Genomic DNA, 56437 nt, shown 5'->3' on the forward strand with positions numbered 1-56437 from the left:
ATTATTTTTATTTTTCTTAATAAATAAACGATGATTCCTGATACAAAGAAAACCAGGAAAGATAGAACCGGAATTTCCCAAAAAGGAGAATATCGGCCAATCATTTTCTGAGAAACAAGAAAATGAATGAAAATATTGTGTACCAGATAAATTCCAAAAGAAAGCTGTCCACCCAAAAGGATAGGTTTTCTGAATTTTTCCCAAAAAGGAGAGGAGCCTATCTGGGTAAGAAAAATAAAAACGGCAATTCCGGTAATAACAATTCCAGGTGCGAAATCATTGGTCCAGGTTTCTTCCCATCCGCCAAGAGTCAGGCTGGCCTTTCGGGCAAGAAAAACAGTAACTCCCATAGAAAAAACAGCAATCCCATAAAAAATATAACGCTGGATTTTTGACAATGGATAACGATAAATATACCAGCCTGCCAGAAGAAAGCCGCTATACTTAAGGAAACCGGTAAGTTTCAGTTTACGAAGAAACAGATTGGCATAGGAAAATGCACCAATACCCAAAGGTTCCACATAAGGAATAATGCAGTTGGTAACAAAAAGTATAGCAAGAAGATACAAGTATGTTTTCTGGTCCATTTCCTTTACCAGTATTCGTAAAAATGGGAGAACCAGATAGAGACCAATCATCATATAAAGGAACCAGTAAACAACGTTACCATCGTTTTTTAATAAAGTAATCAGCGCATGCTTAAGATCCTGTAAAGAAATAGAAAAAGTATCTCGATAAAAAACAGAGTAACAAATATCAAATAATGGCACCATGATGCAGATTGCCATCAGCATTCTTAGAATGTAAGATTTTAAAATCTTGCTGGCAGTGATTGTTTTTTCTGGATTTAGTAAAAAGATACCACTGATCATCAGAAATAGAATAACTGGCCAGGATGAAATCAGAATGTTGAAAAAATGACTAATCTGCCAACGACTGCTCCAGAAAACAGAGGCACGGATTTCCTGAGAAGAGATATGATTAAAGCAGATTAAGAGAATTGCAATGATTCGAATAAATTCAGGATATAACATTCGTTCTTTTTTCATATATAATCTCCTTAAGTAAATATTACAAATATTTTACCATAATATTACATAAATGGAAATAGGGGATTATTTACAAAAATTTATAAAAAATGGATAATAAAGTAACAATTATTTCCATAGAGAATATATTACTATTAGTGACTATTATAAAGGTTAAGAAAATAATGGAGAAAAGAATGGATGAGATGGAACCGGGAGAAAAAGGAGAAATTATAAAAATAGATGCAAAAGAAGATTTTTGTGACAGGATGGCTGCTGTGGGATTAGAAGAGAAGGTATCAGTAGTGTGTGTTGGAAAAAGTCCATGGGGAAATCCATCCGCTTATGGTGTTTGTGGGGCGGTAATTGCATTTCGGAATGAGGATGTTCATAATATTAAGGTAATTGTTTAGGAGTAAAAAGAGCATGAAACAGTCTGTTGTTGTGGCATTTGCAGGGAATCCAAATGTGGGAAAGAGCACTTTATTTAATAGTCTGACAGGTATGAGACAACACACGGGAAACTGGCCGGGAAAAACAGTGGAAAAGGCAGAAGCTGATATTGAAACAGACAGGTATTGTTATCATCTGATTGACTTACCTGGGACTTATTCTTTAAAAGCCCGCTCTTTGGAGGAGATAATCACACAAGATTATTTAAGTGAGCAGAATCCGGATATTACAATGGTAGTCTGTGATGCATCCTGTCTGCAGCGTAATTTAAAATTTTTACTGCAGGTTATGGAAATAAGTTCCCACGTAATTCTTTGCGTTAATCTGATGGATGAAGCAAAGAAAAGGGGAATTATCATTAATCTGGAGAAACTGTCTGAAATCTTAGGTATAGTCGTCATTGGAACCTGTGCTCATAAAAGGAATACCAGGAAAGAAATCATGAGTCTTTTGGATCAGGAAGTTGGACGGCAAAGGAAAAGAAATAATATAAAGGAAAAGGATATTGAAAGCATATGTCAGAAGGTTATAGAGAAACCAGAAGGATATGATCGAAAAGACAGGCAGATGGATAAGATTTTTACAAGTATCCAGACCGGATTTCTTTCTATGATATTATTATTTACATTAATTTTCTGGATTACCCTTACAGGTGCAAATTATATTTCGGATGGTCTGGCAGATGGAATGGATATACTTTATGGATGGATAGGAAAATTGTTGACTATTATAGAAATACCAGAGGTATTTTATGATTTTCTAATGAATGGAGTCTTAAAGGTCATGTTTTGGGTAATCTCGGTTATGCTGCCGCCAATGGCAGTTTTCTTTCCTCTGTTTTCAGTGCTGGAAGACAGCGGTTATTTGCCAAGAATGGCTTATAATCTGGATTGCCCGTTAAAAAAATGCGGAGGATGCGGAAAACAGGCTCTTACAATGAGTATGGGTCTTGGGTGTAATGCTGTGGGGGTGACAGGGTGTCGGATTATCGATTCTCCACGGGAACGTCTTATTGCTGTTTTAACCAATAGTTTCATACCATGCAATGGAAGGTTCCCTGCAATGATTACGGTTATTACAATATTCTTTTCTGGATTTTCTCAAAAAGAACAACTAGATCGTATTCTTTTTGTGGTAATTCTGGCGGGATTTATTATTTTGAGTATTTTACTGACTTTTTTTGTGTCAAAAATATTATCATTAACTATTTTAAAAGGAATTTCTTCTTTTTTTATGTTGGAGCTGCCACCATATAGAAAACCTCAGATGAAAAAAATTCTGGTTCGTTCAGTTTTTGACCGGACATTGTATATGCTTAGAAGAGCAGTTATAGTTTCAGTACCTGCCGGGGCAATTTTATGGATCATGATTAATGTAAAAACAGGAAATATTACATTGATGAAAGGATTTATTAAATTTCTGGAACCATTAGGACATTATATTGGATTAGATGGGACTATTTTAGCTGCTTTTTTGTTGGGTTTTCCTGCAAATGAGATTGTTATACCGATTATGATCATGGGATACCTTCAGAATGGAACTCTGGAGGAAATTTCTAATTTAAGACAGATTTACGGATTGCTTGTGCAAAATGGATGGAATTTAGGAACAGCAGTCTGTTTTCTGGTTTTTACAATCAGTCATTGGCCATGTGCAACTACATTATATACAATATGGAAGGAAGAGAAAAAAATACGATGGGTTATTTGGGCGGTAATTATACCTGCCATGACAGGAATGAGTATATGTCTTGTTATCCATACAATTATGCAGGTTGTTATATAAACCATGAAAATACAGGCTTTTTACAATATAATAGATACAAAAAAAATCAGATACACTCAAATAATTTGTGGGAAATATATGGAAAAGTAAAAATGTGGTGGTTATATTTTGGAAGAAATGATATAATGCACTCATGAAGATGCCATACATAAGGAGGTTTTGATATGAAAAAATATGGGCCTGTTATCCGTATGTTTTCATTAATCACCCAGCTTGGAATCACTATGCTGACATCCATTTTTTTATGTATGTTTATTGGGTTATGGATTGACCGGACGTTTTCCACCCATCTGTTTCTTCCGTTTTTGATTTTAGGAGTTCTTGGAGGAATCAGAGGAGTGTATTCGCTGGTCCGGCATGCGAATGATGACAGCGGGGAGGGTGAAAATGATAGATAAGTTAAGACAGCTGGATGAGACATTTTTGGATCTGGTCATTGGGATTTTTCTCTATGGTGTGGTATCTGGAATTTTGGGCATGATAATAACAAAGGGGAATCTGTGGTTCCTTCTTGGCATTTTGATCGGCATCCTGGCTGCAGTGGGGATGATCATTCACATGATGGTCAGTATTCAGAAAGCAGTAGAAATGGATTCTCATGATGCCAGTCGATATATGGTCAAATGTACCATGATTCGATATTTTGTCATGTTGTTGATCATGATACCTGGAATTAAGATGGATTTTATCTGCTTTATTGGAATTATCACAGGTATTTTAAGCAGTAAATTTTCAGCATTACTTCACAGGGTGATACATCAGCATCTTACCAGAAGAATTTTAAAAGAATAACAAAAAGGAGGTTATGCTATGGGACTTATGAAAGCCCCCATGATGCTTGCATCAGCTGGAAATGATGTAGATTTCATGGTTCATGGGCTGATACCGCTTAAGTTTCTTGGACATAGGGTGTGGATTACAACAACTCATGTGACTACATTGATTGTTATGGTATTTATCCTGATTCTTGCATTGATTGCAAGACGTGCAATCTTAAATGGAAAGGAAAAACCCGAGGGACTGCAGAATTTTGTGGAACTTCTTGTTGAAACACTGGACAAACTTGTTCAAGGAACAATGGGAAGGCATTGGAGGCCTTTTGTCAATTATATCGGAAGTATTATGGTGTTTATCTTAATATGTAATACATCCGGATTATTTGGACTTCGACCGCCAACAGCAGATTATGGCACGACTCTGGCCCTGGCATTGATTACATTTGTACTTATTCAGTACAGTGCTTTTAAGACCAGTAAGCTGAATGTGTTCATTGATTTATTTAAGCCAATTCCTATTTTGTTTCCGATCAATCTGATTGGAGAGTTTGCAACACCGTTATCTATGTCACTGCGTTTGTTTGGAAACATTATGGCAGGTACCATTATGATGGCATTATGGTATGGATTACTTCCGGTATTTGCAAAACTTGGAATCCCGGCATTTCTGCACATCTATTTTGATTTATTTTCAGGAGCAATACAAACATTTGTATTTGCTATGCTGACGATGACATTTATCGCACAAAAGCGTGATGCTTAAAGACATTGAAATTCATAAAGATATATCTAGGAGGAAAGAAATATGAATATTACAAGTGAGGCATTTGTATTAGGATGTTCAGCAATTGGGGCTGGACTTGCACTGATTGCTGGTATTGGACCTGGTATTGGTCAGGGATATGCAGCAGGACAAGGTGCATCAGCAGTAGGACGCAATCCTGGAGCAAAGGGTGATATTACATCAACTATGCTTTTAGGACAGGCTGTTGCAGAGACAACAGGTCTTTACGGATTGGTTATCGGCCTGATCTTATTATATGCAAACCCATTATTTGCAAAACTTTAAAAAGATAAGCCGAAGGGAGGCCAAGGCGTGGACGGAAGAATATTTGGATTAGATATTCAGCTTGGCTTTGATGTGATTTTGCAGGCAATCGCAGTATTTATCATGTTTGCATTGCTTTCCTATTTATTGTTTGAACCGGCCCGCAAGATGCTGGAAGAACGTAGGAAAAAGATTGCAGGGCAGTTAGATCAGGCAGCTGCGGATCAGGAAGATGCAGCAAGATTAAAAGCTGAGTATGATGAGAAATTAAAGAATGTTGAAAAAGAAGCAGACGAGATTCTGGCTCAGGCCAGAAAGAAGGCACTGAAAAGAGAAGAGGATATTGTAGCTGAGGCAAAAGAAGAAGCTGCAAGAATCATTGCCGGTGCCAATCGTGAAGTTGAGCTTCAGAAAGCCAAGGTCAAAGATCAGATGAAGCAGGAAATGATTCAGGTGGCAGTCTTAATGGCAGGTAAGATTATTGAAAGTCAGATAGATGCCAAGGAACAGGCTGCACTTGTTGATCAGACCTTACAGGAAATGGGTGATAAGACATGGCTTCAAGAGTAAGTAAGATCTATGGGGATGCATTTGTATCTCTGCAGGCTGAAGAAGGAAGTCTTGCACAGGCGATGGAAGAAGTTAAGGCGGTCAAAGAAATCTTTGACTCCAATGATGATTTGATTCGTTTTCTGCATCACCCACAGATTACCAAAGATGAAAAGATGAAGGTCGTGGAGAAAATTCTTAAAGGAAAAGTATCAGATGATATGACAGGTTTTCTCATGATTATCATAAAAAAGGGACGCTATCAGGAAATAGATGGAATTTTTGATTATGTGATCGAAAAGATAAAGAAGCTTGAGGGAATAGGAACTCTTAAAGTAACTTCAGCGTTTCCTTTATCGAAAGAACAAAAAGAAAAAATTGAAAAGAAAGTTCTTTCCATTACCAGTTATAAAAAGCTGGAGATTCATTATGAGACAGATGAGGCAATCATTGGAGGTCTTATCCTGAATATGGATGACCGGGTTGTGGATAACTCCATTCGTACAAAGCTTACGACAATGGGGAAACATTTGTCAAAAATACAACTTTAGAACAGGAGGAAGATAAGCCCCATGAATTTAAGACCAGAAGAGATCAGCTCTGTAATCAAGGAGCAGATTAAACAATATTCAACAAAGCTTGAAACCTCTGATATTGGAACGGTAATACAGGTAGCTGATGGAATTGCCAGAATCCATGGTCTGGAAAAAGCCATGCAGGGAGAACTTCTGGAATTTCCTGGCGAAGTTTATGGTATGGTACTGAATCTGGAAGAGGATAATGTTGGTGCTGTACTTTTGGGAAATCAGAAGAATATTAATGAAGGCGATACAGTTAAGACTACCGGACGTGTTGTAGAAGTACCAGTTGGAGATGCTATGACCGGACGTGTCGTTAATTCACTGGGTCAGCCAATTGATAATAAGGGACCTATTGAGACTGATAAATATCGTCCAATTGAGAGAGTTGCTTCTGGAGTTATCTCAAGAAAATCTGTAGATACTCCGATTCAGACAGGAATTAAGGCGATTGATGCCATGGTACCGATCGGACGCGGACAGCGTGAATTGATCATTGGTGACCGTCAGACAGGTAAGACAGCGATCGCTATTGATACTATTATTAACCAGAAGGGTCAGGGTGTTCACTGTATTTATGTAGCAATTGGACAGAAAGCATCTACAGTTGCTAATATCGTAAAAACTTTGGATGAGTTTGGTGCTATGGATTATACAACAATTGTAGCATCTACAGCCAGTGAACTGGCACCTCTTCAGTATATTGCGCCATATGCAGGATGTGCTATTGGTGAAGAATGGATGGAAAAGGGAGAAGATGTACTGATCGTGTATGATGATTTGAGTAAACATGCAACTGCATATCGTACACTTTCGCTACTTCTGAGACGACCACCTGGACGTGAAGCTTATCCTGGTGACGTTTTCTATCTTCATTCAAGATTACTGGAAAGAGCAGCCCGCTTATCAGATGAACTGGGTGGAGGATCATTAACTGCACTGCCAATTATTGAAACTCAGGCAGGGGATGTATCTGCATATATTCCAACCAATGTAATTTCTATTACAGATGGTCAGATTTATCTGGAAACCGAAATGTTTAATGCAGGTTTCCGTCCGGCAATCAATGCAGGACTTTCTGTATCCCGAGTTGGTGGATCTGCACAGATTAAGGCAATGAAAAGTATTGCCGGTCCAATTCGTACAGATCTTGCCCAGTACCGTGAACTTGCAGCATTTGCCCAGTTTGGTTCTGAACTGGATGCAGATACAAAAGAGCGTCTGGCACAGGGTGAAAGAATCCGTGAAGTATTAAAACAGCCACAATATCAGCCGCTTGCTGTTGAAAAACAGGTTGTGATCATTTATGCGGCAGTTAACAAGTATCTGCTGGATTTGGAAGTGAATAAAGTACTGGATTTTGAAAAAGAGCTGTTTGAACTGATTGACACAAAATATCCGGAAATTTTCAAGTCAATTGCAGAAGAGAAAGTAATAAATAAAGAAACAGAAGAAAAGCTTATTCAGGCAATAAATGAGTGCAAAGACTCTTTTAGAAAGTAAGGTGAATCGTCATGGCATCAATGATTGATATAAAAAGACGAAAAGCCAGCATTGAAAGTACCGGACAGATCACCAAAGCCATGAAACTTGTCTCTACAGTTAAATTGCAGAGGGCAAGACAGCGCGCAGAGGAATCAAAAGCATATTTTAACAAGATGTATCAGACTATGACATCTATTCTTGCAAAAGCAGGGAATATTGAGCACCCGTATTTAAAAGCCAACGGGTCTTCTGTGAAAGGAATTATTACGATTTCTTCCAATCGAGGACTTGCAGGCGGATATAACAATAATATTGTAAAGATGATCCGTGACTGCGGAATGGATAAAGATGAAATTGCAATATATGGTGTTGGACATAAGGCTATGGAAGTACTTGCCCATCGAGGATATAAAATAGTTTCAGATGATTCTGAGATTATTAATGAGCCTGAATACGAAGATGCAAGAAAACTTGGTGAAAAGGTTTTAGAAGCTTTTGAAAATGGAGAGATTGGTGAAATATATCTGGCATATACCGATTTTAAAAATACCGTTGTACATGAACCTAAATTAGTGAAATTGCTGCCGATTGAATGGGACAGGGACTCTCTGGAGGAATCTCAGGATGATAAATTACTGATGAATTTTGAACCAGAACCAGAAGAAGCCCTAACCATGCTGATTCCGAAATATCTTTGCAGTATGATCTATGGGGCTCTGGTTACATCGGTAGCCAGTGAAAACGGTGCGAGAATGCAGGCAATGGACTCTGCAACCAGCAATGCAGAGGAAATGATTTCCACCTTAGAGCTTGCTTATAACCGCGCAAGACAAGGTGCAATCACACAAGAACTGACAGAAATTATTTCAGGAGCAGAAGCACTTAAATAAGAGTAGGAGGAAATAAGATGGCAGATAATCATACAGGGAAAATCACCCAGGTGATTGGTGCGGTTCTGGATATCAAATTTGAGGAAGGACAGCTTCCGGAAATAAATGACGCAATCGATATTCAGACAAAAGATGGAGGCAAACTTGTTGTAGAAGTTGCCCAGCATCTGGGAGATGATACCGTAAGATGTATCGCAATGGGACCAACCGATGGACTGGTTCGCGGCATGGATGCCGTTGCTACAGGAGGACCAATTTCTGTTCCTGTCGGTGAAGCAACATTAGGACGTATCTTTAATGTGCTGGGAGATCCTATTGATAATAAACCTGCACCGGAAGGTGTAGAACGGTTGCCAATTCATAGAAAAGCACCGGAATTCAGTGAGCAGTCTACAGAAACTGAAGTATTGGAAACAGGAATCAAAGTCGTTGATCTGCTGTGTCCATATCAGAAAGGTGGAAAAATCGGACTGTTTGGTGGTGCCGGGGTTGGAAAGACCGTATTGATTCAGGAATTAATTCGAAATATTGCAACAGAACATGGTGGATATTCTGTATTTACCGGAGTAGGAGAGCGTACTCGAGAAGGAAATGACCTTTATTATGAAATGAGCGAGTCTGGAGTTATCGATAAAACAGCCATGGTATTCGGACAGATGAATGAACCACCTGGAGCACGTATGCGAGTAGGTCTTACTGGACTTACTATTGCAGAAAATTTCCGTGATCAGGGTGGAAAGGATGTATTGCTGTTTATTGATAATATTTTCCGTTTTACTCAGGCTGGATCTGAAGTATCTGCTTTGCTTGGACGTGTTCCAAGTGCAGTAGGATATCAGCCGACACTGCAGACAGAAATGGGTGCATTACAGGAACGAATTACTTCCACAAAAAACGGTTCTATCACATCTGTACAGGCAGTTTATGTGCCTGCGGATGACCTGACAGACCCGGCTCCTGCAACAACATTTGCCCATCTGGATGCAACTACGGTATTATCCCGTTCTATTTCTGAAATGGGTATTTATCCTGCAGTAGATCCGCTGGAATCCACATCCAGAATTCTGGATCCGAAGATTGTTGGAGAAGAGCATTATCAGGTAGCACGTGGAGTTCAGGAAATTCTTCAGAGATATAAAGAATTGCAGGATATTATTGCAATCCTTGGTATGGATGAACTTTCAGAAGAAGAGAAACTGATTGTAGATCGTGCAAGAAAGGTCCAGAGATTCCTGTCACAGCCATTCTTTGTGGCAGAACAGTTTACAGGTAAACCGGGACAGTATGTATCATTAAATGATACTATTCAGGGATTTAAGGAAATACTGGAAGGAAAACATGATGATATTCCGGAAGGTATGTTCTTGAATGCAGGAAGTATTGATGAAGTAGTAGAGCGTGCAGCAGAGAAGAAGTAGGTGATGGCATGGCTGATAATTTAATGAAATTAGAAGTAACAACGCCGGAGCGTACTTTTTATCAGGGTGATGTGCGTATGGTGGAGCTGACAACAACGGAAGGTGATGTTGGAATTTATCCAAAGCATATTCCCATGACTATGATAGTTGCACCTGGAGTTCTCACTATCACAGAATCAGATGGTACCAAAAAGGAGGCAGCATTAATGAAAGGCTTCCTGGAAATAACAGGTGACTCCATGAGTATTTTGGCAGAAGTTGCTGAATGGCCAGATGAAATTAATCTGGAACGTGCCAGAAAGGCAAAAGAGCGTGCCAAGAGACGTCTGGCAGCCAAAGATGCCAATACAGATTATGTACGGGCAGAAATGGCACTAAAACGAGCACTGATAAGAGAAAAAATTTCAAATTAAAGAGAGACTCAGATATACCCCGTAAAACGGCTTCCGCGCTGCGCTTGTGCAGATTGTTTTTGCGGGGTATATTTTCGTCTTAGAAAGAGAATTTAATTCATGGAGAGGGTTAAAAGAAGAAAGAAAATTCATGGAGTGAGTTAAAAAATACATCCTGCATGGAAACATTCTGTGGGGCCATAGGTCCCTGGTCGTTCCAGGCAGGATATCTGAGTTATTATCGATTTGCTAAATTATTATTCTGATATCTGGAGTCGAAGGTTACTTCGTCATCAAACCATTCTGGTCCTTCATAGTCAAGTGCTGCTTCTTCGCTTGGAAATTCGACTTCTGCCATAACAAGCCCTTCGTGATCTCCGTGAAATACATCCAGTTCAATCAGATAACCATCATCTGTGGGAATTTTATAACGTGTTTTCTGAATGAGAATGCCGTCAATTTTTGGTCGTAAATGTTCATAAGCTTTTTTATCCAGCGGGAATTCAGATTCCGTGCGGGACATAAGGCCACGGGACTTAAAGGTAAGAAAATATAGCTTATTCATTCGGCGAATCCTTATGACAGGATCCATGCATAAATAACCTTGTTCAATTTCTGAATGTGGATAAGTTTCCAGATTGTCAGGTAAATCGTGGACAATAAATTTACGTTCAATTTCCATGGGCATCCCCTCCATTTGTTTTTCTTTATTATACCTAGCGATTATGATATAATCAACAAAGATTAAAGAAAAAACAAAAAATAAGGAGAAATGTAGAATTTATGCGTTTAAGGAATGTACCTGGGGCAAGAGAAACTATTATTGAAAGTCCCATATCCATTCAGGATCCAGAAAAATTAAAAGGAAAATGGGCGGATGAATTTAAAAATGACCATCCTGTACACATTGAAGTAGGTATGGGAAAAGGAAAGTTTATTTTAGAAATGGCAAGAAGAAATCCTGATATCAATTATATAGGGATTGAAAAATATTCCAGCGTTCTTGTGAGAGCTGTGGAAAAAGCGGAAGAATTTGAAGGAGATAACCTTCGCCTCATTCGTATGGATGCAGAAAATATTGAAGATGTATTTGATGAAGCAGAAATTGATCGTATATATCTGAATTTCTCTGATCCATGGCCGAAAGACCGCCATGCCAAACGGCGTTTAACATCAACACGTTTTTTTCAGCGGTATGATCATATTTTAGATCCTGAAGGTCGTGTCATGTTTAAGACGGATAACAGGAAACTATTTGATTTTTCCTTGGAACAGGTTAAGGAAGCAGGGTGGATTCTGGAAAATTATACATATGATCTGCATCATAGTGAATATAATGAAGGAAATGTTATGACAGAATACGAAGAAAAATTTTCTGCAAAAGGAAATCCAATCTGTCGTTTAACAGCATATCGTCAAAAATAACTTTTTCCTGCATATATTATGAAAAAAGTGGTAATATAATCATGAAACCAGGAAAATGTCAAAGAAAAATTCATATGTTTCTTTATCAGCATCCTTGTATCAGCAAATGGATCTGTAAATTTTTAATTTCATTAAAAGAAGCAAATGATTGTTTAAACCGAAAAGAATAGGAGGAATGGAACATGGAATATACATTTACAAAGGAAAATTTTGAAAAAGAGGTATTACAGTCTGATGTACCGGTATTGGTTGATATGTTTGCAACATGGTGTGGCCCATGTAAAATGATGGCTCCTGTAGTTGAAGAGATAGCAAAAGAATATGAAGGAATCGCCAAGGTTGGAAAAGTTGACATTGATCAGGACAGTGATCTGGCAGCCCGTTACAGCATTATGTCAGTTCCGACATTTTTAATCTTTAAAAATGGAGAAGTAGTGGATAAAGTAGTAGGTGGTGTACCAAAAGACATCCTGACACAGGCAATTGAAAAAGCAAAATAAAATGATATTGGAGCTTCATTTGAGGCTCCTTTTTTCTTGCATGTAAACTGCTTTTGCCATATAATCGAGATAATAAGCCTATAATCGGGAGGATCAGATGAATATTTTAAATATAGAGCATATTAGCAAAATATATGGAGAAAAAGTGATTTTTGATGATGTATCCTGTGGAATTCATCAGGGAGACAAAATTGGTATTATCGGAGTCAATGGGACAGGGAAAACAACTTTATTAAAGATAATTGCAGGTATAGAAGAACCGGATTTGGGACAGGTAATATGCGGAAATGGAATCAGTGTTACCTATTTGCCGCAAAATCCTGAGTTTCCTAAAGAACTGACGATTCTTGAATATGTTATGGAAGGAAAAGAACATCAGGACTGGAAGACAGAAAGTGATGCAAAATCCATACTTACCCGATTAGGTATTTATGATTTTGAAAGCAGTACAAAATATTTATCTGGAGGACAGAAAAAAAGAGTAGCATTGGCAAGAACACTGGTAGATCCTGCGGAGGTTCTTGTTCTGGATGAACCTACCAACCATCTGGATAACGATATGGTTTTATGGCTGGAGGATTATCTGAATCAGTTTAGAGGTGTTTTAATCATGGTAACCCATGACCGGTACTTTTTGGATCGTGTTACCAATAAGATTGTGGAAATTGATAAAGGAAAGCTGTATGAATATAATGCAAATTATTCCGGTTTTCTTGAATTAAAGGTCCAAAGAGAAGAAATGGAACAGGCAACGGAAAGAAAACGCCAGAGTCTTCTTCGTGTGGAAATGGAATGGATGAAGCAGGGAATTAAAGCACGGGGGACAAGGCAGAGAGCACGAACAGAACGATTTGAAGCATTAAAAAATGCTGCAGGTCCGGAAATCCAGCAGAAAGTGGAAATGGATTCTGTCAGCAGTCGTCTGGGGAAAAAGACCATAGAGATTGAACATGTCTCTAAAGGGTATGATGATAAACAGCTGATCCAGGATTTTTCTTATATTATCTTAAGAGATGATCGTCTTGGAATAATAGGACCAAACGGTTGTGGAAAATCTACATTGATGAAGATGATCATGGGAATTGTTTCTCCAGATGAAGGGCAGATCATAATAGGTGACACTGTTAAAATCGGATATTTTGCTCAGGAGAATGAAGAAATGGAAGAGGATAAGAGGGTCATAGATTATATCCGTGATGTGGCAGATTATATTGAAACTGCCAGGGGGAAAGCAAGTGCATCCCAGATGCTTGAGAGATTTTTGTTTCCGCCAGCATTGCAGTATACCCCATTAAATAAATTATCCGGTGGAGAAAAAGAAGACTTTATTTGTTAAGAGTGTTAATGGAAGCTCCGAATGTTCTGATACTGGACGAACCGACAAATGATCTGGATATTGCCACTTTGACGATTCTTGAAGATTATCTGGATACATTTCAGGGAATTGTTATTACTGTTTCTCATGACCGGTATTTTCTGGATCGAATCGTAAACAGAATCTTTGCTTTTGAATCAGGAGGGCGTCTGGTACAGTATGAAGGTGGTTATACGGATTATCTGGAAAAGACCAAGGACAAATTTAAACAGATACAAACAAAAAAGGAACTTAAAGATAATAAAGGTACAAAATTTCAGAAAACCCATCAGAAAAAATTGAAATTCACCTTCAAGGAACAAAAGGAATTTGAAACTATTGATGAAGATATTGAAAAGCTGGAAACAAAGATTGAACAACTGGATGAGGAAATAATGAAAAATGCCACAAATTCTGGAAGGCTTTCTGAATTGACGGTTGAAAAAGAAGAAACGGAAGCTCAGTTAAATGAAAAAATGGATCGCTGGGTCTATTTAAACGATTTAGCAGAAAGAATTGAAAATCAGAATCTATAAAAAAATTCTGGGGATTTAATATGCCCCAGAATTTTTTGCTACATAATTTCATTATTAAACTTCGTCTGGATCTAAATGTATATCCTTTTTGTATAAACGGTATTCTACCCAGTTGGTAATTAAATATTGAACACAGGCAAAAAACGGAACACCTAAAAACATTCCAAGAGGTCCAAAGAATTCTCCACCTACAGTAATAGAGAACAAGATCAGTAATGGGCGGACACCAGTGGATTGTCCAAGAATTTTAGGACCGAGAATCAGTCCGTCAAATTGCTGAAGTACCAATATCATAATAAGGAAAATAAATGCTTTCATGGGACTGATGATAAGCAGGATAAAAGCACCAGGAACGGCACCAAAAAATGGTCCAAAGTACGGAATCATATTGGTAATTCCAACAATGACACTAATGAGAACTGTATATGGAAGCTTAAGAATCGTCATTAAGAAAAAACATAAAACTCCAATAATCAGAGAATCAATAGATTTTCCTATGATAAAACTGGAAAAGATCTCGTGACAGTCTTTACATGTTTTCAAAACAGTATAGGACCTCTTTTCATTGAAAATAGCAAGGATCAGTTTTTTCATAGACAATTTAATAATCCCTTTATCTGTTGTCATATAAACAGATACTACAAAAGCAATAAAAATATTAAACAGCCATTTGGCAAGAGATAAAGACATATTATATAGCCATGGAATAATCTCAGCAATAATTGTATTGGAAAGATTTAAAAGTTTCGGGAGAGTTTTTGTTTCGATGGTATCCAAAACTTCAGGAGGAAGCAAGTGTGTACTTGTTGCGCGATATTCTTCAAAAAGGTCTACAATAACTTTGTAAATAGAAGGAATCTGCAATGACAGTTCACGGATACTCTCATATAGTTGAGGAATAATGAATGTAAGGCAAACAATCAGACATCCAATAAATACCAGATAGCTTAATAAAATAGAAAGGCCTCTGGAAAGCTTTTTCTTTTTTTTCGGAAGAATCCTGTCAAAAGTGTTTCTCTGGAAAAAAGCAACTACCGGATTCATAATATAAGCAATGAGGAATCCCATAAAAAATGGGAAAAGTGTATCCCAGATATCATTTAAAATTTTTTTGGTAATATTCCACTGGGTAATAAAATGGAATATTAGGCATCCGATCAAGATGACTGCAATAGAATAAATACATATTGTAAAATATTTTTTGTTTGATTCAAATTTATGATTCCCCGCCATTTTTTTCTCCTTATCAATTATTTGATACTATTATAGAATGTAAGTTGATTTTCTACAAGAAAAAAATGAAATTTGTACTTGCATTCTTTGTACCAATCGTATATAATAAATCTTGCGTTAAGGGAGAGCCCCTTAACAGATAATATAAATATGCGTGATTAGCTCAGTTGGTAGAGCACCTGACTCTTAATCAGGGTGTCGAGGGTTCGAACCCCTCATCGCGTACTAGAGACACTGTTTTTGGATATCAAGCCGGGGATGGTGTTTTTTTGTTTCTAAAAAAACACTTAAAGAATTATTATGCAGACTGAGAGACGGGTGATGATATGGCAGTAAAATTAGCATTGGCACAAACCACATCTTCTTTGAAGTGGGAAGAAAATGTGATGAAAGCTGAAAGATATATAAAAGAAGCTAAAAGACAGGGAGTAAAACTTATTCTCTTTCCAGAATATTTCATGATGTATTATCCATCTGAAGAGATTAATTACAGAAATGAAGCACAAAGTTTGGATGGTCCCTTTGTAAGTAGAATGAAAGAACTTGCAAAGCAATATGAGATGTGGATTATCGCAGGTATGAATGAGGATTCTGTGGATAAAGAGAAAAGCTATAATACAATAGTTTTGATTGATGATTCAGGAAGGCTTGCAGCCAGGTATCACAAAAATCATTTATTTAATGCTTTTTCCTGCCAGGAGTCTGAAGATACACTGGAAGGGCAGAATATGTTTATACCTGTGGATTCTCCCGCAGGAGTGATAGGAATGGGCTGCTGCTATGATTTGCGTTTTCCGGAAGTGGCACGACTGGCGGCTCTTGGAGGTGCACAGGTTATGTTTTATCCATCAGCATGGGTAAAAGGAAATATGAAATATGAGCAATGGGAGTCCTTGCTGCGAGCAAGAGCGATAGAAAATGAAATGTATGTTTTTGGATGCTGTCATTATAGCCCGATGCACTATATGGGCAGAAGCATTGGTTTTGATCCAATGGGTGAAAAAATAATAGAGGGAGAAGAAAAAGAACAGCTTCTTGTATGTGAAATAGATCTGGGGAAAATACAAAAGGTCCGCCGTGACAATCCTGTATTTGAGAATCGACGGACAGACCTTTATTCATTATTATACAAAAAATAAAAAGAAAATAATCGGTACCAGTAAAGCCGGAAGCATATTAAGGGTCTTAAGATCTTTTATTTCCAAAATGGAAAGACCGGATGCAGTAATCAGAAAACCGCCGACAATAGTGATTTCTGCCATAAGGGGAGCTGTTAAAAATTCCTGAAGGAAAGTGGCACCAAGATAGATTGCCCCCTGCCAGCAAAATAGTACCGGACTGGCAAATGCCATTCCAATCCCATAAGTTGAAGCCAGTACTGTTGAAGTTACAAAATCCAGAGTTGCGTTTGTAAATAAATATGTATTGTCTCCATAAAGAGCACTTTGGATTGGCCCTAAAATAGATAAACTTCCGATGCAATACAGAAGGATTCCGGTAGAAAGACCCTTGGATAACTCTGATTTCCCAAGGCGGCTCATAAGATTTTTGAATCTGCCATCAATATCAAGGACGGTACCGATCAGACTTCCAAGAGCCAGGCTCACAATGAATAAAACCGGGTATTTACTATTTGACATATTTGAGATGACAGCGTTGAGTCCAAGACCTACAGCAGCCAGTCCCATGGCATTATACAGACAGTTCTGATATTTTTTATGAATTCCTTTTCGAAAAATACTTCCAAGAATACTTCCGGTTAAAATAGTTCCGGTATTTACAATAGTTCCGATCATCATCAGTACAATTCCTCTTTTCTATTATATTCAGATATATTATAAACGAAAGTTCATAATTGTGGGAAGAAAAAATATAATAATAAAGAAAAAGAAGTTTGGAGCGGATAAGATGCCTCAAACTTTTTTCTGTTTTTACCAATGCCGCCTGGCTATTTATGATATACTGTTAATGGAAATCCTTAAAATCTATAGACAGTATAGTGAATAAAGGGAGGTAAACGGATGTTAGCAAAAGAGGAGAGTCTTTATGCCTCAAAAGCAGGAAATTTATTCGGGAAAGGGTTTAACTGTGCCCAGTCTGTTTTTCTGGCATTTGAAGATTATTATGAGATTGACCATGAAACTGCTTTAAGATTAAGCTCTTCCTTTGGAGGAGGAATGGGACGGCTTCGTGAAGTCTGTGGAGCAGTCAGCGGAATGTTTATGGCAGCAGGATGTATATATGGATATTCCTCTCCCGAAGATTATGAAGCAAAAAAAGCTCATTATGAGCGAATCCAGATACTGGCAGAAGAATTCAGAAAAGAGAACGGATCAATTGTATGTAGGGAACTGCTGGGATTGAAAAAGGGAAAAGATGATCCGACACCTTCAAAACGTACGGAAGAATATTATAAAAAACGGCCATGTAGAGAACTGGTAGAAATGGCAGCGGCGATTCTTCATGGTTATATGGAAGAGCACTCCAAGAGAGAGCCGGATGAAATGTAAAATATTTTTGAGATTTGATAGAGTCATTAGGATTTATTTAATATTAAATCTTACACATGTAATATATCAGATGAGGGATGACTCCCGCCTCTGTAGGCGGTGAGCAACAATTATGTATCAGTGGCGGGTTTCAATCCCCCATCTGATATACGCTCCGCGAGGATGCGCAGGAATTCGGATTGGAAGTATGTCTGCTATGCAGACCCGAATTCCGCGCCAAGACTCGCGAGCGAGTCTTGAAAATAGAAGATAAATAAAGGGGAAGAGAAAAATTATAAACTTTTCTTTAGAAATTGTTTAGATAAGGTTCATTGAATTCCTTATATCTTGGGAGTATGCTGTCTTTTGTACAATTGATAACAATGTTAACAATAATAATATACAGTCTTTCACAGGCTGAAAAAGGAAGGAGCCATGGGAGATCATCAGACGATAGAAGATGATATGATTACTTTGTTCCGTAAGTTGCTGAAAGTAGATTTTTCTGCTTATATCCGGAATCTTTCCAGAGAAGAGTTTTTCATGCTGGGTGTCATAGAAAATTATTCCCGGCAAAACCAGGGGAAGGAAGGAATTCGTGTTTCAGAGATAGCGGAAACATTGGATGTATCCTCTCCAGCAGTGTCCAGGATGCTGCGTGGGCTGGAAAAGAAAAAATACATTTGCAGAAAGGCAAGCAGTATCAGCAGGAGAAATACTATCGTAAAGCTGGCACCGGATGGAGTCAGGGTATACGAGGATTCTAAAAATCATATCAGCGATTTAATTCAGAGAGTTATGAAGCAGATGGGAAAAGACCAAATGGACGAATTAATGAGACTTTGGAATCGGTTTGCCCACATTTTTGTTGAGGAGACAGGAAAAGATTTGGAATAATTTGAAGGAGATGACAGTTAATGAGAGAAAAAATTAATCAATTTATGCTTGGGAGATATGGAAATGATGATTTGAACCGGTGTTTAATGAAGATTGTAGTTGCAGCTATTGTTTTATCGCTATTCACTGGACGGATACATATAGGTATTATTTCATTGGGAACTATTTTTTATTGGATTGGTTTACTTGGACTTATATACAGCTATTTTCGCATGTTTTCCAGAAATATATATAAGCGTTCTGAGGAAAATAGAAAATTCCTTCAGAAAACAGCCAATATCCGGGGATCCTGGAGTTCTAAAAAAAGAATGATGGAACAAAGAAAATATTACCATATCTATACATGCCCGGGATGTAAACAGAAAATCCGCATTCCAAAGGGAAAAGGGAAAATAGAAGTACGTTGTCCAAAATGTGGAGCTACATTTGTAAAGAGGAGTTAACATGTTCGGATATATCATTGTCAATAAACCGGAAATGAAATTTAAAGAATTTGATATATATCATGGGTATTACTGTGGACTTTGCAGGAAATTAAAAGAATATTATGGTGTTGAGGGACAGATTACATTGTCTTATGATATGACTTTTGTTATCATGATGTTGTCTAGTTTGTATGAGCCGAAGACAGAAGATGGATGTACCAAATGTGCAGCTCATCCACTTCAAAAACATCCTACAAAAATCAATGAGATTACAGATTATGTAGCTCATATGAATGTGATTCTTGCATATTATAAGTGTCAGGATGACTGGAATGATGATAGAAAAATAAAAAAAAGAATTCTTGGAAAAGCATTAAAGCGTAAATGCAGGCTTTCCGAATCTTTATATAGAGAAAAATGGAAGAAGATAGATCATTTGTTAAATGAATTATCCAAAGAAGAGGAAAACGGGAATACAGATATTGATCATATGTCAGGAATGTTTGGACAGATTATGGCTGAGATTATGCTTTACAGGGAAGATGAGTGGAAAGATCTTCTTTTAAGATTTGGATTTTATCTGGGAAAATTCATTTATTTAATGGATGCATATGAGGATATCGAAGATGATATAAAAAATAATAATTACAATCCTTTAAAAGAGATATATCAGAGGGATGATTTTGAAGAAATCTGTCATGGTATTTTAACTATGATGATGGCAGAGTGTTCTAAAGCATTTGAACAGCTGCCTTTGATTGATAATATTGAAATCTTACGTAATATTTTGTACTCTGGTGTATGGTACAGATATGAAAATGTAAGAACCAAAAGAGAAAAGGAAAAGGGAGAAAAGAATGGTTGATCCTTATGAAATTCTTGGAGTGTCGAGAGATGCAACGGAAGAAGAGATTAAAAAAGCATATAAGAGATTAAGTCGAAAATATCATCCTGATGCAAATCTGGATAATCCGAAAGCTGCTGAAGAAAAGTTCAAGCAGATTCAGCAGGCTTATCAGCAGGTAATGAAAGAGAAAACATCTGGTTATAGTCAGGGTTCATATGGTACCCAGGGAAATCCATATGGACAATCACAAAGCGGTCCATATGGCAATACCCAGGGAAATCCATATGGCAATCCGTTTGAAGATATATTCCGTGAATTTTATGGAGGCGGAGCTTATAGTGGTCAAGGATATGGAGGTCAGACCAGCACAGGATATGAAAAAGATAATCATCTGAGGGCTGCGGGAAATTATGTAAGAAATGGTTATTATCAGGAAGCAAGAAATGTTTTAGATGGTATGGAAGCAGGTAAGAGGAATGCTCGTTGGTATTATTATAGCGCATGTGCCAATGTTGGACTTGGAAACAATGTAACAGCCATGGAACATGCCCGCCAGGCTGTTTCAATGGAACCTGGAAATGCAGAGTATCAGATGTTGTTACAGCAGTTGGAAGGGAATGGAACATGGTATCAGCAACGGCAGCAAAGTTATGGAAGTCCTTATGCAGCAGGTGGAGACTGGTGTATGAAGATTTGTCTCCTTAATCTTGCATGTAATCTTTGCTGTGGCGGAGGCGGCTTCTGTTGTGGAGGTCCATATTATCGGTAAATAACAGAAAAAATAGGATACTGGAGGGAATAAAATGAGCAAAATCATAGGTATAGATTTAGGAACCACCAATTCATGTGTAGCAGTCATGGAAGGTGGACAGCCAGTGGTCATTACCAATAGTGAAGGACAGAGAACAACACCATCCATCGTTGCATTTACAAAAAACGGGGAGAGACTGGTGGGAGAATCTGCAAAGCGTCAGGCTGTGACAAATATTGACAGGACGGTTGCATCTGTAAAGCGTCAGATGGGATCAGATCGTCGTGTAAAGATTGATGGGGAAAAATACAGCCCACAGGAAATTTCTGCTATGATCCTTATGAAACTTAAAAAAGATGCAGAAAATTATCTGGGAGAAACTGTGCAAAAAGCTGTTATCACAGTACCGGCCTATTTTAGTGATGCTCAAAGACAGGCTACAAAAGATGCAGGGAAAATAGCAGGACTTCAGGTTGAAAGGATCATCAATGAACCAACAGCTGCAGCATTAGCATATGGACTGGATAAATCAGTTTCTCAAAAGATTATGGTATATGATCTAGGTGGTGGAACTTTTGATGTATCGGTGATTGAAATAGGTGATGGAGTTGTGGAAGTACTGGCAACGTCAGGAGATAATCATCTTGGTGGAGATGATTTTGATGCAAGGATCGTACAATACCTGTTAAAAGAATTTAAGGCTCAGGAAGGCATTGATCTATCAAAAGATCAGACAGCAGTACAGAGAATCATGGAAGAAGCGGAAAAGGCAAAAAAAGAGTTATCATCAGCAATGAGTGTTCAAATTAATCTTCCATTTATTACAACAACAAATCAGGGACCGAAACATATGGATATTTCCCTTACCAGAGCAAAGTTTCAGGAACTGACCTATGATCTGATCGATAAAACGGCAGGACCGGTAAATCAGGCATTGTCAGATGCGGGAATATCTGCATCACAGTTGAATCAGGTTTTACTGGTAGGAGGATCCACAAGGATGCCCGCAGTTAGTGATAAAGTAAAACAGCTGACTGGAAAAGAACCTTCTAAAACATTAAATCCTGATGAATGTGTTGCCTTGGGAGCTGCAATTCAAGGTGGGAAAATGGCAGGAGAATCAGGATTAAATGAAATTCTCCTTATGGATGTTACACCACTGTCACTTTCCATTGAAACAGCAGGAGGAGTAGCTACCCGGCTGATCGAGAGAAATACAACGATCCCGACCAGATATAGCCAGATTTTCACAACAGCAGCTAACTTTCAGACTTCCGTTGATATTAAAGTACTGCAGGGTGAGCGTGCTATGGCAAAAGATAATCAGGTACTGGGTAATTTCAGATTAAAAGGAATTAAACGTGCTATGCGAGGTATTCCTCAGATCGAAGTAACATTTGATATTGATGTTAATGGAATTTTAAATGTATCTGCAAAAGATCTGGGAACAGGGAAGGAACAATCAATCACGATTACATCCAGTTCTAATTTATCAGATGAAGATATTCAGAGAGCCATGGAAGATGCAAAGGCATATGAATCTCAGGATCAGGAAAAACGAGATGCCATAGAAATTTACAATGAAGGGGAAAAACTTTTATATCGGGGAGAAAGAATTCTTTCAGAGAAGAAAAAGGAATTGACAAAAGAACAAAAATCTATGCTGAAATCGGGAATTACCGGATTAAAACGTTCCATGAAAAGAGTAAAAGCCCAAAATATTACACAGGAAGAGGCAAGACAGATAAAGTCTGCCATGGATGAACTGGAGCAGATTCTTGCTCCGATAGAGGCATAAATTTACAGAGTATGATAAAAGGAAAGTGGGAAGATTAATGATAAATCTTCTCACTTATTTCTATGGACATTTTTATAAAGATACCTTATGATACATATAGTTAGTTAAGACTAACCAAAAGGAGGAACATATGAGGTATCAGTTTGAATTAAGTAAGGTAAAATGGGAAAAAACAATGAAAATGCAAATAGCAATGCATTGTGCACCAGTATTAGCAGGGGTAAAACCATCCAATGCCGTAACCTTGAATGATTATGATTCCAGTGAATTACAGGAAACTGTTCAAGGGACAGATATTCAATGTGCACTTATTTACAAAGACAGGGAAAAATGTTTGTGGCTTCTTTATAGAGAACAATCTGTAAATCATTATCTGATGAAAAAGGAGCATAAAGAATTCTTGAAAAAATGCGGCTATACATCCTTTCAGTTCTATGATATTCTTTCAACCCTTAGAAAAAAATATCAGGTGTACAAAAATAAAAAAGGAAGTTTTCCTCATGAGCTGGGCTTAATTCTAGGATACCCTCTATGTGATGTTGAGGGATTCATTCAACATCAAGGAAAAAACTTTCTGTATTCAGGCTACTGGAAGGTATATGATAATCCTTCAGTAACAAAAAAGCTGTTTGAAATATATGATTTCGTTCGCTATCAGATGATCAAGCAGATTGAATATGGGAAATCACTGAGACAGATTATAGATTCGTACAGGACTTATCAGGTTCCGAATTTTGCATAAGTACAAAACACTTAAAGAAAGATAGGATATGAAAAATCTTCCCGCATAAAAATAAGCAGGAAGATTTTTTATTTCTTCGAATGAATATGTTGTTTGATTGCTTCAAAACTTTCAGGGCTTATAACATGTTCCATACGACATGCATCTTCAGCTGCAATTTTAGGATCTACACCTAAATCTGTGAGCATCTTTGATAAAAGTTCATGTCGCTCGTAAATTGTTTCAGCAATTTTACGACCGGATTCTGTCAGTGCAATGTGTCCATCTGTATCCATGATGATCAGATCATTCTGACGAAGATTTTTCATAGCGATGCTGACACTGGGTTTGGAAAAATTCATTTCGCGGGCGATATCAATAGAACGAATGGTTTTTTGCCTTTGTCCGAGAATTAAAATTGTTTCAAGATAATTTTCAGCAGATTCCTGTATCTTCAAGGTATTTCTCCTTATCTTTCATGTTTTATATGTATCAATTCTATATGATACGAAGTACATCATATCACAAGTTTAACTTATTTTCAATGGATGGGGGGAAGCTGATAGATAAGAAAAATGAAAAAAATAGTTGACAAAACAGTTAGTTGGTGCTAACCTATAAAAGAATTAGGAATGACTAACTGATAATAATCGAAGGTGGTTAGATATAACTTACTAAGAAAGCTGGTAAATATTGAATCAAGGGAGGATGCATGATGCCGTTAACGATGGTAAGACCTGGTGAAGAAAATTTAATTAAAAAAGTCGGAGGGAAAACAGAGACCAGAAGATTTCTGGAGACTTTGGGATTTGTAGTAGGTGGCAATGTTACAGTGGTTTCGACAAATAAAGGGAATCTGATTGTAAATATTAAAGATTCCAGGGTTGCAATCAGCCGGGAAATGGCAAATAAAATCATGGTTTAAGCTATATTGTTGAAAGGAGAGTTGCATATTATGCAGACATTAAAAGATACGAAAGTAGGAAGTACAGTATCTGTTGTAAAGCTTCACGGAGCAGGAGCAGTGAAGCGTCGTATTATGGATATGGGAATTACAAAGGGATGTGAAGTATATATTCGTAAAGTTGCACCTTTAGGAGATCCTGTTGAAGTAACAGTCAGGGGATATGAGCTGTCTCTGAGAAAAGCAGATGCACAGATGATAGAAGTACAGTAATTTTTTTATAATAATAGTTAGCGACTGCTAACTATATTTTTTGCAAAGTAGTTAGTCTAAACTAATAGATGTTGAGGAGGATAAAAAATGTCAGTAAAAATTGCACTTGCCGGAAATCCAAATAGTGGTAAGACAACTTTATTTAATGGATTAACTGGATCAAATCAGTTTGTGGGAAACTGGCCGGGAGTAACTGTTGAAAAAAAAGAAGGAAAGCTAAAAGGAAATAAAGATGTTACTATCATGGATTTACCAGGAATTTATTCTTTATCTCCATATACTTTGGAAGAAGTGGTAGCAAGAAACTATCTGATTACAGAACGACCAGATGCTATTCTGAATATTGTGGATGGAACAAATCTGGAACGTAATCTGTATTTAACAACTCAGTTGATGGAACTGGGGATTCCGGTTATTATGGCAATAAATATGATTGATATCGTAGAAAAGAATGGCGATGAGATTGATACAGAAATTCTTTCCAGACAATTAGGATGTGAAGTTGTAAAAATTTCTGCATTGAAAGGAAAGGGAATTAAGGAAGCAGCCGATAAAGCAGTAAATCTGGCAGGAAGCAGTCAGACAAAAGCTCCTGTTCATACATTCAGTGCAGAAGTTGAAACAGTACTTCAGGATATTGAAAGTACACTGGAAGATGATATTCCGGAAGAACAGAAACGTTTTTACGCTATTAAATTATTTGAACGTGATGATAAGATAATGGAGCAGATGAAATCTGCACCAAATATAGATCAGATTATTGAAAAAGCAGAAAATGATTTTGACGATGATTCTGAAAGTATCATTACAAATGAAAGATATAATTATATTACTTCAATTATTGGAAAATGCTATAAAAAGAAAAACAAGGAACAGTTAAGCACCTCTGATAAAATTGATAGAATCGTTACAAATCGTTTCCTTGCACTTCCAATTTTTGCAGTGGTTATGTATATTGTTTATTATGTATCTGTGACAACCGTTGGAACGATTATGACAGACTGGACCAATGATGTACTGTTTGGGGAGATTATTCCTCCTGCGATTGAAAGCTTTCTGGTAAGTATCCATTGTGCAGAATGGCTTCAGAGCTTAATTCTTGATGGTATTGTTGCCGGTGTTGGAGCAGTTATCGGATTTGTACCTCAGATGTTAGTACTGTTTATCTTCCTTGCGTTTTTAGAAAGCTGCGGATATATGGCGCGTATTGCATTTATCATGGACCGTATTTTCCGTAAATTCGGATTATCTGGAAAATCCTTTATTCCAATGATTATTGGAACAGGATGTGGGGTTCCCGGTGTCATGGCATCTCGAACTATTGAAAATGACAGAGATCGTAAAATGACAATTATGACGACAACATTTATTCCTTGTGGAGCAAAGCTTCCAATTATTGCACTGATTGCAGGTGCATTATTTGACGGAGCTTCATGGGTAGCACCGAGTGCATATTTTGTTGGGATTGCAGCAATTATTATTTCTGGTATCATATTAAAGAAAACAAAGATGTTTGCGGGAGAACCGGCACCATTTGTTATGGAACTTCCGGCATATCATCTGCCAACAGCAGGAAATGTATTAAGAAGTATGTGGGAACGAGGATGGTCATTTATTAAGAAGGCCGGAACCGTTATCCTGTTATCCACTATTTTTATCTGGTTTACATCAAACTTTGGTGTACACGGCGGATTTCATATGGTAGATGATTTAAGTGAAGGAATTTTATCTGATATTGGTAAAGGATTTGCATGGATTTTTACTCCTCTTGGATGGGGAAATTGGAAAGCAGCTGTTGCAGCTGTTACTGGATTAGTGGCAAAAGAAAATGTTGTTGGTACTTTTGGCATCCTTTATGGATTTGCAGAAGTAGCAGAAGATGGTGCAGAAATCTGGGGAACTCTAGCAGGAAGTTTTACTTCAGTAGCAGCATATTCCTTCCTGGTATTTAATTTGTTATGTGCACCATGTTTTGCAGCTATTGGAGCAATCAAACGTGAAATGAATAATACAAAATGGACATGGTTTGCCATTGGATATCAGTGTGTGTTTGCATATGCAATTTCATTATGTATTTATCAGATTGGTGGATTAGTGACAGGAACCATAAGTTTTGGAGCTGGAACTGTAGCGGCAATTCTGATTATTGTATTTTTACTTTACATGCTGCTGCGTCCATATAAAGAAAGCAATACTTTTAATATTTCAAGTGTTGAAGTAAAAACAAAAGCATAAATAATATGTAAATCTTATATAGTTAATAGTCAATGAAAGGATGTAGCAATGTTTGATTTTTTTATGGAAAATTTATCTACGATACTTGTAGCTTTGGTGGTATTTGGATGTGTTTTGCTGGCCGTGCGTAGTATTCACAGAGATAAGAAAAACGGAAAGGCCTGCAGTGGATGCGCAGGTGGCTGCAGCGGGTGTGCAGGTTCATCAGGGTGCCATGATCATCAGGAATAAAAGGTGTGATACATATGTCTCAAGAACAGGTACTAAAATTACTTCAGGATAATGGGAAAAGAATTACCCAGCAGAGGAAAATTCTAGTTGATGTAATTTTAAATGGACAATGGGAATGTTGTAAAGAAATATATTATGAAGCGGCCAAAAGAGATTTATCTATTGGAATGGCAACAGTATACAGAATGATGACTACACTGGAAGAAATTGGGGTTATAGAAAGAAGATGTGTTTTCTGTATAAAAGAGAACAGAGATTGTATTCCTAAATAAAGTTTTGTACGAAAAAATGGTCTTGCATGAGAATGCAGGGCCATTATTGACGTTAGAAAGAAAATTCAGTATACTTTTTTAAAGGAGAATTTTTCCAAAGAGAAATTGTTATGAGAAAATATATTATAAATTTAATTTTGCTAATCAGTGCTATTATTTTTTGCTTTTCCGGATGGAAATTATATGGAATCCGGCATTCTTATCAAGAGGCAGAAAAAGAATATGAGACTATTCGAAAAGAGACACATGCAGATGAAAAGAAAAAAGGGAAAAAAATAGATAGAAAAATTGATTTTTCAAGACTGAAAAAGATTAATCCTGATGTGGTGGGGTGGATTTATATTCCTGGAACATCCATTGATTATCCTGTAGTAAAAGGGAAGGACAATGAAGAATATCTGCACAAAACATTCCAGGGAAAAATCAATTCGTCAGGTGCAATTTTTATGGACTGCAATGGGAAGAAGGATTTTTCCGGCGAGCATAATATTCTTTATGGTCACCATATGAGAAATGGATCAATGTTTGCAGATTTATTGAAGTTTAGAAAAGAATCATTTGTGAAGAAATATGATAGTGCCATATTATATACACCTGAAAAAACTGTTTATCTTAAAATATTTGCAGCCTATGGAAAGAAAGCAGATCAAAATATTTTATTATCTTTTGGAAACCCGCAGGAGAAATTTCACTATCTCCAGGATATTTTTAAAAGAAATGAGATAAAATCCGGTAATCTCATAAACAACATAGAAAATATACAAAAAATCTATACCTTTGTTACATGCAGCTATGAGGCTGAAAATCAGAGGACATTTGTTCATGGAATGGAAGTTGGAAAGCAGGAAATCAATGAAGTTAAATAAGAGAAATAAAAAAGAATTAAGAATAATCTGTTTATTTCTTCTGGCAATAACAGTGATTTTTCTTTGGATCGTTCAAAATATCGGTTTTCCTATTGAAACAAAGATTTTCCAGGGTGGTAAAATTAAGGTAATCGATGTTTCTTCTTATAATGGAAATATAAACTGGAAAAAAGTAAAAGATCAGGAAATTAATCATGCCATGTTAAAAATTGGATCTGGGATAAATGGAAAACGGAAAGGAATGGAAGATTCACGTTTTTCTGGTAATTACAGGAATGCAGGATATGCGGCAATTCATCGGGGAATTTACTATTATTCATATGCTGAAAATGTGACAGATGCCAGAAAAGAGGCGAAGCATTGTCTGTTTTTGATGCAAAAAAATGGTATTGATCCAACCGATTTGGATTTACCTGTTGCATATGATGTAGAGGAACCGTCTGTTTTTCAAACGGGGAAAGAAAATGTAACTGCTATAACAGTAGCATTTTGTGAGGAAATTGAAAAAGCAGGATTTACTCCTATGATTTATTCAGGAGTATCTGCTTTGAATCATTATTTCGATTACGATAAGATAAAAAAATATAAAATATGGGTAGCGCATTATACAAATCGTTCCCGGCCGGCAGTACGTTTTCCATATCAGATGTGGCAGTATACCAGTAAAGCTTCTGTGCCAGGAGCAAACACAGGACGAGGTTACTGTGACGTTAGTTACTATTACATAAATCAAAAAGAGAGGAAATAATAGCTATGAGAGAGATAAAAAGTGCGGCATTGATTGGACTTGGTGCCATAGGAGGTTATGTTGCACCGAAACTGGAGACAGTTATGGGACATGAAGGATTTACGATTATTGCAGATGGAAAGAGAAAAGAACGTCTGGAAAACGAAGGATGCACCATCAATGATGTTATCTGGAAGTTTTCGGTTACAGCACCAGAAGATGCTGTAAAACCAGTGGACTTACTGATTTTTTCTGTAAAATATCATGGACTGGAGCAGGCTATTGAAGATGCAAAAAAATTTGTTGGAGAAAATACTATTCTGATGTCATTACTTAATGGTGTGGAAAGTGAAGAAATTCTTCGGAAGCATTTCCCTAAACAGCATATTTTGTATTCCATTATTCGAATTCCATCTATTCATGAAAATGGGAAAATATCGTATCCTGATGATTGGGGGGAAATATCCTTTGGAGATCCTGTCAATCATGAATTGTCTGAGGATGTAAAGGCAGTAAAGAATCTTTTTGAAAAGGCACAGATTGGATATCAGATTCCAGAAGATATGCTGAGAAACATGTGGCACAAATTTATGACTAACGTCAGTGAAAATCAAATTGCGGCTGTATTGAAAGCACCTTATGGAATATTTCAGATTAGTAGAGAGGCTAATCATCTTAGAGAGAATGTAGCCAGAGAGGTTATAGCCATCGCTCAGGCTAAGGGAATTGATTTAAAAGAGGAAGATTTACTTCCTGTAAGAGAAAAAGTTGCATCTTATCCATTTCAAGGGAAGCCATCAACTATGCAGGATATTGAGCATAGAAGAAAAACTGAAGTTGATATGTTTGCAGGGGCAATGCTCAGAATGGGAAAGGAGCTGGGAATTCCAACTCCTTATAATCAGATGCTGTTTGATTGTATAAAAGCTTTAGAAACCTGGAATGATTATCAGACGAAGTCTGAAAATTGCTAAAACATTGATACAGATATTTCCACTAGAATGGAAAGAATAAAACAAATTATCAGAGCAGCAAAGTAGGAAGTACTTGTTGCTCTTTCTTTTGGCCAGCTTTTTCTCACGTCTCTGGAAAGCCATGTTTTCATATAGCCCAGACGACCATTAAAATATGCAAGGGCAATCAGCAGAAAAAAACTTAAAATCAGACCAATAAGGGCCGCAGGCAGAATAGAAATCACACCAATCCAGCTAGTGCTATCTGAAGCGGCAGTTTGAGTCATTTCAGACAGTATGCTGAATTTATTCAGAATATATGAGGCAACCAATGAAGAGCCATTAAATATTCCATGTACGATCATAGAAGAAAAAATACTGTCAGATGCCTCTACCACCAGTCCGAATACAAGACCAAGGAAAAAAGCGTAGCAAAACTGTTGAAAATTCATATGTGCAAGACCGAAAAATAAGGCAGAAAAGAAAATCCCTTTTATGGGATTTCCTTTGCGAAGTCCCGAATATACAACACCTCGAAAAATCAGTTCTTCCACAATTCCAGGCAGCAAAGCTGTGGAAATCAGCATTAATGGAAAGTTCTGCATGATACCCTTCGTAATGGAAGAGGTGGTAATATCATGGAAAAACATTTGTCCTGCCACGCTGATCAAACCAGCGGCAGGTCGAATGGTAAATGCCAGTAAGATCAGCAAAAGTATGGAAACAGGGTGGATTTTGTGAAGGCGTAAAGTCTTTCTGAAATCTTTTCCGGTGAAAATCATATATATTATGATATAACAAAGCAAACCGGCATATGTGATGATTGATAACAACGGTCCATTGCTGAAAAAAATAGAAATTCCCATGGAAAAGCAGAGGAATATTAAAACATAGCATAAACTGAAAAAGCCCACAGATTTAAAATATCTCATAATGACCAGACTCCTTTATTTTTTTAAAATGCCTGTTTTAGTAATGATAATTTTATCTTCCTTTAAAAGTCTTCCTACTGCCCGTTTAAATGCGTTTTTACTAAGTCCAAGCTCCCGGTCAATGATTTCAGGTTTCACTTTGTCATTAAAAGGAAGACATCCGTCATAGCTGTCAATGGTATCCATAACCAGTTTGGCATCACGATCCATCTGAAGATATGCTTTTTCATGAGGACTTAAACTGAGTTTTCCATCAGAAGAAATACTGGTAATACGAAGATGAAGCTGTTCACCAATGGAAATCTTACCGTGAAGTTCTTTTTTTGGAATTCTGCCAAGATACTTATCTTCTACAGCAACAAAAGCACCATGTTCTGGATGAATGTTGTATACGGTTCCCATGACCCATTCGCCAGTTTTAAAAGAATGTTCTGTGGACAGAAGCTGACCAATCTTCATTGTTGCACAAAGACGGGAACTTTTATCAACATAAAGAGAAACTAAATAATTTTTTCCTGGACGAACACGTCCCAGCTGTTCTTTAAATGGAAGAAACAGATCTTTTTCCAGTCCCCAGTCAAGAAATGCTCCAATTGAACTTACTTCTTTTACACGTAAAGGACGGATGGTACCCAAAGTTATTTTTGGAATATGAACGGTCGCGATTGGACGGTCTTCGGAATCTTTGTAGACGAAACAGGAAATACGGTCCCCGATATGGGAATCCTGAGGAACCTGCTTGGCAGGAAGAAGAATGCTTCCTTCGATTTTATCTTTTTGATCATTTACATAGACACCGAAATCCTTTCTTTTTACAATATATAAATCTTGAAATTTTCCTAATTGAATCATATCATAACCTCTTTCTTTTAAATTTCAGGTTTGCTAAACTAGTATATCATAGTTTGGGACAAATATGAAATATAATGAATCAAGGAGGAGTCATATGGAAATAAATGAGAAATACGCTTTTCAGGAGCTGATAGAAATTGTGGCAAAGCTGAGAGGTGATCAGGGATGCCCCTGGGACAAAAAACAGACTCATGAATCTTTAATTCCATGTCTTATGGAGGAAAGTGATGAGGTTAAGGAGGCAATCTGTCATAAGGATATGGATAATCTGTGCGAGGAGCTGGGTGACGTACTCCTTCAGGTAGTGATGCATGCTCAGATAGCCAGTGAAAATGGCAGTTTTAATATAGAAGATGTCATTACTGGAGTCAGCCGGAAGATGATTCGCAGACATCCCCATGTATTTGGTGATTTAAAGGTGGAAGATGAACAGCAGCTGTTAAAAAACTGGGAACGAATCAAGCAGGAAGAACGACTGGAAAAAGAAAGTCCAAAGTAGCATGAAATCGAGGTTTTGACATATTTTACTTGACTAACATTAGGAAAGACTATAGAATTAGCTTATGCGAATTTAAGAGCATAAATAAAATATGTTTGGGTTGAGATTAGGAGGAAGAATTAATGAACAAGACAGAATTAGTCGCTGCAATTGCAAAGAAAACAGAATTGTCCAAAAAAGATGCAGAAAAGGCATTAAAAGCCTTTACTGATGTTGTAGCAGAAGAACTTAAGAAAGGTGAAAAAATTCAGTTAGTTGGATTTGGAACATTCGAAGTTACTGAAAGAGCTGCAAGAGAAGGAAGAAATCCTCGCAGTGGCGAAATTATGAAGATTGCTGCTTCTAAAGCTCCAAAGTTCAAAGCAGGAAAAGCTTTAAAAGACATCGTAAACGAATAGATAATGTTCATTTGATTATGACTGCCGGTTTTTTCACGGACCGGCAGTTTTCTTAATTTATCAGGAAAATCCTGGTGAATGATATGCTTCCGGAAGATGTGCTAAAGTCATATATGGATTAGAAAGGTAGATTATGAGATTAGATAAATTTTTGAAAGTATCACGAATCATTAAAAGAAGAACTGTTGCAAATGAAGCTTGCTCTGCCGGACGTGTTTTTGTAAATGGAAAGACGGCCAAAGCGGGAACCAATGTGAAGCCAGGTGACAAAATTGAAATACAGTTTGGAAATCGTGAAGTAGCAGTGGAAGTGTTAGATGTAATGGAAACTGTGAAAAAAGATCAGGCAGCAGAATTGTATCGATATTTATAGGTATCTTTTGCAGGCTCCTTTCATATGATGTATAAATCAAAATTGAAAGGAGAGCAATTATGATTGAGGATAGACAACCTATAAAAACACATAAACTAAATATTCTGAATCGGTCTCTTGGGGTGATTACCGGTGTCAAAGATGTAGTTTCTTTTGATCTGAATGAAATCATTTTAGATACAGAACAGGGTTTGCTTATGATCAAAGGGATGAATCTTCATGTTAAAAGACTTCTGGTAGAAAAGGGAGAAGTTGAGATTGATGGAAAGATTGACAGCTTCCTTTATTCGGAAATGGAAGAATCCAGAGGAAAGAAAGAAGGGTTCATAGGAAGGCTTTTGAAATAATGGAAGTAGTAACCGGGCAACTGATGTTCTTTCTGGAATCTCTTGGATTTGGAGCGGTACTCTTTTTTCTATATGATATCATCAGAGGATTTCGAAGAATATTTATACATAAATCCTTCTTTATTATAATAGAAGATCTTTTTTTCTGGATGCTGGTGGGAATCATAAGTTTTCGGTTTCTCTGCTGGTATAATCAGGGGGAATTAAGAGGCTTCTTTTTTCTTGGACTTGGTATTGGAATGATATTATATTTTAAACTTGCCAGTAAGATGATTATAAATATATCTACTGTTATTTTTGATTATCTGAAAAGATTTTGTAAATATATATATTATTTATTATTTCGTCCTGTATTGAAGATAAACACAAATATCAGGTGGCAATTGAAAAAAGAGAAAAAAAAAGTTAAAATGGCACTAAAGAATGGAAAAATAAGGGGTGATGCAGATGAAGATGGAAAGAAAATACAGGAAAAAAGATAAAAGGAAAAAGTACATCGCTTTTTTTGTGATTGTATTTGTAGTGGCAATGTCCTTTTCCTATTTAGGTCTGTATCAAAAATCCAAAAAGCTGGAAAAAGAACAGCAGCAGGTTGAGGCACAGATTAAAAAGGAAAAAGAAAAAAAGAAAGAATTAAAGAAAAAAAAGGAATATATTAAAACAAGAGAATTTATTGAGAAAATGGCAACTGAAAAGTTTGGATTATTATATCCAGATGAATTTTTACTGAAAGCAGATGAATAAAAAGAATCAGGAATTTACCTGATTCTTTTTTTTACATAGGAAATTCAAAGGAATTTCCTATGTAAAAAATGCTCTGCGCGGATGTGCACGATGTGTAGCAGTTAAAACTGCTACACATCGGCACGCAAAGCGGAAATAGTTGTTTTTTATTTCCGCTTCAAGCGGAAAAACACGAACTATATTATGAGGAAATATTTTCCTATAATAAATTTCAGAAGGAGTGAAGAAATGGAGTTATCTAATAAACGATGCATCCAGATCCTGAAACTACTAATGAAAAGTAAAGATAAGATGACCGGAGATAATCTGGCGATTTCAATTGGTGTTTCTTCAAGAACCATAAGAAATGATATGAAGGAACTGAATCTTGATTTGAAGAAATATGGAGCAGAGGTTATTTCGGAAATCGGTCAGGACTATTATCTGAAAGTTACGCAAAAAGAAAAATTTGCAGGCTTTCTAGAAGAGCTTCAACGGAAAAAAAAGGAAAAAGATTTTAAAAATATTATTCCATCAGAGCCGGAAGACCGGGTGCGGTATATTATCTCCAAATTGCTGTTATCATCACTAAACGGGAGAAAGGAAATCATAGATTCCTTTGATCTTGAGGAAGAACTTTTTATTAGTACGTCTACTTTGAAAAAAGATTTTCGTACCATTGATCGAATACTGAAAAACTACGATTTAAAAATCAGCATTACGAAAAAAGAAGGTGTTCGTATTGTGGGAGAAGAAGCGAAGATACGCTATTGCATTTCGGAGTATATTTTCAATAGCAAAGGATATTTTGGTGCGGAAGAAAATGAATTTTATAAGAATGTATTTACTGAAGAGGAAATGGAAAGCCTTCGAAAAATACTTTTAGAAGCTATTACAGACTATAACCTTAGATTGACAGATATCGCTTTTAAGAATGTATTGATACACAGTCTGATTATGTTAAAGCGTTTTGAAAGACAGAAGAGAGTCATTTATGAAAAAAGTGACATGGAGTCTTTTGAACAACGAATAGAATTTGACTGTGCAAAGGAAATTATCTGGAAAATACAAGAAGAACTTGGTGTGGATCTGGGAAATGAAGTATATTATCTGACTCAGCATTTAATATCAAGCCAGAGATTTCTGATTGATAATCCGGAAGATGATTATGAATATAAAGAGGAAATTAGCAATATTCTGGAAACAATAAAGGCAGAAACAAACATTGACCTTTCAGATGATAAAGAGCTGATCAATGGATTGGCAATGCATTTGGAAGCAGCAATGCAACGTCTGAGATTTGATATGAATATTCGTAATGAATTTTTGGATTCTATCAAGAATATGTATCCTCTGGCCTTTGAACTGGCAGTTCTGGCAGGGGAGGTGATTGAAAAGAATCACAAATTCAAACCGAAAGAAAATGAGATTGGATTTCTTGCCATGCATTTTGGGGCAGCTCTTGAAAGAAAGGGTCTTAACCGGAAGATGGAAAGAAAAAAAGCAGTAATTGTCTGTATTGCAGGAGTAGCAACAGCCATGCTGTTAAAAGAAAAAATACAACAGAATTTTGGACATAAGATTGAGGTTGTAAAAACATGTCCTAGTCAGGAAGTAACACAGGAATTAATTAATCAGGTGGACATCGTGCTTACAACTGTGGAATTAAGTGACTTTCATTCTTCCAAAATTAAGAAAATAAACCTATTTCTGGAAGATGCTGATATAGAAAGTATCAGAACTGTTCTGGAAACGACAGAAAATAATGAAGTGGCTGCATATAGAGATATTTTTCGATCTGATTTGTTCTTTTCAAATGTGGATTTGAAGAACAAACAGGAGGTGCTGGAATATATTACAGATACTATGCTGAATAGAGGATATATTACAGAAAATATAAAGAGATCTATTTTTAAAAGAGAAGAGATGGCAACCACAGAACTGGGAAGTCTGGTGGCAATTCCACACGCATTAACTAATGATATGGGTGAAGCTGTGGTATCTGTCATGATTTTGAAAAAACCTATCCCCTGGGAAAATGAAAAAGTTCAGGTAGTACTTTTACTAAATATTCCAAAAAGCAAGTATGGAATGTGGGAATCTGTTTTTAAACGGTTATACCAATATCTGATAGGAAGTCAAGGGGTAACTAAGTTAATTAAAAATAGAAATTATGAAGAATTTATTGGACAGCTTGAAAGCATGTGATTAAAGGAGGAAAAAGAAGTGGAAGGGCTGGTTTTAAACAAAAATAATGTAAAACTGAAAGTCGAGGCAGCAAATTGGGAAGAAGCAATCCGTGTTGGTGCCGGAATGCTTGTAGAACAGGGACTTGCAAAAGAATCCTATGTGGAGGGTATTATTTCAGCTGTAAAACAGCTGGGTCCATATATCATTATATCTGAAGGACTGGCAATGCCTCATACAAGACCGGAAGAAGGAGCATTGGACATCGGGTGCAGCCTGATTACTTTGAAAGAGCCGGTACTATTTGAAGGGGACAGCAGTCCGATAAAGGTTATGATTTGTTTCTCAGCAGTAGACAGTGAGAGCCATATGGATATTCTAAAGATGATCGTTGAGTTTGTAGAACGCGGACTCATTGATGATATAGCTAAAGCAGAGACTTACGAAGAGTTACTTGAAGTGATTGGAACTAATTAAAGTGATTAACATATAAGAAAGGAGGAGCTATTATGTTACAAATTTTAACTGTATGTGGTGCAGGACTTGGAAGTAGTTTTGCGTGCCAGATGAGTGTGGAAGCTGTTCTGAAAGAACTTGGTGTGGAAGCAAAATTGGATCATACAGACATTTCCAGTGTAGGTGGAGCAAAAGCTGACATTATTCTTTCAGGAAAGAATTTTGAAAAACAGTTTGAACGCTATACACTTGATTGTCCTACAGTGTTCCTTGATCGTCTGGTTGATAAAAATGAAATCAAAGAAAAACTGACACCAGTATTAAAGGAACTTGGAGCATTATAAACAAGAAAAAGTGAGGAGAAAATATGCAAGTTTTAAATTTTATTATTAAAAATATTTTAACACAGGCGTCTGTAGTTATTGGGCTGATTGCTCTTCTTGGATTAGCATTACAGAAAAAACCAGTGGGAGCTATTGTGTCTGGAACAATGAAAACTATCTTAGGATTTTTAGTTTTATCTGCAGGTTCCAGTGTAATCCAGGGATCATTGGCAATCTTTGGTGATTTGTTCAATAAGGCTTTTGGATTAAAAGGTTTAGTAGCATCAATTGAAGGTATCAATGGTCAGGCAATGACAGACCTTGGACTTGGTTCTGAAATCGCTATCACATTGGCAGGTATCTTTATCGTCAACATTATTTTAGCTCGTGTAACAAAATTCAAATATATTTTCTTAACAGGACAGGCTCTGTTATGGGAATCTACTCTTTGTGTAGTATTTGCTTACTTTACAGGATTAAGAGGAGTAGCATTGATCATCGTTGCATCTATCGTTGGTGGTGCTTTCGCAACATTAATGCCAGCATTTGCTCAGCCAGTTATGAGACAGATTACAGGAAGTGATGACATTGCGTTAGGACATTTCTGTACAATTGGTTACATGTTTACAGCATTGATTTCTAAATTAACAGGTGACAAAGAGCATTCTACAGAAGATATTGCTCTTCCACAGAGTCTTGAATTCTTACAGGATACATATCTTTCTGTAATGGTAGTTATGGTTCCATTTTACTTAATCGTTGCTATCTTTGCAGGACCAGCCGCATGTGCAGAATATGCTGGAGAAACTAACTATATCGTATTTATGTTCCTTCAGGCATTACAGTTTGTAACAGGTCTGTATGTATTGATGGCAGGTGTTCGTCTTCTGTTAGCTGAATTAGTTCCAGCATTCCAGGGAATCTCTATGAAACTGGTACCAAATTCAAAACCTGCTTTAGACTGCCCTGTATTATTCCCATATGCACCAAACGCAGTTATCCTTGGATTTATCTTTACAACAATCGGATCTATCATCGGTATGTTCATTACACCACTTATGGGATTACCAATGATTCTTCCAGGTGTTATGAGTAACTTCTTTGCAGGTGGTACAGCAGGTATCTTTGCTAACCAGGTTGGTGGACGTCGTGGAACAATGATCGGATGTATTGCACATGGTATCTTCATCATCATCATTCCAGCACTGCTTTCCCCAATGTTAGGAGAAATCGGATTCCAGAACATGACATGTACTGATGTAGATACAGTATTTACAGGATTCTTCTTCATGATTATTAAATCTATTACAGGAATCTTTTAATTTGAAGTCGTGATAGGAATTTTGTTAGAAAATTTTGATGACAAAAAGACTTTTGGAGGGATCAAACATGTTTTTCTTTAAAAAGAAAGAAAAGAAAAAAGAGGAAACAGCAGCTCCAGTTGTAAATAAAGAAGAACTTCTTGCTAAAGCAGAAGAAAAAATAAAAGAACTGGAAGGAAAAGAAGGTAATGACAAAGTCCAGGTACTTAATGAAATAGGATCTTTGTATACTCAGGCAGAAGAAATAGACCAGGCAATAAAATATTATGAAGAGAGTCTGGAAATCTGTAAACAGCATGGAAAAGCTTCAACAGATCTGATGAAACTGTATAACAAAAAACGTCAGGAAGCTGCAGAAGCAAAAGATGACGAAAAAGTTAAAGAGTATATGGAAAAAGTTCAGGGACTTATGCAAATGTCAAAAGACATCATTCGTGGAAATGCGTAAAAGCATGAGAAACATGTGAGACCGCAGGACATAATAAAGGAGTAATAATATCATGTATAAAAATTTAATTGACTTATTTAAAGAAAACGAAGGAAAAGGTGCTGTTGGTGCATTTAACCTGCATTGTTTTGAAATGTTGCCATCTATGATTGCAGCAGCAGAGGAACTGAATGTACCTGTTATCATTCAGACATCTTTAGGAACAGCTGAATATATTGGTTTCGAACCATTAATTGCAGCAGTAAAAGCTTTAGCTGAGAAATCTTCTATCAGTGTTGCATTACATATGGATCACTGCAAAGATATCGAAGCATTAAAGAAAGCAATTGATTTAGGATATTCTTCTGTAATGTATGATGGATCTTCTCTTCCTATTGAAGAAAACATTAAAAATACAAAAGAAGTAGTTGCTTATGCTCATGCAAATGGAGTATCCGTAGAAGGTGAAATCGGTTCTATTGGTGGAGCAGAAGAAGGTGTTGTTGTAGAAAAAGATGCAGCGATGTACACAAAACCAGAAGATGCACTTTATTATGTATCAGAAACAAATGTTGATGCACTGGCTGTTTCTATCGGAACAACTCATGGACAGTTCAAATCTAAAGCAAAGATTAACTATGAACTGTTAACAGAATTAAAATCAAAACTGGGTGATGTTGGACTGGTTCTTCATGGAGGAACAGGAGTATCTGATGAAGATATGAAACGTTGTGTACGTGAAGGAATGAAGAAAATCAATGTAGGAACAGAATTAAATAAAAACTACATTGAAGTCGTAAGCAAAACATTTACAGCAGATGATGTAACACCATTAACATCTTTACGTAATCTGTTAGGACCTGCAAACGACAGAATCAAAGAAATCGTAATGGAAAAGGCTTCTTTATTTAAATTATAGGTTCTTTGGTGATATTCACCGATAATGATTTAGGTATGGCGGGGAGGAATCCCCGCCTATTGTTTTTTTGAGAAAATTTGGAGGTCAGAAAATGAAAAAAACTATCGTTTTACTGGCAGGATATCCAGCTACGGGAAAAAGTTATCTCTGCAATAAGATTTTAGAAAAACTGCCAGAATTTATAGTAGTGTCCCAGGATGAAATGAAAGAAAAATTATTTGATCAATACGGATTTAATAACATGGAAGAAAAAGTCTGTATTGAAAATAAAAGCTGGAAGCAATATTATGAAGTTATGGAAGAACATCTGCAAAAAGGAGATTCAATCATTTCAGATTATCCCTTTAGTGATAAACAGAAAAGTAGAATTTCAGGTCTGTCAGAAAAATATGGATATCAGGTGGTTACTTTTCGTCTGATTGGTGATCTGGAAGTGCTTTATCAGCGTTCAAAAAAAAGAGATCTGGATCCAAAACGTCATTTAAGTCATCTGGTATCCTGCTATCATAAAGGAGATGTTCTGGAAGACCGTTCTAAAGCAGATTGTTTGGTGACTTATGATATATTTATGGATCGTTGCAAAAATCGTGGTTATGGAACTTTTCAGCTGGGACATTTGATAGAGCTTGATGTTACTGATTTTACAAAAATTGATTATCCTGCAGTTATTCAGGAACTATATAATTTAGTGGAAGAATAAAAGGAGAAAATCTTATGGGAAGTATTTTTTGTATTGGACAGTCTGCTTATGATATTACAATACCGCTGACAGATCCAATAGTGGAGAACCAAAAATATCGAATCCTTGAAAAATATGAAAGTGGTGGAGGTCCGGCATTTAATTCTTCATATCTTTGTGGACTTTGGGGTGCTGATGTTTCACTAATTACCAGACTGGGAAATGACGAATATGGGAAAAAACTTCGAGAGATTGCAGAAAGTGTTCATGTGGGACTTGATTACCTGATTCCAGATGATGAAATAGCAACTCCTCACAGTTATATTTTTTCCAATAGTAATAATGGTTCAAGAACATTGTTTAATTTTCCGGGTAAGCTAAAAGATCTAGAGTATATCTATCCAAAGCAGGATGTGTCTGTAATTTTAAGTGATGGACATGAACCGGATATTAGTATTGGAGCTATTGAGACATATAAAGAGGCAGTTTCTGTTGTAGATGCAGGAACATGTCGTGAAAGCACATTAAAAGTTGCTAAAAAAGTGGATTATCTGGTTTGTTCAGAAGATTTTGCACGACAATATACTGGAAAAACTCCAGACATTGAAAACTGGGCTCTTTGTCTGGAAATATTTAAAGAAGTTGAAGCAATTAACGGGAAACATGCAGTTATCACCTTAGGTGAGAAAGGGCTGCTTTATAAGAAGGATGGACAGGTATGCCATCTTCCTGCTTATAAAGTAAAAGCAGTGGATACCAATGGAGCCGGAGATATTTTCCATGGAGCTTTTGCATATGGATTATACAGGAATATGTCATTGCTGGATATTTTAAAACTCAGTTCCATGACTTCAGCAATTTCTGTACAAAGCTCAGGAAGCCAAAGTTCCATTCCGACACTTGAAAAAGTTAAAAAACAGTTGAATGTTTGTGGAGAAAAGACAACTGCAGATAAATTACAATAAATAGACTTCAACTTGCAGATCGTATCAATTATAATTTAGAAAAAGAATAAAAAGGAGACTGCTATGACAAGAGAAGATATTTTTAAAACGGTTGATCACACTTTGCTGGCACAGACTGCAACATGGGAAGAAATCAAACAGATATGTGATGATGCAATAACCTATCAGACAGCGTCTGTATGTATTCCGGCATCATATGTGAAAAGAGCAAAAGACTATGTGGGAGATAAAATGGCTGTATGTACAGTGATTGGATTTCCAAATGGATACAGCACAGCTGCTGTAAAAGAATTTGAAACAAAAGATGCTTTAAATAACGGTGCAGATGAAATAGATATGGTTATCAATCTTGGAGATGTAAAAGATGGTCGTTTTGACAAGATTAAAGATGAAATAGTACTTCTTAAGAAAGCCTGTGGAACAAAGATTCTTAAGGTTATTATTGAAACATGTCTTTTAACAGAAGAAGAAAAAATCAGGATGTGCAAGGTAGTAACGGAAGCAGGTGCGGATTATATTAAGACTTCTACAGGATTTTCTACAGCAGGAGCAACGTTTGAAGATATTGCGTTGTTTGCAAAACATGTAGGATCAGATGTAAAAATTAAGGCTGCGGGAGGAATCAGCTCTTTTGATGATGCCCAAAAGTTTATCGAATTAGGAGCTGATCGATTGGGAACCAGTCGTTTAGTGAAAATCGCCAAAGCTCAATAGTAATTATGCACAAAGAAAAACTGATTTTATGTGTAAAATTTATAAATTAAAAAATTAAATTTTATATTGAATTCTAATAAAAATGAGTATATGATAATAATGTAAATACACTCATATAATTTTCAAAGGTGAGGGGCGGAGATTTTTCTCCGCCCCTCACCTTTTATTTTTTCATTAGTTTGAAAAATCTGTCATTTTTTTATTTGTCAAATTTCGTGTTGTAAAAGGATGGGATTAAGCATTATTATGACTATAGAAACAGTAAAACATGGAATGAATAGAAAACGAGGGATAGATTTATGAAAAATGTATTTATCGTAGGGGCAGGAAGACTTGGAAAAGGATTTGTAGCGGAGACGTTTGATAATGCCGGATGGAAGATTACATTTCTAGATAAAGATTCCAAAGTTGCAGAGGAATTGGAAAAACAGGGATGTTTTCATGTTAAGGTTCATCGTGTGGAAGAAATTCAGAATCGAACCATTACGAATTTTAAGGCTTTTACCTGTGACTCTGGATATTCTTGTATGGAAGCTTTTTTAGAGACTGACCTGATCGTACTTCCATTGTATCCGGAAGATTTTAAAGATGCAGGACATTATTTGTCAAAATGTTTTGAAAAATTCTACGAAGTACATCCAGAACGAAAATTAACATTGATTTGTATTACTAACAAAAACTATGAAATTCCAAAATATGAGACATACTTTAAAGAATTATTATCTGATGAAGCACAAACATGGTTTGATAAAAATGTAGTTATCCGTGATTCTATTATTCGAAGAGCCACAGATGCTGAAAGTAATTATGCCACAGACATTGATACGGTTGCAGTGAATTCTTTATTGATTCAAGGACCTGTTAATAATGATTTTAGTGATGTGGAATGGATGGAAGTTGTAGACAAGGTTGAAATGCTTAAGGATATTAAAGTAACAGCAGTAAACGGGCCTCATGCCTCTTATGCATTCCTTGGATATCTGAGGGGATGGAAGACCATTGAGGAGGCGGAAGAGGATTCCTGGGTGGCAGAAATCGTAGAAAAAGCCAGAGAAGAAATTACAGAAGGTGTTCTGAAGGAATATCCAGTGACTCCAGAAGAAGTTCATAATCTTGTATATTTTGCACCGGCAAAGGGAGTGCTTCCGGATTCTATTCATCGTGTTGCATTTGATCCAGTTCGAAAGGTATCAAAAGGAGATCGGTTAACCGGTGCAGCCTATGTAAACTGGAAGCATGGAGTGCCTTTTGACAATATTGCCATCGGTCTTGCTGCAGGTTTTGGATATGCAGATCCGGACGATGAAAATGCACAGATAATACAAAAAGATATAAAAACTTTGGGAATTAAAAAGACCATTAGTAAATATATAGATTTTCCTGAGGATCATATAATAACAGAAACAGTCCTAAAACAATACAACATGCTGTGCGAACAAGGATTAATTAAATAGCTTCTCATTTTTCTTTTCAATATTAGTTGAAACCCCCTGGTGAATAAGGTTTTTAACCTGCTCGCCAGGGGGTTTTATAGATGAAATTAAAATACGATAACATCCTGGTCTTCAGGAATCAGCAGATTTCCAGAATAATATTTTTGTCCTTCTTTTAAATAATTTTCCTGACGATGGGCCATATCATGATCTTCTGTATGCCATAAAACCAGATTTGGTATATTTAATGACTGAGCAAGCTGACAGGCATCTTTTACGGTGCTGTGATGTTTTTCGTAAGGTTTAAAACGATCTCGTTGACTATAAAGACAGAAAGCTTCATGCAGCATCCAGTCAGAACCTTGAACAAATTGATGGAGATTATCCCGGTAAGGTTCATCACCAACGAAGGTAAGTTTGATTCCATTGTCCATATTTACGGAAAAACCAAATTGTTTGTCTTTGGTGGATTCAATGTCAAAAAAGATAAATTTATCTCCAAGGATAGTTTTTGTTTCACCGTGCTCAACAATATGAAACAACATGCGGTCATCGAAATACTTATAAAATTTTTTTCTAACTGTCAACGTAGTGAGCGTTTTGATGGTATCTACAAGTTCTTTGTGACAGTAAATATGAAAATCACCATCATATGTTCCGTTGTTCATAAATGTTCCAACAAGACGAATCAGCCATATAACACCAAGAATATGATCTGTATGAGCATGACTGACAAACAAATGATGAATATTTTTTATTGGAATATGGGCATTTTCCAAAGCAGAGAGAATTCCATTTCCACCTCCGGCATCAACAAGAAAGTATTCATCGTTTTTTTTCATGGCATAACATGTATTATAGCAGTTTATAGCACGGGCATTTCCAGTACCAAGAACAATTAATTGGTCCATATCAGTCTCCTTTTGTAATTGATGAAATAATTTGCATTTTATTATATCACATATCGACAAATAATCAGGAGCTCTTTTTTTATAATGATTGGAAGGAGGGATAAGATATGGAAATCCGTAGTAAAAAAGAGTGCGAAAAGGACAAATTATTTCATGAATTAAATGAGGTGATTTCTTATCATATGAAGGAAATGCAGAATTGTCTTATGACGGCAGGAAAGTTATTTTATGATTATGATCAGGATATATCTGAAAAAAAATCAGGAAAAGAAGTAGTGGAAAGTGCCATTGTGAAAGAGTGTGTCGTATGTAAAGAAAAAAGAAAATGCAGATTTACCATGGAAGAAAAGGATCAGCTGGGTGTCTGCCTTGAGAGGTATGGAAGATTACGATCTGATGATTTCCGTAATTTTCGTTCCTGCAAAAGAGAGAAGGAATTTATCCAGGAAATCAATAGAATTTATGAAAGAGAGTTGTTTCATTTGTCAATGGAACAGGGGCTGATACAAATGCGGAGACTAATAGGAAAGCAATATCTGGAAGCAGGGAATATGCTGGGAGGTTTTGCAGGAGGCCAGTTTGAAATGTCCAAAGGAAATAAGGAGCTGAAACAATCCATAAAAAAACAATTTAAAGAGCAGCATTTAGAGGTGAAAGAAATATATTTTTATGACAATCTGGAAAAAGGAAAGCAGATTTATTTGTTTGTAAAAAGAAGGAGGAGTAGTGAAATATCAGTGAAACAGACAGCTTTGATATTATCAGAAACTCTAAAGAAAAAAATGCAGCCTCTTCCTGGACAAAAAAAGATGATTGGCAGTGGATATGAAATGCTGGGATTTGTACAAGCACCAAGATTCCATGTGTTGGGCGGTGTTATATCAAAACCGTGCAGGGATGGTGATAAGAACGGAGATAGTTTTTCTATGAAGAATATCGGGGAAAAACGTTTTATTTCTATTATTTCAGATGGAATGGGGACGGGAGATAATGCAAGCAGGGAAAGCAGGAAGAATATTGAAACTCTGGAAGAACTTTTAGAAGCAGGAATCAGTGAGACCAAAGCCATTACATTGCTACACTCTTTGTTTTTGCTTCAGCCGGAAAAGGAACAATATGCTACCATTGATTATCTGCAGATTGATTTGTTTGCAGGAATCGGAACATCCTTGAAAATAGGTGCCTGTCCATCTTTTTTGAAAAGAAAAGGAAAGGTGGAAATTCTGCCGTCAGAGACTCTTCCAATTGCGTATAAAGATGATAAAGCAATCCCTTTTTGTCGTAAGAAGCTGGAAAGTGAAGATATGATTCTTCAGGTCAGTGATGGAGTTCTGGATTCCATAGAGGGAGATGGAATAGAAAAGATATGTGAATATATGGAAGAAATACAGGCAATCCGACCGCAAACATTTGTAGAGCAGCTAATGGAAAAATTACAGGAGACAAAAGGATTTGAGAAAAGAGATGATATGACAATGATTGCTCTGGGAATTTGGGATAAGTATTGAATAAAAAATCCTGTAATGTTAAAGTGATATTATGGAAAAAGTTATACAATTTATAAAAAACAGATCTTTAATAGAGGAAAATGACAGGATTCTGGTTGGTGTCTCTGGTGGGGCAGATTCTGTTTATCTGCTTCGGGTTTTGTGTGCTCTTCAGGAGAAGATGAATCTTTCCATAAAAGCAATTCATGTAAACCATCAGATTCGTAAGGAAGCAGCAGGAGATCAGGAATTTGTAGAAACCTTATGTGCCAGATGGAAGGTACCTTGTAAAGTAGTGTCTGTGGATGTAAAAAAGATAGCCAAAAAGTATAAGCTTACTCTTGAGGAGGCGGGGAGAAAAGCACGATATGAGATTTTTTACAAAGAAAGAGATGCATTAGGAGGAGGGAAAATTGCAGTTGCTCATCATCAAAATGATCAGGCAGAAACTTTTTTGTTTCGCATTGCCAGGGGTACCGGGATTGAAGGTGCAGGTGCAATGAAAGCATTTGATGATCCGCTGATTCGTCCTTTGTTATGTATGAAAAAGGCTGAAATCCAGGAAGAATTGATAAATGCAGGACAAGATTGGGTGGAAGATGCCACTAATGAGGATAATGCATATGCGAGAAACCAGATTCGAAATCAGATTATACCGCTGATGGAGGAAGTGAATTCCAGGACGGTAGAACATATTGCATTTTTATCAGAGGATATTCAGGAAGTGATGGAATATTTAAAAACTGTATTGGAAAAGCAATATCATAAGATTGTAAAAAGAGATGAAGAAAGAAGGCTTATCGACTGGATAGATTTAAAAAAGCAGGATTTGTGGATACAGAAACAAATCGTAAAAAGAGCTTTGGAGGAAACAGCAGGAAGAAGAAAAGATATTGAGAAGAGACATGTAAGAGATGTTTTTTCCCTGATGGAGAAAGACAGCGGAAAGCAGATTTCACTGCCCTATCAGATGGTGGCTGAGAAAAGTTATCAGTATATTATCCTGAAGAAAAAAGGATGTGAGAAAAAGCAGCAAGTACAAGGGATTCTTCGGCAGGAAAAAATTCAGGATTTTTCAAATATATTGGAAAAGGATTGTATCAAAATCATTGATTATGATAAAATAGAAAATGGTATACAATTGCGCTATCGAAAGCCTGGAGATTTTTTTGTTTTTGGAACTGAGGGAAGGAAGAAATCTTTAAATCGCTTTTTTATTGATGAAAAGATTCCAAGAGAGATGAGAGATCAGATTCCTTTGGCGGCAGATGGAAATCATATTGTCTGGATTGTTGGCAGAAGAGTCAGCAGTCATTATCAGGTTTCGGATAAAACAAAACAATATCTGAAATTGGAATTCATAAGAGAAAAAGGAGATGAATAGCATGGCTAAGATCAGAGAATTAATTTCGGAAGAAAAAGTCGATCAGAAAATTGCTGAGATGGGGGCACAGATTAGTAAGGATTATGAGGGAAAAGAGGTTCATTTAATTGCAATTTTAAAAGGAAGTGTTTTTTTTGCCTGTGAGCTTGCAAAGAGAATCACTGTACCGGTAACCATTGACTTTATGTCTGTATCCAGTTATGGAGATTCCAGAGAGTCTTCAGGAATTGTAAAGATTGCAAAGGATTTAGATGAACCGATTCAGGGAAAGGAAGTTCTGGTAGTAGAAGACATTATTGATTCCGGAAAAACTCTGAATCATTTAAAACCTATGTTATTGAGCAGAGGGCCAGCCTCTTTAAATCTTTGTACATTGCTGAATAAACCGGAAAGACGTGAAGTGGAAGTAGAAGTGAAGTATATTGGATTTGATGTGCCAGACGAGTTTGTTGTCGGGTATGGACTGGACTTTGCACAAAAATACCGCAACTTACCATATATTGGAGTGGCAGAGGAATAGAGAGGAGACATAATATTGAACCAGAAGAGAAGTAGTAATGGTTTTTTGATACTGATTATTTTGTTTGCTATAGGAATTTATTATTTCTCAAATATGTTACAGACAGGAAGTAAAGATTATTCATATCAGCAGTTTATAAGTGATGTGAAAGCTGACAAAGTAGTAAGTGTAACATTTGAACAGAATAAAGAAGTACCAACAGGAAAACTGACAGCAGAATATAAAAAGAATGTTTACCGCAGTTGTGAACTTACCAACGTTGCAGAAACAATGAAAGAAGTGAAGTCGGTTTCTCCAAAATTAAAGATGACTTTAAAGCCGATCGATCATAGTGGAGAGATGATCACAAATATTATCGGTATACTTGTTCCGGTGGGAGTTGTCATTTTGTTTATGGTCATGATGATGAGACAAAATGGCGGCGGTAATGGCAAAATGATGGACTTTGGAAAGAGCCGTGCCAAACTTGCCAATCCAAATGGTAAGAAGGTTACCTTCAGAGATGTGGCAGGTCTGGATGAAGAGAAAGAGGAACTGGAAGAAGTTGTTGAATTTTTGAAGAATCCTGCCAAATTTATTAAAATCGGAGCTAGAATCCCTAAAGGAGTACTGCTTGTGGGGCCTCCGGGAACAGGAAAGACTCTGCTTGCAAAAGCTGTTGCAGGTGAAGCCAATGTACCATTTTTCAGCATTTCAGGTTCAGATTTTGTAGAAATGTTTGTTGGTGTAGGTGCGGCACGTGTGCGAGATCTTTTTGCAGAAGCAAAGAAAAATTCACCATGTATTGTATTTATCGATGAAATTGATGCGGTAGCACGCCGAAGAGGTTCTGGTCTTGGCGGTGGACATGACGAAAGAGAACAGACATTAAATCAGATGCTGGTTGAAATGGATGGTTTTGGTGTTAATGAGGGAATCATTATGATTGCTGCCACTAACCGTGTTGATATTCTGGATCCGGCTATTCTTCGTCCAGGACGATTTGACAGAAAAGTTGGTGTCGGACGTCCGGATATTAAAGGGCGTGAAGAAATTCTTAAAATACACAGTCGCGAAAAGCCGCTGGGTGATGATGTGGATCTTCATGAAATTGCAAGAACAACAGCTGGTTTTGTAGGTGCAGATCTGGAAAATCTTATGAATGAAGCGGCGATTCATGCTGCAAGACAGGATCGTGCTTATATTGTAAAAGAAGATATCGACAAATCCTTTATTAAAGTCGGAATAGGAACAGAAAAGAAAAGCCGTGTGGTTCCGGAAAGTGAACGAAAGATTACGGCTTATCATGAGTCAGGTCATGCAATCCTGTTCCATCTTCTTCCAGATGTAGGACCTGTTTATACTGTTTCAATTATTCCTACAGGAACGGGGGCAGCAGGATATACAATGCCACTTCCTGAAAGAGATAATGTCTTTATGACAAAAGGAAAGATGATTCAGGATATTATGGTAAGTCTGGGAGGAAGAATTGCCGAAGAACTGATATTTGATGATATTACCACAGGAGCATCTCAGGATATTAAACAGGTAACTCAGCTGGCACGTTCCATGGTTACTAAATTTGGTATGTCAGAGGAACTGGGTCTGATCAACTATGATACAGGTGACAGTGATGAGGTCTTCCTAGGTAAAGAAATCGGTCAGCAAAGACCATATGGAGAGCATATTGCTACTGTTATCGATGAAGAAGTCAAGAAGATTGTCAACAAGTGTTATACCGACGCAAAGTCAATGATCGAAGAGCATATGGATGTCCTTCATAAATGTGCAGAACTTCTGCTGGAAAAAGAAAGAATTAACCAGGCAGAGTTTGAAGCTTTATTTTATGAAGAAAACTAAAATAAAATGAAAAAAATACTTGCATTTTACCTGATGATAAAGTATAATCTTAAATTGTCAGGTAAATGACTTGGTGGGATTCCCGAGTGGCCAAAGGGGGCAGACTGTAAATCTGTTGGCAACGCCTTCGAAGGTTCGAATCCTTCTCCCACCATTTTGCCGCAGTGGCGGAACTGGCAGACGCTCAGGACTTAAAATCCTGTTCGAGTTAAATCGAGTACCGGTTCGATTCCGGTCTGCGGCATGAGTTAAGAATAAGAGAAACGTTGAATTTACAGCGTTTCTCTTATTTTTTTGGGTTTAGTCATATATCGTTACTTCATTTTGTATTAATTGTATGATAGATAAGAATTTTTTAGTGGATGCATTTTTTGCGGAATTCTTATAAAAAATTCCATAGGGTATTGCATCATATCCGGACAGAGGGATAAAAGTAATTTCAGAGTCTTCACAAGCTCTATCAGGTAATATTGCGAATCCATAGCCTGCCTTCACAAGGGTAAGCATGACTTGAAGATTTTCACAATAGTAAATAGAATCAGGTAAAAATTTATTTTCTAAATGATTTTGAACATTTGCTGCTTTTGAGGGAATTTCGTAAGAATTACAAATAATCATATCCTCGGAAAGGAGCTGCTGTTCGTTGATTTCATCTTTATCTGCATAGGGATGGGCACTTGGAACGGCACAGCAAATGGGAATCCGGGTCAGTTCTTTGTAAATGATGCCATCCCGCATGGGAATATCATCTTTAAAACCAAAAAGGATATCAATTTCTCCATGTATAAAGAGGTTTAAAATGGAACGATACGGAATCATCCGAATAAAAGGGTGCAGTTCGGGAATTTGCAAGCGGCACTGCTGCAAAACTTTTGATAAGAAAATCAAATTGGAAGCATTGCTGCATCCAATGGAAAGAATCTGAGTATTGAATTCGGTTTGTTTTTGGATTTTAAGGGAAGCAATCTGCAATCTTTTCAGGACTTCCTTTGCATCCTCAAGGAAACTGATTCCCGCAGGAGTAAGAGCCACGGATCTTGTTGAACGGTGAAATAATTTGGCTCCTAATTCATCCTCAAGGGAATTGATCTGGCGGGAAACTGCAGATTGTGTAATGTTTAACACTTCAGCAGCTCTTGCAAAATTTAGATTTTCTGCGACTTGAATAAAACTTTCTAATTGCTGTGTATTCATCCGTTTTCCTCCATTATTGCGATTTTGTCATTAACAATACCATTATTTCACTTCACTTTCAAGGAAACTTCATTGTAATATTAGTATAAGGGGCAGGATAAATAGAAGGTTTTCTTGGAAAGGGTATAAAAATGGACAATACAGCAAAAATTAAATTATTAGAAAGAAGATTGGAAATTTTAATGGAAAGAGACAAAGATAATCAAGGCGTATGTAGAAGAATACGAAGAGATATTAGAAATCTTAAGAAGAAATTATAGTTTCATTGATAAATAGGGGTTTTTTGGAAGAAATCTTTCATGAAACATATATAACATCTTATTTCCTTCCGGATAAGGGACTCTGCATATCTGATCAACCAGATGTATGGAGTCCTTTATTATATTTAATTTATAGAGAAAGGTATGGAGTGTAGTGAAATATTATCAAAAAGTACTGAGGCTTTTGGAACAGTATTTTTCTGAAAAAAACTGGGAAAAATTATTTTTGACTGGTGGATGTTATTGGCTGGCCGATTTTTTACATCAGGGAATCCAGGGATCCATCATTATGATTAATCGAGTGGAAGAACATTGTGCCCTATATTTTGAAAAAGGCCTTTATGATGTACGAGGAAAAATATCAACAAAGAATTTTTATGCGGCCAAAGAACGGGAAATTAGTTTTATGAAGAAAAATTATCTGCCTCAATTTGACACGGAACAGGTAACACATTATCTTAATTCAATTTTAAAACAGGAGGAATGCCCAACTATAATTCCAAAGTTGGATATGATAAAGAAATCATGTATAATATTTGAAAACAGTAGATAAGTACCAATGTTTAAAATGTGATAGGAGAAATAAAAAAACATGAAGATTGATCGTCTGCTGGGAATCCTTGTGGTTCTTCTGCAAAAAGAAAAAGTAACAGCTCCTGATCTGGCAGAGCGTTTTGAAGTATCAAGGCGTACGATTCAAAGAGATATCGAACATCTTTGCAAAGCAGGAATTCCTTTAGTAACGACACAGGGACAAAATGGCGGAATTTCTATTATGGAAGGATACAAGATGGATAAAACTTTACTGACAACCGCAGAAATGCAGGCGATTATGGCAGGACTTCAAAGTCTGGACAGTGTCAGTAAAACGAATTTTTATAGTCAGTTAATGGAAAAATTACTTCCGGGATCAAAAAATATTATGGCGGGGGATCAGCATATTTTAATCGATTTATCGTCATGGCATAGAACCTCTTTATCGCCCAAAATAGAATTGATTCATCGTGCCATTCAGGATAGAAAAAAGGTTGGATTTCATTATTTTTCACCTTGTGGAGAGAGTGTACGACAGATAGAGCCATATTATCTCTTATTTCAATGGTCCAGCTGGTATGTATGGGGATATTGTCTTATCAGGCAGGACTTCCGTATGTTTAAACTAAACCGCATGACAGAACTTTCAAACACAGAAGAGCCGTATAGTGGCAGGACAGTCCAGATGCCTGATTTTTCAATGGGAGAATTGTATTCTTATGAGTATCCGGTAAAGGTATTGTTTACATCGGAGTGTAAATGGAGATTAATAGAAGAATGTGGTTTGGATCATTTCGAAGAACAAGAGGATGGTCATTTACTATATTGTACCAACTTTACAGATAAGAAAAGTGCTTTTCAGTGGCTTCTGACTTTTGAAGATAGAGCAGAAATTCTTGAACCAGAGGAATTGCGAGAGGAGCTGGCAGAATTTGCTGAAAAATTGTTGAAAAAGTATAAAGAACCATGACATATGGATGTCATGTTACAAATGATAAGATAGCTTTGTCATTAGAAAATGAATAGGAAAAGGAGACAAAGCTTATGAATTATGAAGTTGTAACATTGGAAGAGAAAATCGTAGCAGGAATTGAGGCTCGCACAAATAATATGAGTCCGGATATGGGACGGGTAATTGGCGGACTATGGAATCGTTTTTTTAATGAGCATATATATGAGAACATTTCCCATAAAGCAAATGATAAAGCTTTAGGAATCTACACAGATTATGCTGCTGATGACAAAGGAGACTATACTGTTATGATAGCTTGTGAAATCAGTGAAGAGCCAAAAGAAATGAAAGATCTCATAGTACGTAAAATACCAGCAGGGAAATATGCTAAATTTGTAATCAAAGGTGACATGGTAGAAGCGGTTGCAAAAGGCTGGCAGGAAATATGGGAGATGGATTTGCCACGCACGTTTTTGTATGATTTTGAGGAGTATCAAAATGACGATATGGAAGAAGCAGAGATCCATATTTATGTAGGATTGAAAGCAGAATAAATATTAAAAAAGATTATGGAGAAATGAATAAATCCATAATCTTTTTTTCTATTAAAGAGAAGGGTCAAAAGATGTTGTTTTTTGACGATATATTTTAGGAGAGATTCCTGCCCATTTTTTAAATTGACGGCTGAAATGAGCAACATTGGAATATCCAACTTGATCAGAAATAGATTCAATAGAAATGTTAGGGTTTCGAATCAGCCGTTTCGCTTCTTTGAATTTCAGTTGATCCAAATATTCTTTTGGTGATATCCCATAGATTTTTTTAAAAACTTCCAATCCATAACTCATGCTGATATTTGCCTCGCGATAAATATTCTTCATTAATAATTGTTCTTTATCTCTGTTTTCATTTAAGAAGAAGGTATTGAAATTATGCTGGATAGTTTCAGCAATTGATCGTGCGATACTAAGAATCTGAATGTTAACTTCATTTTCCTCATTTTCTTCAGATATCTTCACAAAAGCAGTCATTAAACGAGCCAGAATTTCTAAAGTAAGGAAACGGTCTGAAAGGGTATACGCAGTTTTTTTATCATATAATTGTATCCACTCATCTAAAATAGAACGAATTGTAGAGTTTTCTGGAGTACAGTCCGGATAGATGAGACGCCCATTTTTAATCATTGTGTATCTCAAGGCAGGATCATCAATATCAAAATGTGCTGCAAAGTATGTCATACCTTTCGTTGAAAAACAATGATTTTCATGCAAAATTCCGGGTGGAATTAGTAAAATATCATTTTCTTTCAAAATATATGTGTTTTGGTTAATGATAGATTCTTGTTCTCCGGAAAGAATTAGAAGTATTTCGAAAGCAGTGTGAGAAGAGGGGTACCCTTTCCAGCCATGAGGAACATGCTGTTTGTGTGCTGAAAAAAAGGAAATACTGGTATCAAGATAAGGAAGTTTCTTTAGGTGGCTGTATAAATCTTTTTTCATATCTTTTTTCTCCGTGATTTTTGGTAAGTTTACCGTGTGAAATGAGATGGTTATCATGATTAGAATTTATTATACTATGAAACAGATAGAAAAGAAATTGCTTTTTAGAAGAAAAGGAGGAAAGAAGGAAAGATGATAGAAAACCCAATAATTCGAGGATTTAATCCGGATCCGGCCATATGTAAAAAAGGAGGTGATTATTATATTGCAACATCTACTTTTGAATGGTTTCCTGGAGTACAAATTTTCCATTCTAGGGATTTAAAGAACTGGAAGCTGATCTGTAGACCGTTAAATAGGGTAAGTCAATTAAACTTGATGGGGATTCCGGATAGTGGCGGAGTATGGGCGCCATGTTTGACTTATGCAGATCATAAATTTTGGCTGGTTTACTCTATTATGAGAGAACACCGGGCTTTTAAAGATGTCCGCAATTATGTAGTGACAGCAGATGAAATTGATGGAGAATGGAGTGAGCCGGTTTTCTTAAATGCCAGTGGATTTGATCCCTCTCTATTTCATGATATCGACGGCAGAAAATATGTTTTGAATATGGTATATGATTTTAGAAATTATCATCCATGGAATTATGGGATCAGTCTGCAGGAGTTTGATGTGGAAAAAGGAGAATTAGTTGGAAAACCAGAAATGATTTTTAAAGGAACAAAGTTACAGAAAACAGAGGGACCTCATTTGTATTACATTGATGGATATTATTATCTGTTTACAGCAGAAGGGGGATCTCAATTTGGACATTCCATTACCGTAGCACGTTCCAAGAATTTAAGAGGCCCTTATGAAGTACATCCGGATAATCCGATTTTGACAGCATGGTATGCTCCGGAAAATTATTTGCAAAAGACAGGACATGCTTCCTTAGTTCATACGGATAGTGATGAATGGTATGTTACTTACCTAACAAGCCGTCCGATTAAGCGGAAACAAAAAGGAATTTTTGAGGAAAGAGGATTTTGTACCTTAGGAAGAGAGACGGCAATTTCAAAAGTAGAATGGAAAGATGGGTGGCCTTATATTGTCGGCGGAAAAACGGCACAGCAATATGTAGAACAGCCAAATCTACCAGAACAAATGTGGCCTGCACCAGATGAAAAAAAATATTTTAAAGATGGAATTCCAAAAGAGTTTCAGACATTAAGAGTTCCATTTACAGAAAAAATGGGAGAAATAAAAGATCAGGGTCTGGTTTTATATGGACAAGAGTCTCTGTATTCTGTGTTTGAGCAGTCCATGATTGCGAGAAGATTTGAATCACTTAATTTTGAGGCAGAGACTGTTGTTAATTTTCTACCTGAATATTTCCAACAAATGGCTGGTCTGGTATGTTATTACAATAGCAAAAACTGGACAACATTACATGTAACTTATGACGAAGAAAAAGGAAAAATCTTAAATATTTTATCCTGTGAAGCATCTGCCTTAACCTGGCCTCTGAAAGATCAGGAAAAAATTCAAGTGGAAGGTAATCAAATTTATCTGAAAGTAAAGGTGACAAAAGAGTTTTATCAATTTTATTACTCTTTGGACGGAAAAGAATGGACAGCACTTCCGGTCAAATTTGATACTTATAAATTGTCAGATGATTATATTGCAAAACCATTTTTGGGACCAACGGGAAGTGCGTTTACAGGAGCATTTGTAGGAATTCATTGTAATGATTTGACGGGAATGAGATGTCCGGCAACATTTAGATATTTTAAATATACAGAAGAAAAATAAGGAGGAACAAAAGAAATGGGAAATGATAACAAAGGAAAAGGAGTACGCGTTCAATTACAGAAATTTGGAAGTTTCTTAAGTGGAATGATCATGCCGAATATTTTGGCTTTCATTGCATGGGGTCTATTGGCTGCATTATTTATTGATACAGGATGGCTGCCAAATAAAGATTTCAATGAAATGGTGGCACCAACATTAAATTATTTATTGCCTGTTTTAGTGGCTTATACAGGTGGAAAACAGATTTATGAGACACGAGGAGCGGTCGTTGCAGCAATGGTTACAATGGGACTAATTGTAGGTAGTGATGTAACAATGTTTTTAGGAGCAATGATTGTTGGACCGACAGTTGCCTTTTTGATGAAAAAAATTGATGCATTATATGAAAATAAGATTCCGGCAGGATTCGAAATGCTGGTCCGCAATTTCAGCGCTGGTATTTTTGCAGCAATTATGGCAATTGTATGCTATGTAGGCGTAGGTCCGATTTTTAATGGTTTAAATATTATTTTAACCAATGGGGTGAATGTATTAGTTGAACATAAATTAATTCCATTGATCAGCATTTTTATGGAGCCGGCAAAAGTACTATTTCTTAACAATGCAGTAAATTTTGGAGTATTGACACCGATAGGATTAAATCAAGTTGCGGAAACTGGAAAATCTATGATGTTTGCAATTGATAATCCGGGAGTTGGTCTTGGAATCTTATTATCTTACTGTGTATTTGGA

65 protein-coding genes, 3 tRNA genes and 1 pseudogene (2 of these 69 cut by a window edge) are annotated in these 56437 nt (G+C 36.7%); 59 read left to right on the forward strand and 10 right to left on the reverse strand.

Annotated features, from left to right (window positions below):
• On the reverse strand, positions 1-1049 hold the 5' portion of the coding sequence (locus BHF70_RS09455) for an acyltransferase (RefSeq protein ID WP_075759988.1). 16 nt of this gene lie to the left of the window's left edge; the window shows 1049 of its 1065 coding nt (coding positions 1-1049); its start codon is at positions 1047-1049; the stop codon falls past the left edge of the window.
• A 176-nt stretch (positions 1050-1225) separates the two neighbouring features.
• On the opposite strand from BHF70_RS09455, the gene BHF70_RS09460 reads away from it, so the two are divergent.
• From BHF70_RS09460 to atpC, 12 genes are all read left to right on the forward strand, one after another.
• Complete coding sequence (locus tag BHF70_RS09460; RefSeq protein WP_075759989.1) at positions 1226-1441, forward strand: FeoA family protein; 216 nt, start codon at positions 1226-1228, stop codon at positions 1439-1441.
• Positions 1442-1454: 13 nt separating this feature from the next.
• On the forward strand, positions 1455-3266 hold the full coding sequence (feoB, locus tag BHF70_RS09465) for a ferrous iron transporter B (RefSeq protein WP_083638409.1): 1812 nt from the start codon (positions 1455-1457) through the stop codon (positions 3264-3266).
• A 164-nt stretch (positions 3267-3430) separates the two neighbouring features.
• Positions 3431-3664, forward strand: a complete 234-nt coding sequence (locus BHF70_RS09470; RefSeq protein WP_075759991.1) for an AtpZ/AtpI family protein — start codon at positions 3431-3433, stop codon at positions 3662-3664.
• Positions 3654-4058: a hypothetical protein gene (locus tag BHF70_RS09475; RefSeq protein WP_075759992.1), complete on the forward strand. Its 405-nt coding sequence runs from the start codon at positions 3654-3656 to the stop codon at positions 4056-4058. Before BHF70_RS09470 ends, BHF70_RS09475 begins: the two co-directional genes overlap by 11 nt.
• An 18-nt stretch (positions 4059-4076) precedes the next feature.
• The gene (atpB, locus tag BHF70_RS09480) at positions 4077-4805 is read left to right on the forward strand and encodes a F0F1 ATP synthase subunit A (RefSeq protein WP_075759993.1); all 729 of its coding nucleotides are present in this window, start codon (positions 4077-4079) and stop codon (positions 4803-4805) included.
• A 42-nt stretch (positions 4806-4847) separates the two neighbouring features.
• Positions 4848-5111, forward strand: coding sequence for an ATP synthase F0 subunit C (gene atpE, locus BHF70_RS09485; protein WP_075759994.1), 264 nt, complete (start codon positions 4848-4850; stop codon positions 5109-5111).
• 27 nt (positions 5112-5138) lie between these two features.
• On the forward strand, positions 5139-5660 hold the full coding sequence (gene atpF / locus BHF70_RS09490; RefSeq protein WP_075759995.1) for a F0F1 ATP synthase subunit B: 522 nt from the start codon (positions 5139-5141) through the stop codon (positions 5658-5660).
• The gene (gene atpH, locus BHF70_RS09495; RefSeq protein ID WP_075759996.1) at positions 5645-6190 is read left to right on the forward strand and encodes an ATP synthase F1 subunit delta; all 546 of its coding nucleotides are present in this window, start codon (positions 5645-5647) and stop codon (positions 6188-6190) included. Before atpF ends, atpH begins: the two co-directional genes overlap by 16 nt.
• Before the next feature lie 21 nt (positions 6191-6211).
• A complete protein-coding gene (gene atpA, locus BHF70_RS09500) occupies positions 6212-7720 on the forward strand; it encodes a F0F1 ATP synthase subunit alpha (RefSeq protein WP_075759997.1) in 1509 nt (502 codons plus the stop codon).
• Between the two features lie 11 nt (positions 7721-7731).
• Positions 7732-8592, forward strand: a complete 861-nt coding sequence (gene atpG / locus BHF70_RS09505; protein WP_075759998.1) for an ATP synthase F1 subunit gamma — start codon at positions 7732-7734, stop codon at positions 8590-8592.
• A gap of 17 nt (positions 8593-8609) precedes the next feature.
• A complete protein-coding gene (atpD, locus tag BHF70_RS09510; protein ID WP_075759999.1) occupies positions 8610-10010 on the forward strand; it encodes a F0F1 ATP synthase subunit beta in 1401 nt (466 codons plus the stop codon).
• An 8-nt stretch (positions 10011-10018) separates the two neighbouring features.
• Positions 10019-10423 (forward strand): ATP synthase F1 subunit epsilon, encoded by a 405-nt coding sequence (atpC, locus tag BHF70_RS09515; RefSeq protein ID WP_075760000.1) that lies wholly within the window; start codon positions 10019-10021, stop codon positions 10421-10423.
• Positions 10424-10640: 217 nt separating this feature from the next.
• Here the strand turns inward: atpC and BHF70_RS09520 are convergent, their stop codons facing one another.
• Complete coding sequence (locus BHF70_RS09520; RefSeq protein ID WP_075760001.1) at positions 10641-11090, reverse strand: CYTH domain-containing protein; 450 nt, start codon at positions 11088-11090, stop codon at positions 10641-10643.
• Between the two features lie 95 nt (positions 11091-11185).
• Between BHF70_RS09520 and trmB the strand changes: the two genes are divergently transcribed.
• The 3 genes and pseudogenes from trmB (at position 11186) to BHF70_RS09535 (ending at position 14217) form a co-directional block, all read left to right on the forward strand.
• Entirely contained in the window at positions 11186-11827 is a 642-nt protein-coding gene (gene trmB / locus BHF70_RS09525) for a tRNA (guanosine(46)-N7)-methyltransferase TrmB (RefSeq protein ID WP_075760002.1), read from the forward strand.
• A gap of 182 nt (positions 11828-12009) precedes the next feature.
• Positions 12010-12327, forward strand: a complete 318-nt coding sequence (trxA, locus tag BHF70_RS09530; protein WP_075760003.1) for a thioredoxin — start codon at positions 12010-12012, stop codon at positions 12325-12327.
• 97 nt (positions 12328-12424) lie between these two features.
• A pseudogene (locus BHF70_RS09535) lies at positions 12425-14217 on the forward strand (ABC-F family ATP-binding cassette domain-containing protein).
• A gap of 54 nt (positions 14218-14271) precedes the next feature.
• Here the strand turns inward: BHF70_RS09535 and BHF70_RS09540 are convergent.
• Entirely contained in the window at positions 14272-15450 is a 1179-nt protein-coding gene (locus BHF70_RS09540) for an AI-2E family transporter (protein ID WP_075760004.1), read from the reverse strand.
• A 152-nt stretch (positions 15451-15602) separates the two neighbouring features.
• Between BHF70_RS09540 and BHF70_RS09545 the strand changes: the two genes are divergently transcribed.
• Both BHF70_RS09545 and BHF70_RS09550 read left to right on the forward strand, forming a co-directional pair.
• Positions 15603-15675, forward strand: a tRNA-Lys gene (locus BHF70_RS09545).
• A gap of 101 nt (positions 15676-15776) precedes the next feature.
• The gene (locus BHF70_RS09550) at positions 15777-16589 is read left to right on the forward strand and encodes a carbon-nitrogen hydrolase family protein (RefSeq protein ID WP_075760005.1); all 813 of its coding nucleotides are present in this window, start codon (positions 15777-15779) and stop codon (positions 16587-16589) included.
• On the opposite strand, the gene BHF70_RS09555 is transcribed toward BHF70_RS09550, so the two are convergent.
• Positions 16575-17249: a DUF554 domain-containing protein gene (locus tag BHF70_RS09555; RefSeq protein ID WP_330390931.1), complete on the reverse strand. Its 675-nt coding sequence runs from the start codon at positions 17247-17249 to the stop codon at positions 16575-16577. The genes BHF70_RS09550 and BHF70_RS09555 overlap by 15 nt on opposite strands.
• 222 nt (positions 17250-17471) lie before the next feature.
• Here BHF70_RS09555 and BHF70_RS09560 point away from each other — a divergent pair, with 222 nt between their 5' ends.
• The 7 genes from BHF70_RS09560 to BHF70_RS09590 all read left to right on the forward strand — a co-directional run bounded on the left by BHF70_RS09560 (position 17472) and on the right by BHF70_RS09590 (position 23399).
• The gene (locus BHF70_RS09560) at positions 17472-17960 is read left to right on the forward strand and encodes a C-GCAxxG-C-C family protein (RefSeq protein ID WP_075760006.1); all 489 of its coding nucleotides are present in this window, start codon (positions 17472-17474) and stop codon (positions 17958-17960) included.
• A 414-nt stretch (positions 17961-18374) separates the two neighbouring features.
• Positions 18375-18836: a MarR family winged helix-turn-helix transcriptional regulator gene (locus BHF70_RS09565; RefSeq protein WP_075760007.1), complete on the forward strand. Its 462-nt coding sequence runs from the start codon at positions 18375-18377 to the stop codon at positions 18834-18836.
• A gap of 20 nt (positions 18837-18856) precedes the next feature.
• Positions 18857-19279, forward strand: coding sequence for a hypothetical protein (locus BHF70_RS09570; protein WP_075760008.1), 423 nt, complete (start codon positions 18857-18859; stop codon positions 19277-19279).
• 1 nt (position 19280) lies between these two features.
• Positions 19281-20126, forward strand: a complete 846-nt coding sequence (locus BHF70_RS09575) for a DUF5685 family protein (protein WP_075760009.1) — start codon at positions 19281-19283, stop codon at positions 20124-20126.
• Positions 20119-20877, forward strand: a complete 759-nt coding sequence (locus BHF70_RS09580; protein ID WP_075760010.1) for a DnaJ domain-containing protein — start codon at positions 20119-20121, stop codon at positions 20875-20877. Before BHF70_RS09575 ends, BHF70_RS09580 begins: the two co-directional genes overlap by 8 nt.
• Before the next feature lie 34 nt (positions 20878-20911).
• Positions 20912-22657, forward strand: a complete 1746-nt coding sequence (gene dnaK / locus BHF70_RS09585) for a molecular chaperone DnaK (RefSeq protein WP_075760011.1) — start codon at positions 20912-20914, stop codon at positions 22655-22657.
• A gap of 130 nt (positions 22658-22787) precedes the next feature.
• Positions 22788-23399: a DUF3793 family protein gene (locus tag BHF70_RS09590; protein ID WP_075760012.1), complete on the forward strand. Its 612-nt coding sequence runs from the start codon at positions 22788-22790 to the stop codon at positions 23397-23399.
• 68 nt (positions 23400-23467) lie between these two features.
• Here BHF70_RS09590 and BHF70_RS09595 read toward each other — a convergent pair whose 3' ends face one another.
• Complete coding sequence (locus BHF70_RS09595; RefSeq protein ID WP_075760013.1) at positions 23468-23836, reverse strand: metal-dependent transcriptional regulator; 369 nt, start codon at positions 23834-23836, stop codon at positions 23468-23470.
• 254 nt (positions 23837-24090) lie between these two features.
• Between BHF70_RS09595 and BHF70_RS09600 the strand changes: the two genes are divergently transcribed.
• The 8 genes from BHF70_RS09600 (at position 24091) to BHF70_RS09635 (ending at position 29860) form a co-directional block, all read left to right on the forward strand.
• Positions 24091-24303, forward strand: a complete 213-nt coding sequence (locus tag BHF70_RS09600; RefSeq protein WP_075760014.1) for a FeoA family protein — start codon at positions 24091-24093, stop codon at positions 24301-24303.
• Positions 24304-24333: 30 nt separating this feature from the next.
• On the forward strand, positions 24334-24555 hold the full coding sequence (locus BHF70_RS09605) for a FeoA family protein (protein ID WP_075760015.1): 222 nt from the start codon (positions 24334-24336) through the stop codon (positions 24553-24555).
• An 87-nt stretch (positions 24556-24642) separates the two neighbouring features.
• Complete coding sequence (feoB, locus tag BHF70_RS09610) at positions 24643-26790, forward strand: ferrous iron transport protein B (RefSeq protein ID WP_075760016.1); 2148 nt, start codon at positions 24643-24645, stop codon at positions 26788-26790.
• Positions 26791-26838: 48 nt separating this feature from the next.
• On the forward strand, positions 26839-27021 hold the full coding sequence (locus BHF70_RS09615; protein WP_075760017.1) for a FeoB-associated Cys-rich membrane protein: 183 nt from the start codon (positions 26839-26841) through the stop codon (positions 27019-27021).
• Between the two features lie 14 nt (positions 27022-27035).
• Positions 27036-27293, forward strand: a complete 258-nt coding sequence (locus BHF70_RS09620; protein WP_075760018.1) for a transcriptional repressor — start codon at positions 27036-27038, stop codon at positions 27291-27293.
• Positions 27294-27403: 110 nt separating this feature from the next.
• Positions 27404-28159, forward strand: coding sequence for a class B sortase (srtB, locus tag BHF70_RS09625; protein WP_075760019.1), 756 nt, complete (start codon positions 27404-27406; stop codon positions 28157-28159).
• Positions 28146-28907: a glycoside hydrolase family 25 protein gene (locus BHF70_RS09630; protein WP_075760020.1), complete on the forward strand. Its 762-nt coding sequence runs from the start codon at positions 28146-28148 to the stop codon at positions 28905-28907. The genes srtB and BHF70_RS09630 overlap by 14 nt, the downstream gene beginning before the upstream one ends.
• A gap of 5 nt (positions 28908-28912) precedes the next feature.
• Positions 28913-29860, forward strand: a complete 948-nt coding sequence (locus tag BHF70_RS09635; protein ID WP_075760021.1) for a ketopantoate reductase family protein — start codon at positions 28913-28915, stop codon at positions 29858-29860.
• On the opposite strand, the gene BHF70_RS09640 is transcribed toward BHF70_RS09635, so the two are convergent.
• Both BHF70_RS09640 and BHF70_RS09645 read right to left on the reverse strand, forming a co-directional pair.
• Complete coding sequence (locus BHF70_RS09640) at positions 29857-30771, reverse strand: CPBP family intramembrane glutamic endopeptidase (protein ID WP_075760022.1); 915 nt, start codon at positions 30769-30771, stop codon at positions 29857-29859. The two genes, BHF70_RS09635 and BHF70_RS09640, sit on opposite strands and share 4 nt — an antisense overlap.
• A 15-nt stretch (positions 30772-30786) precedes the next feature.
• The gene (locus BHF70_RS09645; RefSeq protein WP_075760023.1) at positions 30787-31623 is read right to left on the reverse strand and encodes a CvfB family protein; all 837 of its coding nucleotides are present in this window, start codon (positions 31621-31623) and stop codon (positions 30787-30789) included.
• A 94-nt stretch (positions 31624-31717) separates the two neighbouring features.
• Between BHF70_RS09645 and BHF70_RS09650 the strand changes: the two genes are divergently transcribed.
• The 16 genes from BHF70_RS09650 to BHF70_RS09725 all read left to right on the forward strand — a co-directional run bounded on the left by BHF70_RS09650 (position 31718) and on the right by BHF70_RS09725 (position 43409).
• Positions 31718-32122, forward strand: coding sequence for a MazG family protein (locus BHF70_RS09650; protein WP_075760024.1), 405 nt, complete (start codon positions 31718-31720; stop codon positions 32120-32122).
• A gap of 122 nt (positions 32123-32244) precedes the next feature.
• Complete coding sequence (locus BHF70_RS09655) at positions 32245-32520, forward strand: HU family DNA-binding protein (RefSeq protein ID WP_075760025.1); 276 nt, start codon at positions 32245-32247, stop codon at positions 32518-32520.
• Between the two features lie 133 nt (positions 32521-32653).
• On the forward strand, positions 32654-32893 hold the full coding sequence (locus BHF70_RS09660) for an RNA-binding S4 domain-containing protein (RefSeq protein WP_075760026.1): 240 nt from the start codon (positions 32654-32656) through the stop codon (positions 32891-32893).
• A gap of 59 nt (positions 32894-32952) precedes the next feature.
• Positions 32953-33240: a sporulation protein YabP gene (gene yabP, locus BHF70_RS09665; protein ID WP_083638412.1), complete on the forward strand. Its 288-nt coding sequence runs from the start codon at positions 32953-32955 to the stop codon at positions 33238-33240.
• Positions 33240-33722 carry a spore cortex biosynthesis protein YabQ gene (yabQ, locus tag BHF70_RS09670; RefSeq protein ID WP_083638414.1) on the forward strand — a complete coding sequence of 161 codons (483 nt, stop codon included), beginning with the start codon at positions 33240-33242 and terminating at the stop codon, positions 33720-33722. The genes yabP and yabQ overlap by 1 nt, the downstream gene beginning before the upstream one ends.
• Positions 33688-33984: a septum formation initiator family protein gene (locus tag BHF70_RS09675; protein ID WP_083638416.1), complete on the forward strand. Its 297-nt coding sequence runs from the start codon at positions 33688-33690 to the stop codon at positions 33982-33984. The genes yabQ and BHF70_RS09675 overlap by 35 nt, the downstream gene beginning before the upstream one ends.
• A 228-nt stretch (positions 33985-34212) precedes the next feature.
• Complete coding sequence (locus tag BHF70_RS09680) at positions 34213-36171, forward strand: BglG family transcription antiterminator (protein ID WP_075760029.1); 1959 nt, start codon at positions 34213-34215, stop codon at positions 36169-36171.
• A gap of 18 nt (positions 36172-36189) precedes the next feature.
• Positions 36190-36627, forward strand: coding sequence for a PTS sugar transporter subunit IIA (locus tag BHF70_RS09685; RefSeq protein WP_075760030.1), 438 nt, complete (start codon positions 36190-36192; stop codon positions 36625-36627).
• Positions 36628-36659: 32 nt separating this feature from the next.
• Positions 36660-36950 carry a PTS sugar transporter subunit IIB gene (locus BHF70_RS09690; protein ID WP_075760031.1) on the forward strand — a complete coding sequence of 97 codons (291 nt, stop codon included), beginning with the start codon at positions 36660-36662 and terminating at the stop codon, positions 36948-36950.
• A 23-nt stretch (positions 36951-36973) separates the two neighbouring features.
• Positions 36974-38251, forward strand: a complete 1278-nt coding sequence (locus BHF70_RS09695) for a PTS ascorbate transporter subunit IIC (protein ID WP_075760032.1) — start codon at positions 36974-36976, stop codon at positions 38249-38251.
• Between the two features lie 67 nt (positions 38252-38318).
• On the forward strand, positions 38319-38699 hold the full coding sequence (locus tag BHF70_RS09700; protein WP_075760033.1) for a tetratricopeptide repeat protein: 381 nt from the start codon (positions 38319-38321) through the stop codon (positions 38697-38699).
• 52 nt (positions 38700-38751) lie between these two features.
• A complete protein-coding gene (locus BHF70_RS09705; RefSeq protein WP_075760034.1) occupies positions 38752-39597 on the forward strand; it encodes a class II fructose-bisphosphate aldolase in 846 nt (281 codons plus the stop codon).
• A 91-nt stretch (positions 39598-39688) separates the two neighbouring features.
• Positions 39689-40297 carry an AAA family ATPase gene (locus BHF70_RS09710; protein WP_075760035.1) on the forward strand — a complete coding sequence of 203 codons (609 nt, stop codon included), beginning with the start codon at positions 39689-39691 and terminating at the stop codon, positions 40295-40297.
• A 14-nt stretch (positions 40298-40311) separates the two neighbouring features.
• Positions 40312-41241 carry a carbohydrate kinase family protein gene (locus tag BHF70_RS09715; RefSeq protein ID WP_075760036.1) on the forward strand — a complete coding sequence of 310 codons (930 nt, stop codon included), beginning with the start codon at positions 40312-40314 and terminating at the stop codon, positions 41239-41241.
• Between the two features lie 63 nt (positions 41242-41304).
• On the forward strand, positions 41305-41955 hold the full coding sequence (deoC, locus tag BHF70_RS09720) for a deoxyribose-phosphate aldolase (protein ID WP_075760037.1): 651 nt from the start codon (positions 41305-41307) through the stop codon (positions 41953-41955).
• Between the two features lie 299 nt (positions 41956-42254).
• The gene (locus BHF70_RS09725) at positions 42255-43409 is read left to right on the forward strand and encodes a mannitol dehydrogenase (protein ID WP_075760038.1); all 1155 of its coding nucleotides are present in this window, start codon (positions 42255-42257) and stop codon (positions 43407-43409) included.
• An 86-nt stretch (positions 43410-43495) separates the two neighbouring features.
• On the opposite strand, the gene BHF70_RS09730 is transcribed toward BHF70_RS09725, so the two are convergent.
• Positions 43496-44299: an MBL fold metallo-hydrolase gene (locus tag BHF70_RS09730; protein ID WP_075760039.1), complete on the reverse strand. Its 804-nt coding sequence runs from the start codon at positions 44297-44299 to the stop codon at positions 43496-43498.
• Between the two features lie 107 nt (positions 44300-44406).
• Here BHF70_RS09730 and BHF70_RS09735 point away from each other — a divergent pair, with 107 nt between their 5' ends.
• The 6 genes from BHF70_RS09735 to BHF70_RS09760 all read left to right on the forward strand — a co-directional run bounded on the left by BHF70_RS09735 (position 44407) and on the right by BHF70_RS09760 (position 49773).
• Entirely contained in the window at positions 44407-45807 is a 1401-nt protein-coding gene (locus tag BHF70_RS09735) for a SpoIIE family protein phosphatase (RefSeq protein WP_075760040.1), read from the forward strand.
• Positions 45808-45838: 31 nt separating this feature from the next.
• Positions 45839-47170: a tRNA lysidine(34) synthetase TilS gene (gene tilS / locus BHF70_RS09740; protein ID WP_075760041.1), complete on the forward strand. Its 1332-nt coding sequence runs from the start codon at positions 45839-45841 to the stop codon at positions 47168-47170.
• Position 47171: 1 nt separating this feature from the next.
• Complete coding sequence (gene hpt, locus BHF70_RS09745) at positions 47172-47690, forward strand: hypoxanthine phosphoribosyltransferase (protein ID WP_075760042.1); 519 nt, start codon at positions 47172-47174, stop codon at positions 47688-47690.
• Positions 47691-47702: 12 nt separating this feature from the next.
• Positions 47703-49529, forward strand: coding sequence for an ATP-dependent zinc metalloprotease FtsH (ftsH, locus tag BHF70_RS09750; protein WP_408630305.1), 1827 nt, complete (start codon positions 47703-47705; stop codon positions 49527-49529).
• 72 nt (positions 49530-49601) lie between these two features.
• A tRNA-Tyr gene (locus BHF70_RS09755) sits at positions 49602-49683 on the forward strand.
• A 4-nt stretch (positions 49684-49687) separates the two neighbouring features.
• Positions 49688-49773 (forward strand) — tRNA-Leu (locus BHF70_RS09760).
• Between the two features lie 56 nt (positions 49774-49829).
• On the opposite strand, the gene BHF70_RS09765 is transcribed toward BHF70_RS09760, so the two are convergent.
• A complete protein-coding gene (locus BHF70_RS09765; RefSeq protein ID WP_075760044.1) occupies positions 49830-50723 on the reverse strand; it encodes a LysR family transcriptional regulator in 894 nt (297 codons plus the stop codon).
• A gap of 414 nt (positions 50724-51137) precedes the next feature.
• Between BHF70_RS09765 and BHF70_RS09770 the strand changes: the two genes are divergently transcribed.
• From BHF70_RS09770 to BHF70_RS09780, 3 genes are all read left to right on the forward strand, one after another.
• Positions 51138-51536, forward strand: a complete 399-nt coding sequence (locus BHF70_RS09770; RefSeq protein WP_075760045.1) for a hypothetical protein — start codon at positions 51138-51140, stop codon at positions 51534-51536.
• A 39-nt stretch (positions 51537-51575) separates the two neighbouring features.
• Positions 51576-52487 carry a helix-turn-helix transcriptional regulator gene (locus tag BHF70_RS09775; RefSeq protein WP_075760046.1) on the forward strand — a complete coding sequence of 304 codons (912 nt, stop codon included), beginning with the start codon at positions 51576-51578 and terminating at the stop codon, positions 52485-52487.
• A gap of 74 nt (positions 52488-52561) precedes the next feature.
• A complete protein-coding gene (locus BHF70_RS09780) occupies positions 52562-53023 on the forward strand; it encodes a GyrI-like domain-containing protein (protein WP_075760047.1) in 462 nt (153 codons plus the stop codon).
• Between the two features lie 51 nt (positions 53024-53074).
• On the opposite strand, the gene BHF70_RS09785 is transcribed toward BHF70_RS09780, so the two are convergent.
• A complete protein-coding gene (locus BHF70_RS09785; protein WP_075760048.1) occupies positions 53075-53968 on the reverse strand; it encodes an AraC family transcriptional regulator in 894 nt (297 codons plus the stop codon).
• A 132-nt stretch (positions 53969-54100) separates the two neighbouring features.
• Between BHF70_RS09785 and BHF70_RS09790 the strand changes: the two genes are divergently transcribed.
• Positions 54101-55705 (forward strand): glycoside hydrolase family 43 protein, encoded by a 1605-nt coding sequence (locus tag BHF70_RS09790; RefSeq protein ID WP_075760049.1) that lies wholly within the window; start codon positions 54101-54103, stop codon positions 55703-55705.
• Between the two features lie 15 nt (positions 55706-55720).
• Positions 55721-56437, forward strand: the 5' portion of a protein-coding gene (locus tag BHF70_RS09795) for a PTS mannitol transporter subunit IICB (protein WP_075760050.1). It continues 687 nt past the right edge of the window; 717 of the gene's 1404 nt are visible here — the first part of the coding sequence; its start codon is at positions 55721-55723; its stop codon lies beyond the right edge, outside the window.

Origin of the sequence: Anaerostipes sp. 494a, assembly GCF_001940315.1 — a bacterium.
GTDB lineage: Bacteria > Bacillota > Clostridia > Lachnospirales > Lachnospiraceae > Anaerostipes > Anaerostipes faecalis.

What these genes read in the sequence shown, in the direction of transcription:
- BHF70_RS09690 (WP_075760031.1), top strand. Translation starts at nt 36,660, where the DNA reads ATGTTACAAATTTTAACTGTATGTGGTGCAGGACTTGGAAGTAGTTTT.
- BHF70_RS09475 (WP_075759992.1), top strand. Translation starts at nt 3,654, where the DNA reads ATGATAGATAAGTTAAGACAGCTGGATGAGACATTTTTGGATCTGGTC.
- BHF70_RS09785 (WP_075760048.1), bottom strand. Translation starts at nt 53,968, where the DNA reads ATGAAAAAAGATTTATACAGCCACCTAAAGAAACTTCCTTATCTTGAT.
- BHF70_RS09565 (WP_075760007.1), top strand. Translation starts at nt 18,375, where the DNA reads ATGGGAGATCATCAGACGATAGAAGATGATATGATTACTTTGTTCCGT.
- BHF70_RS09635 (WP_075760021.1), top strand. Translation starts at nt 28,913, where the DNA reads ATGAGAGAGATAAAAAGTGCGGCATTGATTGGACTTGGTGCCATAGGA.
- tilS (WP_075760041.1), top strand. Translation starts at nt 45,839, where the DNA reads ATGGAAAAAGTTATACAATTTATAAAAAACAGATCTTTAATAGAGGAA.
- trxA (WP_075760003.1), top strand. Translation starts at nt 12,010, where the DNA reads ATGGAATATACATTTACAAAGGAAAATTTTGAAAAAGAGGTATTACAG.
- BHF70_RS09675 (WP_083638416.1), top strand. Translation starts at nt 33,688, where the DNA reads ATGAAGATGGAAAGAAAATACAGGAAAAAAGATAAAAGGAAAAAGTAC.
- atpB (WP_075759993.1), top strand. Translation starts at nt 4,077, where the DNA reads ATGGGACTTATGAAAGCCCCCATGATGCTTGCATCAGCTGGAAATGAT.
- BHF70_RS09710 (WP_075760035.1), top strand. Translation starts at nt 39,689, where the DNA reads ATGAAAAAAACTATCGTTTTACTGGCAGGATATCCAGCTACGGGAAAA.
- atpH (WP_075759996.1), top strand. Translation starts at nt 5,645, where the DNA reads ATGGCTTCAAGAGTAAGTAAGATCTATGGGGATGCATTTGTATCTCTG.
- BHF70_RS09705 (WP_075760034.1), top strand. Translation starts at nt 38,752, where the DNA reads ATGTATAAAAATTTAATTGACTTATTTAAAGAAAACGAAGGAAAAGGT.
- BHF70_RS09575 (WP_075760009.1), top strand. Translation starts at nt 19,281, where the DNA reads ATGTTCGGATATATCATTGTCAATAAACCGGAAATGAAATTTAAAGAA.
- BHF70_RS09520 (WP_075760001.1), bottom strand. Translation starts at nt 11,090, where the DNA reads ATGCCCATGGAAATTGAACGTAAATTTATTGTCCACGATTTACCTGAC.
- BHF70_RS09590 (WP_075760012.1), top strand. Translation starts at nt 22,788, where the DNA reads ATGAGGTATCAGTTTGAATTAAGTAAGGTAAAATGGGAAAAAACAATG.
- deoC (WP_075760037.1), top strand. Translation starts at nt 41,305, where the DNA reads ATGACAAGAGAAGATATTTTTAAAACGGTTGATCACACTTTGCTGGCA.
- BHF70_RS09645 (WP_075760023.1), bottom strand. Translation starts at nt 31,623, where the DNA reads ATGATTCAATTAGGAAAATTTCAAGATTTATATATTGTAAAAAGAAAG.
- yabP (WP_083638412.1), top strand. Translation starts at nt 32,953, where the DNA reads ATGATTGAGGATAGACAACCTATAAAAACACATAAACTAAATATTCTG.
- BHF70_RS09630 (WP_075760020.1), top strand. Translation starts at nt 28,146, where the DNA reads ATGAAGTTAAATAAGAGAAATAAAAAAGAATTAAGAATAATCTGTTTA.
- BHF70_RS09550 (WP_075760005.1), top strand. Translation starts at nt 15,777, where the DNA reads ATGGCAGTAAAATTAGCATTGGCACAAACCACATCTTCTTTGAAGTGG.
- BHF70_RS09730 (WP_075760039.1), bottom strand. Translation starts at nt 44,299, where the DNA reads ATGGACCAATTAATTGTTCTTGGTACTGGAAATGCCCGTGCTATAAAC.
- BHF70_RS09735 (WP_075760040.1), top strand. Translation starts at nt 44,407, where the DNA reads ATGGAAATCCGTAGTAAAAAAGAGTGCGAAAAGGACAAATTATTTCAT.
- BHF70_RS09580 (WP_075760010.1), top strand. Translation starts at nt 20,119, where the DNA reads ATGGTTGATCCTTATGAAATTCTTGGAGTGTCGAGAGATGCAACGGAA.
- atpG (WP_075759998.1), top strand. Translation starts at nt 7,732, where the DNA reads ATGGCATCAATGATTGATATAAAAAGACGAAAAGCCAGCATTGAAAGT.
- BHF70_RS09780 (WP_075760047.1), top strand. Translation starts at nt 52,562, where the DNA reads ATGAATTATGAAGTTGTAACATTGGAAGAGAAAATCGTAGCAGGAATT.
- BHF70_RS09600 (WP_075760014.1), top strand. Translation starts at nt 24,091, where the DNA reads ATGATGCCGTTAACGATGGTAAGACCTGGTGAAGAAAATTTAATTAAA.
- BHF70_RS09790 (WP_075760049.1), top strand. Translation starts at nt 54,101, where the DNA reads ATGATAGAAAACCCAATAATTCGAGGATTTAATCCGGATCCGGCCATA.
- BHF70_RS09655 (WP_075760025.1), top strand. Translation starts at nt 32,245, where the DNA reads ATGAACAAGACAGAATTAGTCGCTGCAATTGCAAAGAAAACAGAATTG.
- yabQ (WP_083638414.1), top strand. Translation starts at nt 33,240, where the DNA reads ATGGAAGTAGTAACCGGGCAACTGATGTTCTTTCTGGAATCTCTTGGA.
- BHF70_RS09725 (WP_075760038.1), top strand. Translation starts at nt 42,255, where the DNA reads ATGAAAAATGTATTTATCGTAGGGGCAGGAAGACTTGGAAAAGGATTT.
- feoB (WP_083638409.1), top strand. Translation starts at nt 1,455, where the DNA reads ATGAAACAGTCTGTTGTTGTGGCATTTGCAGGGAATCCAAATGTGGGA.
- BHF70_RS09715 (WP_075760036.1), top strand. Translation starts at nt 40,312, where the DNA reads ATGGGAAGTATTTTTTGTATTGGACAGTCTGCTTATGATATTACAATA.
- atpE (WP_075759994.1), top strand. Translation starts at nt 4,848, where the DNA reads ATGAATATTACAAGTGAGGCATTTGTATTAGGATGTTCAGCAATTGGG.
- BHF70_RS09540 (WP_075760004.1), bottom strand. Translation starts at nt 15,450, where the DNA reads ATGGCGGGGAATCATAAATTTGAATCAAACAAAAAATATTTTACAATA.
- BHF70_RS09620 (WP_075760018.1), top strand. Translation starts at nt 27,036, where the DNA reads ATGTCTCAAGAACAGGTACTAAAATTACTTCAGGATAATGGGAAAAGA.
- BHF70_RS09650 (WP_075760024.1), top strand. Translation starts at nt 31,718, where the DNA reads ATGGAAATAAATGAGAAATACGCTTTTCAGGAGCTGATAGAAATTGTG.
- BHF70_RS09560 (WP_075760006.1), top strand. Translation starts at nt 17,472, where the DNA reads ATGTTAGCAAAAGAGGAGAGTCTTTATGCCTCAAAAGCAGGAAATTTA.
- atpA (WP_075759997.1), top strand. Translation starts at nt 6,212, where the DNA reads ATGAATTTAAGACCAGAAGAGATCAGCTCTGTAATCAAGGAGCAGATT.
- BHF70_RS09615 (WP_075760017.1), top strand. Translation starts at nt 26,839, where the DNA reads ATGTTTGATTTTTTTATGGAAAATTTATCTACGATACTTGTAGCTTTG.
- BHF70_RS09680 (WP_075760029.1), top strand. Translation starts at nt 34,213, where the DNA reads ATGGAGTTATCTAATAAACGATGCATCCAGATCCTGAAACTACTAATG.
- BHF70_RS09695 (WP_075760032.1), top strand. Translation starts at nt 36,974, where the DNA reads ATGCAAGTTTTAAATTTTATTATTAAAAATATTTTAACACAGGCGTCT.
- BHF70_RS09700 (WP_075760033.1), top strand. Translation starts at nt 38,319, where the DNA reads ATGTTTTTCTTTAAAAAGAAAGAAAAGAAAAAAGAGGAAACAGCAGCT.
- atpC (WP_075760000.1), top strand. Translation starts at nt 10,019, where the DNA reads ATGGCTGATAATTTAATGAAATTAGAAGTAACAACGCCGGAGCGTACT.
- BHF70_RS09775 (WP_075760046.1), top strand. Translation starts at nt 51,576, where the DNA reads ATGAAGATTGATCGTCTGCTGGGAATCCTTGTGGTTCTTCTGCAAAAA.
- BHF70_RS09555 (WP_330390931.1), bottom strand. Translation starts at nt 17,249, where the DNA reads ATGATGATCGGAACTATTGTAAATACCGGAACTATTTTAACCGGAAGT.
- dnaK (WP_075760011.1), top strand. Translation starts at nt 20,912, where the DNA reads ATGAGCAAAATCATAGGTATAGATTTAGGAACCACCAATTCATGTGTA.
- BHF70_RS09660 (WP_075760026.1), top strand. Translation starts at nt 32,654, where the DNA reads ATGAGATTAGATAAATTTTTGAAAGTATCACGAATCATTAAAAGAAGA.
- BHF70_RS09765 (WP_075760044.1), bottom strand. Translation starts at nt 50,723, where the DNA reads ATGAATACACAGCAATTAGAAAGTTTTATTCAAGTCGCAGAAAATCTA.
- srtB (WP_075760019.1), top strand. Translation starts at nt 27,404, where the DNA reads ATGAGAAAATATATTATAAATTTAATTTTGCTAATCAGTGCTATTATT.
- BHF70_RS09605 (WP_075760015.1), top strand. Translation starts at nt 24,334, where the DNA reads ATGCAGACATTAAAAGATACGAAAGTAGGAAGTACAGTATCTGTTGTA.
- BHF70_RS09640 (WP_075760022.1), bottom strand. Translation starts at nt 30,771, where the DNA reads ATGAGATATTTTAAATCTGTGGGCTTTTTCAGTTTATGCTATGTTTTA.
- atpD (WP_075759999.1), top strand. Translation starts at nt 8,610, where the DNA reads ATGGCAGATAATCATACAGGGAAAATCACCCAGGTGATTGGTGCGGTT.
- feoB (WP_075760016.1), top strand. Translation starts at nt 24,643, where the DNA reads ATGTCAGTAAAAATTGCACTTGCCGGAAATCCAAATAGTGGTAAGACA.
- BHF70_RS09470 (WP_075759991.1), top strand. Translation starts at nt 3,431, where the DNA reads ATGAAAAAATATGGGCCTGTTATCCGTATGTTTTCATTAATCACCCAG.
- BHF70_RS09460 (WP_075759989.1), top strand. Translation starts at nt 1,226, where the DNA reads ATGGATGAGATGGAACCGGGAGAAAAAGGAGAAATTATAAAAATAGAT.
- BHF70_RS09570 (WP_075760008.1), top strand. Translation starts at nt 18,857, where the DNA reads ATGAGAGAAAAAATTAATCAATTTATGCTTGGGAGATATGGAAATGAT.
- trmB (WP_075760002.1), top strand. Translation starts at nt 11,186, where the DNA reads ATGCGTTTAAGGAATGTACCTGGGGCAAGAGAAACTATTATTGAAAGT.
- hpt (WP_075760042.1), top strand. Translation starts at nt 47,172, where the DNA reads ATGGCTAAGATCAGAGAATTAATTTCGGAAGAAAAAGTCGATCAGAAA.